The sequence below is a fragment of the Caballeronia sp. NCF2 genome, assembly GCF_023631205.1.
In the GTDB taxonomy this organism is placed as follows: Bacteria; Pseudomonadota; Gammaproteobacteria; order Burkholderiales; family Burkholderiaceae; genus Caballeronia; species Caballeronia zhejiangensis.
On record NZ_JALQDN010000078.1, the window covers coordinates 1 to 57,671 of the forward strand.

Sequence of the window (57,671 nt, forward strand, 5' to 3'; positions counted from 1 at the left end):
ATGCGACCGTAGTCGGGCTGTGCATAGGCCGCGGGTCCGGTGGGCTTGCCAAGAAGCCGTCGCTCGAGCTCGCCTTCGTCCATATCACAGGCGCTGGCCCAATCCAGCCCGGCGGCACCCGCCAGTCCGACGTACTTCGTGACCACGCCCTTGGAAATGCCCAGCGACGCGGCGATTCGATCATGCGAGAAACCGCCGTCGAACTTAAGTCGTAAAACGTCCTTGATCATGCGCATGTTCATCCGGTGCGCGGGCATGCTCTCTCCGGCAAAAGCCGGCGAGCATAGCTCGCGTGGTTGATGTCATGCGCAACGCCAGTCCTGTCCTCCGGTCCGTCCGGTCACGTTCCCGAAACGGCCGGTCACGTTGCCGAAATCGCCGGTCACGATCCCGAAACGGCCGGTCACCTTCGTCCGAAATACGCAGCAGCGCCTGACGCATCTTGGGTATGCTCAGTGAGACGTAATTTTCTTGGCAGCGATCGCCTTCGCCAGATCGTCGGCCAGGGCCGCTTGGACTGGCGCATGCTTTTCTCGCACCGCCTCGGCGTCTTCCGGAAGTTCGGGAACATCTTGGAGCGGAGATGCGATTTCTGCATCCCGTGCGGCGGCTAACTCCGCCAGATTTTCAGGCCGCAATGCGCGTTCGAGGATCCCCGCGTCAATGCGGAAATGCTTGCTGATCACCTCGCACGCATGTACGAGCGCGAGAGACACTTGCTTTTCGTCGCCTAAGCTTTGGCCCAGAACGGCCCGACACTTTCTCCGTCGACGTGCTGCACACCGCCGAACCGTGAGCGATCGGAAGCTGACTGCAAGCGCAAAAAGGGCGCTTGGACATGCTGACCGCACTCTATGAACGCTGCGATGAAGCGATAGGTCTCGCGCTCGTCCAGAAGGACCTTCTTTGAACCCGGTGTGTTCGCTTGCACTTACTGGGCGCGAGGGGTTGCGCTTCGAAGATCGATTGCCTTCGAGGGATCGGAGCTAGCAGCGCTGGCTCACTAGAGCTGATGACGAAATTAATCCGATTTTCGCCGGCAACGGAGAGAAGCGGACGGCGATTCACCAAAGTGCTTTTTATACTCAACCGAGAACCTGCCGAGATGCGCAAAGCCCCACTTGGTGGCGATTTCCGTGACCGACATGCTGCCAGATCCTCCTACGGTCACCAATTCCTGCCGTACACGCTCAAGTCGCAATTGCCGCACGTATCCCATCGGGCTCATCCCATAGTAGTTCTTGAAACCGGAGAATAGCCTGCTGGCGCTCACGCCTGCATGTTCAGCGATGCACTCGATGGTCAGCGGTTCTTGAACGTTGGCGCGGATGAACTCCTCAACACGGCGGACGAAAAGGGGGGCGAGTGTCCCCGCCGGACGGCGTATGCCGTCGCGGGCTGTATTAGATTGCCCGTAAAGGAGTGCGTTAATCAGGGACGATTTAAACTGGTTGAATGCCAGCGGATTCATCAACGGATGGTTGTCGACACTCATCGCGTCCGCCAGCAGAGGCAGCAAATGCGTAAGACAACTGCCTGCCGGAGAATTTAGTGACAGCTCCGGCTCGAACTCCACAGGGCGGCTGAACGACTCCCCCAGGTGCTTCTCGCAGTGTTCCTCAATGGCGCCACGCTCAATCCTAAGGATGACCTGGGGGCAAGCATCACCCCACCGCATCCGTAACGGCAATGAAGGAGAGAGGAGCGAGGCCGCCTGCGGTGTCGAAACGAAACGTCGGTTGCCGCATTCGATTTCCGCGTTGCCGTGAATGGGAATCTGGAGCAAAAAGAAATTCTCTAGGCGCCCCGGGTCAATCACAACCTCGCTGCCGTAGCCGAGCAGATTCAACGACACATCGCCATGTCGTACATGGTGCATGCGTCCCAGAAGATCATGTACGGCCGTCACGACTGAGAGTCCGTGCGGACGGAACACTCTGCCGACAATCGCCCGTACTTCCTCCAGATCGGTCGACTGCATTAAGAGGTTATCGCGATTGAAACAGGGCGCCGTTGCCAGGCTTTGCACGTCGAAGCGGGACTCTGACCGATTTTCCAAGGTTCACCTCCGACCTTACACGCCCGATATCCGGTCTTCGCGTCTCGACCGCAAGAAACGGGCCATCTTCCATCTTAGAAAAGGATGCGCATCGTTCGCATCGGCATATACCCGCAACACCGGCGGACCGCTCCGGTTTCCTCGCGCACAGCGCGAAATTCCAGGAGTTGCTGGACAGTGGTTGAAGTTGCCGGATATCACGATCGTAGTCCGACCTCGATACTGGAATCGAGCGCTCAGCCAAGTTGGGCGCGTGCACAAGGAGGACATGATGGACATCGCCGAAACTTCCCTGCATGGTCAGGTTGGCAAGTGGCTGGTACTGACGCATACGACGTATATGCGTGTGGTTCAGATCAGTCGTCTCGGATCACATCGGCACCGTTTTGTGTGCGTCGAAACTTCAGGTCCAATGGGTACGCTCGCACTTTTCTTTTTCCGGCACGGCGACCGCTCATGGCGAGTCTACCCTCCCGAAACGCAACGCCCTACCATGGCTTTCGCGCGGTAGCGTCGGCGGTAGTTGCCGATTTCCATTTTCTCATGGAGATCGAGCGTCGAAGCTTGAACGAACCCGCGAACATCGTGCTCATCCCAACGCCCGAATTGACGACACACGATATACGCGGGCAGCAGATCTCTTTTCATCATCGCCTCTTTCGCTGGCTGCGAGCGCGGTCCGCCTGTATGGCATAACCCTCGAAGGTGCACACTCTAACCATCGTCAGCATTTTGCTGCGGTAAAGGACATCGCCGCCCCGAGCCTGATCCCGGCGTACAGGGCGGACACCCGATGAACGCCTGCCAGCCGCGTACTCGAGGAATCACTCAGCGCCCGCCTTACGGCGGGCCTCCGTCGAGCATGTCAATGAAAGTGATGCACATAGCGCAGTACAACGCGCGTTCCTTCCGGCCGGTTCCGCGCGCCCGCCTCGAAATAGGCGTTGAACATCAGGTGGTCTTGCTGCGAGAAGCTATACATCGCACCCGGACCAATCGCCCAGACCGCTTCACGTTGCCCGGACACGTTCTCGCCATTCACCTTCACGTCGGTGATCTGGCGCAGCCAGTAGCCGTTGAGGCCGATGCGCAGACCCGGCATGACCTCGTATTCGGTGGCGATGTTGATGTGCAGCGCTTGCCCGGCCTGCGATGAAGCGGCGCCGGCTCCAAGACCCTGATAAGGACGATTGTTCGTGGCGTTCCAAAGGTAGTGCAGTCGCCAGGAAACTGTCCATTTCGGATTGACCCAGAATGTCGCCGCCCAATACGGATCGATCGACCAGAAACCACTGCTGGGGCTGATCGCCTTGCTCGGATTATATGCGCCCGTTGGTGCGATGATCTGAAATTCGAAACGGTGCGCAAAGCGTGGTCCGTCGGGGCCCATCACCGGATCGAACTGGATGAACGGCCCAATCAGGACGTCGCCGAACCCGGTGCGTGCGTTCAGCGCCACGTCGCCCACGCCGTCGTCGGTATGCGCCGACGCCACCCACGGCAGGATGACGTCGATGCCCGGATGGGCGCCCGCGATCTTGAACGGTGACTGATAGACGAGTTGCGTCAGTCCCGCGAAGACATCGACGTTCTGTTTCGGCAAAGCGACCTTGTTGCCGGCATTGTCATTGATACGGTCTGCCGTGTAGTACTCGAGGTACTGCGTTGCATACCAGCCAGAGCCTGCCGGCGGCGCACCATCGAGGAAGCTCGTGAAACCCAGGTTGATATTGGGTAGATCGCTAGCGGTCGCCGATGTCGTGTATATCAAGCCGATCGCAGTGAGGCAGGAAAGCAGCAGGCTGGACGCGCGGTGCTTCATTGAACGACCTCTCATCATGTAAGGCATGCGAAATAATCGGATCAAGAAAAGAAAAGGTTATTGGCGACCGCGCCGTACTGTCCCAAATGGAAGACCAGGGGCGCGTGTCCGTTTGCCTCGAAATGCTCGATATGCCCGATAAAAATCACGTGATCGCCGCCTTCGTGCTGCGCAAGATTGCGGCAAACGAAATGCGCGCTGCATCCATCGAGCACCATCGTGCCGCCCAGGCTTTCACGGCAAGCGACGCCGGCGTACTTGTCCGGCGATGCTTTCGAAAAGCGGCGGGACAGGTCGATCTGGTCCTCGGCCAGCACGTTGATCGCGAAGTGCCCGGCATTCACGAAATCCGCGCAGCTGGGCGACGTCTTGCTGATACTCCACAGCACGAGCGGCGGGTCGAGCGAGAGCGATGCAAACGAGTTCGCGGTCAGGCCGACCTTGCGTCCGTCCTCCGCGGCGGCAGTGATGACGGTGACGCCCGTCGGATACTGCCCGAAGGCGTTGCGAAGTTGCCGCACGAAGTTGACCAGGTCGTGAGGCTTTTCAGCTGCGGGCTCGTAAGTGCTGGACATGACTTATCTCCTTAGGTATTCGATCGATCAGGCGGCGTTCGCGGCGATCGCAGCGTGCTCGCCAATCAGCGCCGCGCAAGCTGCAGGGTCGAACCACCAGGGCGAGAAAGTGCGCGGGTCATCGAAACCATTGGCGATGAGCGAGGCTAGCGAAGGGAACTGACCGGCCGCACCAAGCAGTTCGAGAATGTGCGGCGGCGGCGGCGTGAGCATCGAGTTCGTCCACTTAATGACTGCTTGCGCATACGACCAATAGCGATCGAATGTCTGCTGCATCCAGTCCTCGCTGAAGGCGGCGCCGCCGCGTTCCAGAATTGCATCGAGGTAGACCTTGGTGCACTTAGCGGCATTGTTCGAACCCTGGCCTGTGATCGGATCGTTCACGACTATCGCATCGGCCATGCCGAACACCGTCTTGCCGGAAGGTAGGCGGAAGTATGGGTTGCGCACCGTGGGGGCGAAGCGGCCGGACAGGACGCCATTCGGGTCGGTCAGTTCCACGTTGGCGCACCGCTCGGCTTCCCAGGGCAGATACTTGCGGACGAACGAAAGACTCGTCGCGAGGTGCTGCTCCGGTGTCTTGACCTCGTTCCAGCAATCGAGCGGACCGCCGGGAATGCCTTCAAACACCATAATTTCGCACGGGCCGGTCGTCGTCAGCGCAGGGAATACAAAGTACTCGCCCACACCCGGGATCAGGTTGAAGCGTACGCGCGAGTAAGGGTCAGACGGCGTCATACCCTTCACGTAGGTCAGCGCCAGCGCGCGCTGCGGCTTATCGAACGGACTGCGTTCGGCGTTGCGGCCCAGCAGATTTACGATCTCGCCCTTGCCGGCCGCGAGCAGCACGAGGTCATGGCTTCGCGCCAATTCTTCCATTTCGGGCACGCCCACGTCGCAGATCCGCACGTCGGCGCCGCGGAGTTTGACGGCCTCGAGCCAAGCCGACATCTTGAGGCGCTGGTCCACGGATTGCGCAGGCCGCGTGAGGCGCGCTGACCAGTCAATCAGCTTGCCGCCGGGCACGTCCGGATGCGGCACCGCGAGGCCGATGCCTTCAACGGGTGGGCAAGCGTCTTCCCACCAGTTCAGGCCGAGGTCGCGCTCGATCTGCAGCGACGTGTTGAACATGCACTGGCTCGACATGACCTTGCCGGTGCGAATCTGCTCTGCATCGCGATTGGTCACGAGCGTGACCTCATAGTCACGTGCGAGCAGGGCAAACGCCAGTTGCAGGCCGGACTGGCCGGCACCGATGATGGCAATTTTCTTCATGACGGATATCTCCGAGTTGATAGATAGGCTCAGACTGATTGGATTGCGCGCGCAGTTACTCAGCCAGTTTTGGGATTGCGGGCACGGCCTGTTCAGGGCCCATCGCTGAATAGCCGCCATCGACGGCGTAATCGGCACCCGTCACGAAGCTCGCGGCATCGGTGCACAAGAAAGTAACGACGTGCGCGACTTCTTCGGGATTGCCCACGCGTCCAAGCAGATGAAAGGGCGCAGCCACGCGATCAGTCTTCGCGCGGTCGCCCCGAGAGAGTTCGTCCATCACACGCGACCACGTCCAGCCTGGGGAAACCGAGTTCACACGAATCCTGTCCCGCGCCAGATCGAGCGCCATGTTGCGAGTGAGCGCCTTGAGCGCGGCTTTCGAAGTCGGATAGAGCCAGCGGCCTGTCTGTGCGCATTCGGCTGAGATCGAGCTGAAGTTCACAATCGAGCCGCCGCCGCGCTCGATCATGTACGGACGCACCGCCTTTACCAGCATCACGGCGGAGATCACGTTCACGTTCATTGCGGCAAGCCAGTCGTTGCGGCCTGCCTGGATGCCGTTGTCTAGATAGCTGCAGGCCAGGTTGACGAGGATGTCGATGCCGCCGAACGTCTCGACGGTTGTTGAAACCGCTCGCGTAAGCGCACTGTCGCTCGTAACGTCCGTTTCGATGAAGACGCCGTTGGTGCCGAGCGAGTCGGCCACGCGCCTGCCGTTCTGTACGTCGATATCGAGGAGGGCGACCCGGGCGCCGGCGGCAGCTAGGTCTTTTGCGACGGATGCGCCGATCATTGTGGCGCCGCCCGTCACGATGGCGGTCCTGCCTGCAAGTGAGGTCATGGCTTGCTCGATGGTCGTTGGGTGTGTGTGATGTACCGGGAGATCAGGCGTTGTCGACGGCGCTGCTGCTGTCCCAACGCTTCATCAGCGTGTTCGACGGGATGGTTTCGTCGAGCAGCTTGTGCGCAGTTTCGACACCCGCAGTAGGGAGGCCCGTAGGATCGAGCAAGCCGATCTGCACCAGCACGCTGGCCTGGTCCCAATAAATGTGCTCGTGATAGAGCTTGTTACCTCGGAACTTCACCACGGCAAGCAGCGGTATCTCGACGCGCTTGCCCGTGGGCGCGATGCCGGGCAGCATCCAGTCGATCTCGGTCGTGTGCGTGAAGCAGAACAGCACCTCATCGACGATCTGTGTTGCGCCCACGGTGCGCGAGACCGGCGTGATCTCCGTGTCCGGCGGATTGGCGTGGACGAAGTGATGGCTGTAAAAGCGTTTCAGTTCCTTGTAGCCAACACCGCCCGTGAGGGTCGGGATATGGTTGACGTAGGGCTCGGCCACCATCGTCGCCATCGTGGCGTCCACGTTGCGCGTCGTGAACTCATGCGCGAGATGCTCTTCCCACAGGGCCGACAGATCGTAATGCGGGCCCATCGCCTTGCGGAACGCGGCCACTGCGCGTTCGTGGGCCATCATCGCGGAAGTCTTGTCGAAGTGGTCTCCACCCTTGCGCGCGAACGCGTGGTCGACGCCTGGATAGACATACACCTCGATGTTGTCCTTGCCGGCGAACGCTGCCGTGATCTGTTTCTGTGCTTCGGGCGGACAGAAGCGGTCGAGCGCCGCGATGTTCAGGACGAGGCGACCTTTGATGCTGGCGGCTTCGTCCAGTGCCCGCTCGATGCCCACGCCGTAATAGCTGACTGCGCACGTCACGGGCAGGCGGCAGGCGGCGAGATAGGCAAGCTTGCCGCCCATGCAGAAGCCGAGCACACCTGTTTCGCCTTGACACTCGGGCAGCGTGCGAAGTACGTCGAGCGTCGCGGCGATATCTGCAACGCCCTTGTCTTCGTCGTACCGCCGATAGAGGTCTAACGCGCGCTCAAAACCGGCTTCTGTATAGCCGAGTTCGATACCTGTTTCGACGCGCCAGAACAGATCGGGAACCAGCACTGTGTAGCCTTCCTCGGCGTAGTAGTCGGCCACTTCGCGCATAGTCGCGTTGACGCCGAAGATTTCCTGGCAGAGTACGATTCCAGGTCCCGTGCCGCTTTCAGGGACCGCTAGGTAGGCGCGGAATGCGTCGCCGTGCGGTGCAGGAATGTCTACGTATCGTCCTTTCATTGTGGCCTCTCTGATGGGGTTGCGGCTTGAGAGGCTCCAGTGTTCGGCGACAAAACAAACGGCTCTATCCGTTTTTTTTAGCGGTTATCCGCGGAATGCAAAAACCCTGCAGAACAAGGGAAACTCCTAATAAGGGAGCGAGGTCTTCGCGGAGCCGAAAACCGAGGTCGAAGAGGCGGCCGGCGCAACGTGGTCCGGGGATGAGGAGACGGACCTCCGCCTTGCGGTGAAAAAAATGACCGACCGACTGGTCGCAGTCAGATGCTGAAGCCCATACCGATCAGTGAGCGATAGGCTCGGTACCAGGTGGCCTCAACCGCTGCCAACGATTCACTCATACGGCAAATGTTCGGCCAGTCGACTCCCATTGGCCAACTGCTGCGCTCGCCCCATCACTCGGATTTGGCGCTGCCTTACACGCGAGTCCGTTTGTGAGCGACAGCGCGGTCGTGGCGCAGCGGCACCGTCGCATCGGACAGGCGCCGCTCGCACGGCTGTTTGAGCGCACGGCGCACTGCCAGTGCACGCACGACGCGGTCCGCAACCGGTTCAAGAATTGAGCTTGTGAGGCATGGATGGGACGACACCGCGCATTGCCGTCAGCTCTGCCAACCGCAAACATTTGATGCTCAGTGGCTCTGATCGCCTATAACCTGATCCGTCGCGAGATCGCCGTTGCTGCCCGCGAACCGAGGCCTGCCACACGCGCATCAGCTTTGTGCACGCGGTTCAGACGATCCGGCAGGGGATGATTGCGGCGCTGTCTAACGCCCTTTGCAAGCAAGCCTGGTTGCCTTCAGCGGCTACGCACTCAGCTGAAGGCGTCGCCAAATGAAAAACGACCCGTCGCACGTGCGAGCGAGTCGTCAAACCAGGCCCTGTTCGTTACGCCGTTCGGTATCTCCGGATGGCTGTTGCGCAGGTCCGGTCGGCCGCCACGCGGGGCTGTTACGCCGAGGCAACGCGCAGGCGATGGACGATCTGGTTGTCCTTGCCCTGAACGAGCGGAGTCAGGGTAACGTTGAACTCAATGTCCTTGTAGGTATCGGTTTTTAGGCCCAGTGCGGCGCCGCCCGTCTTTTCGATGACAGGGGGAATCAGTTCCTCGCGGGTGGCGTAGGCAAAGTCGTCCCAGATGAGCGGATCCCCTTCGATGTTAAATTGCGTGGTCAGCTTTCGGTGCTGGTCGCTCGTCACGAAGAAGTGCACGTGCGCCGGACGGTCGCCGTGACGGGCGACCTCGTTCAACAGCTGCTGAGTCGCACCCTGCGGCGGGCACCCGTAGCCCACCGGCATGAGCGTGCGGAATTGGTACTTGCCATCCTCACCTGTCCTGACCGCGCCGCGCAGGTTGAATTCGCCCTGCGTGCCGGTCGGATCAAAATGCGAATAGAAGCCGTTTGAATTGGCATGCCAGCATTCCACTAGGGCGCCTGCAAGCGGCTTTCCGTCCAGGCCTGTGACCGTGCCATGGATGACGAGCGGGCCAGCGCGCGGGTCGGGATTAATGTCGATCTTGGATACGCCATCGCGTATCGGCGCACCGGCAACATATAGCGGACCTTCGATCGAACGCGGCGTGCCGCCGTCGATGCCGATTGCCTTGTCAGCGGCGTCCATGCGAATGTCGAGATACTTCTCCAGACCGAGTCCGGCGGCGAGCAGCGCCGCTTCGCCGTCTTGTCCAAGCTTGTTCAGATAGTTGACACCGGCCCAGACTTCATCGGGCGTGATGTCGAGGTCGTCGATAGCCTTGAACAAATCGCCGAGCAGTCGCTGAAGAACCTGCTTGAAACGGCCGTTGCCGTCCTTGCTGTCGATGTTGACAGCGGCCTTCAGCAGGTCCTGCACTTCTTGCGTATCGAATACTTTGACGCTCATTGTTACTGTCTCCATGTAGTTCTCAGGGAAATTGCGATTCGTGACGCGCTCGCCCTCGAAAGAGCAGTTCTCTCCAGCTTAAACGTCGTCGTCACGAATCGACGACGGATGACGACACAACGGCGTCACCGAAATCTTCATGTATGGGAAGAGCGGCAAACCCGTCAGGATGTCGTGCAGTTCCGCATTGCTTTCAACGTCGAAGATGCTGAAATTGGCATACTCGCCTGCGAGACGCCAGATATGGCGCCACTTCCCGCTGTGCTGCAGCGCCTGTGAATACGCCTTCTCGCGACCCTTGATGTCACTGGCGACTTCCGCCGGCATATCGGCCGGCAGATTCACATCCATTTTTACGTGGAAAAGCATCGTCAATATCCTTTGCTGCGTCGGAATTATCGGGTGATCTTTATGAGCCCATCGCGGGTGAAGCGCTTGACCCTAACTTCGTCCAGTTCAATACCAAGACCCGGGCCATTCGGCACAGTCAGTTCGAAATTGCTGTAGTCCAACGAATCCGACAGGATTTCTTCGACGATCAATAGTGGCCCGAATAATTCCGTACCCCACTGCAGGTTCGCGAAGCTGGCGAACAGATGCGCCGATGCTATAGTGCTGAACGCGCCTTCGAGCATCGTGCCGCCATAGAGTTCGATACCCGCTGCATCGGCAATCGCGGCGACCTGCTGCGCAGCAAACAACCCACCACTTTGTTCGATCTTGACTGCGAACACGTCGGCGCCGTGGTTCTTTGCGATCTCAAACGCACTTTGCGGACCCTGCAGGATTTCGTCGGCCATCAATGCAACCGGGAAGCGGCCCCTCAGGCGCCCCAGCGCCGCTGGTGAAGCCACCGGCTGTTCGACCAGTTCGCAGCCGGCGTCGACCAAAGCGGGAATGGCGCGCGTTGCCTGCATCTCGCTCCAGGCCATGTTGACGTCCACGCGAACGGCCGCGCGGTCTCCGACCGCCCGTTTGATCTCGGCGACATGCCGAACGTCGGCCTCCAGCTCTTTCGCACCGATCTTCAGCTTGAAGACGTTGTGCCGTCGCGCTTCGAGCATCTTCTCAGCCTCGGCGATGTCTTTGGCCGTGTCGCCCGAAGCCAGCGTCCACGCGACGGGCAGACGTTCGCGACGGCGACCGCCAAGCAAGTCGCTCACCGGCACGCCTAGGCGCTTGCCTTGCGCATCTAACAACGCCGTTTCCAGCGCGCTCTTCGCGAAGTGATTGCCTTTGACCAGCCTACCGACGTACGCCATCAGCGCCTGAATGCCGGTGGGGTCCCGCCCGATCATCGCCGCAGCGCAGTAGTTGTCGATGGCGAGCGTTATCGACTCGGGGCTTTCCGGACCGTAGGCCATGCCGGCGATCGTGGCGCCTTCACCGATACCGACAACGCCATCGCTGCAGTACACCTTCACCAGCATCAATGTTTGTCCGTGCATCGTACCCACAGAAAGCTTGTGCGGGCGGATTGTGGGCAGATCGAGTAGGCAGGTTTCGATGCGTTCGATAGTGGTTGAGCTCATGGCAGAAGCTGATGAAATTCGTGGACCCGGCGCCCATCCACCGGTGCTTACCCCATCGGCCTTCGATGCGCAGTCATCGACGGGCGTTCAGTGGCGTCCACAGGATTAAACACTTGCGCCCGCGCGCGCGCTATCCGTCTACTCGTCACCTCCTATCCGTTTTTTTTAGTCTGGCCAGCCGAACGCTCGTGCGCGGTCGGGCTCGGTCGTCGCACCGCCCCGCACCGCCCCGCACGGCGCGTCGACGAAAAAAATGGATAGAAAACAGCGACCAAGTGGATAGCGCAGCCGCTGCATCGGGTATTCAATCCACCTCATCGGAGACTTGGTCGCGAGACCGCTTAATGGCAGGAGGAGAACCCATCGTGAGCGCGGAAAAAACTACGTCGCAGTGGCAGGATTTCGTCGGCGGATGCCTTGACTTCCGTCCAGCTGAGGGCGTCTATCGCATCGCTCGAGAGATGTTCACGGAGCCGCAGCTGTTCGACCTCGAGATGGAGTTCATCTTCGAGAAAAACTGGATCTACGCCTGCCACGAGAGCGAGATTCCCAAGACGAACGACTTCATGACGATGCGTGCAGGCCGGCAGCCCATGATCATTTCGCGCGACGCCAACGGTCAGCTCAATGCAATGATCAACGCGTGCCAGCACCGTGGTGCGACGCTCACGCGAGTGGATAAAGGCAATCAGTCGACTTTCACGTGCCCGTTCCATGCGTGGTGCTACAAGAGCGATGGGCGTCTCGTCAAGGTCAAGGCGCCCGGCGAGTACTGCGAGGACTTCGACAAGTCCACACGAGGCCTTAAAAAAGCTCGCATTGCGAGTTACAAGGGCTTTGTGTTCATTAGCCTCGACGTCGATGCGACCAACACGCTCGAGGACTATCTTGGCGACGCGCGCATTTTCTTCGACATGATGGTGGCGCAATCACCGACGGGCGAGCTCGAAGTGCTGCCGGGCAAGTCCACCTACACCTACGAAGGCAACTGGAAGCTGCAGAACGAAAACGGCCTCGACGGGTATCACGTGAGCACGGTGCACTACAACTACGTCGCCACGGTGAAGCACCGCCAGGAGGCGAATGCGCAGGCCGGCGGGGCGACGAACCGCACGCTCGACTACAGCAAGCTTGGCGCGGGCGACGCCGATACCGACGACGGCTGGTTCGCGTTCAGGAACGGCCACAGCGTCCTATTCAGCGACATGCCGAACCCCAGCGTGCGTCCGGGCTACGCGAGTGTCATGCCGCGCCTTGTCGAAGAGCACGGCCAGCAGAAGGCTGAGTGGATGATGCATCGTCTGCGCAATCTGAACATCTATCCGAGCCTCTTTTTCATGGACCAGATCAGCTCGCAGTTGCGCATCGTGCGTCCGGTAGCCTGGAACAAGACCGAAGTCACCAGCCAATGCATCGGCGTAAAGGGCGAATCGGATCAGGACCGTGAAAGCCGCATCCGGCAGTTCGAGGACTTTTTCAACGTTTCGGGCATGGGCACGCCGGACGACCTGGTGGAGTTCCGCGAGCAGCAGCGCGGCTTCCAGGCGCGTCTCGAGCGCTGGAGCGACATCTCGCGCGGTCATCACAAGTGGTTGTCGGGTGAGACGGCCAACACGCGACTGCTCGGCATCGCGCCCGCGCTGTGCGGTACGGAGTTTACCCACGAGGGTCTTTACGTCAACCAGCACGGCGCGTGGCAGACGTTCCTCAAGAACGGTCTTGCACAACAAATGAACACTAAGAAGGAGGCTTGAACCATGTCAGACACGCATACGCTGCAGCAATCGGTCGAGCAGTTTCTCTATCGCAAGGCCGAGCTTTGCGACGCGCAGAACTGGGACGAGTACCTCGACCTCTTCGATGAAGATAGCGAATTTCACGTGCCTCAATGGGACTCCGAGCACGTATACACGAGTGACCCGAAACGCGGCATGTCACTCATCTACTACGCGAACCGGACGGGTCTCGATGATCGCGTGTTTCGCCTGCGCACGGGCAAGTCGGCGGCATCGACGCCGCTGCCGCGCACGCTTCATCAGATCACCAACGTACGTATCGCGGAGCGCGAACGCGGCGAATTGGAAGTGAAGGCCAACTGGGCCACTTTCTACGCGCGGCGCGGTATTGGCGAACACTTCTTTGGACAAGTCACGTACCAATTGCGCCCCGCTGGCGCCTCCTGGAAGATCGCGCGCAAGCACGTGCTGCTGTTGAACGACACGATCAACGCAGTGCTTGATTTCTACCATCTGTGAGCGGGAGTACCACGACATGAGCCACAAGGTCGCCTTCAGCTTTGCCGACGGCAAGACTGTGTTCTTCGATGTCCGCACGAGCGAGCTTTTGCTCGACGCCGCGCTGCGCAATGGCGTGAACCTCCCACTCGATTGTCGCGAGGGTGTGTGTGGAACCTGCCAGGGTCGCTGTGAATCGGGCAGTTACACGCAGGATTATGTCGACGAGGAAACGCTGTCCGCGGACGATCTCGCCGCACGCAAGATCTTGTCCTGCCAGACGCGCGTGCAATCCGATGCATCGTTTTATTTCGACTTCGATTCCAGCCTGTGCAGCGCGGGTGGCACGACGTCGATCACGGGGCAGGTCACGGCCGTGAAGCAGATTTCCGAAACGACGGCGATCCTGCATCTGGACGCGAGCGCCCATCCGCGAAGGCTTGATTTCTTGCCCGGGCAGTATGCTCGCCTGCACGTGCCTGACGCGGGTGCATGGCGTTCATATTCGTTTGCCAACCGGCCTAATGACAGCAATCAGTTGCAGTTCCTGATCCGTCTTCTGCCGGACGGCGCAATGAGCAAGTATATGCGTGAGCGTTGCCGGCCCGGTCAGACGATCGAGTTTGAGGCGCCGCTCGGCACGTTCTATCTGCGGGAGGTGGAGCGGGCAGTCGTGATGGTCGCGGGCGGCACGGGTTTGTCTGCGTTTTTAGGCATGCTCGATGATCTCGCGCACAACGGCGGCTGTGGCAAGCCAGTGCGTCTGTATTACGGCGTGACGAACGCACGCGACCTTTGCGAACTCGACCGGTTGAAGTCCTACGAGGAGCGCATCGCCGACTTTGCCTGCGAAATTGTTGTGATGAATCCCGCCCAGGAGTGGCAGGGCAAAATAGGACTGATCCCCGAGCATTTCGACCGCGCGTTCCTCGAAGCGAACCCGTTCGATATGTACGTGTGCGGACCGCCTCCTATGGTTGACGTGATCAAGACGTGGCTCGCGAGCGAGCGCGTGCACGACCATCACCGACTCTGCTACGAGAAATTCGCAGACAGCAACAGCACGCAATCGGCGTCGTGAAGTTGCGGCGCAGCGTACGCCTCGGGTGTTTCCGGTATTTTGTCTAGGCAGGGCGTGGTTACGATTGGATTTTCCTCAATTTTTCAGTGCCACGCCATGTCAACATTCGCAGTCACCGATTCGCGTGGCATTGATGCGATGCGTCACGACCTCGAAGGCGCGCGGGACTGGATGGCTTCGATTTGCGGGCCGCACGGGTTGCAGGCGAGCAGCCCGCGGGCGCTTCAGTTCCATCATTCAGGGACGGTGATGCGCTCCATGGCGAGCACGCTAGGGTTCGTCGAATATGGCACCGATGTCACCGTCTCCGTGCGCAACGAGGCGCCACTCAACTGCTATAGCGTGAGCCTGCCGCTGACTGGGCAGCAGGAACTCGCGGCGAGGGGACGACGGTGGCTCTCGGACGAGGACCGGGGTCTCGTTCTGTCGCCGCATGAGACACAGGACCTCGCGATCAACGGCAATTGCCGCAAGATCATTGTTTCCATTCCACGTCCGGCGCTAACCCACGTGCTCGAAGGGCTTCTGCGACAGCCGCTCGACGCCGCGTTGACGTTCGAGCCGGAGATGAATGCCACAGATGGCGATCAGGCAGCCTGGTGGCGGATGGTCAAGTTCCTTCTGGGGGAGATGGGCCGGGCGGGGCCGCTACTCCATCACCAGCATATGACAGGAGACCTCGAGCAGGTGCTGATCAAGGGCCTTTTGCTTTCTCAGCCGAACAACTACTCGCAAACGCTCGCCGAGGCCATGCGGCCTTCGTGCGCGCACTACCTGTTGCGCGCGAAGCAGTTCATCCATGACAATGCGCGCGAAAATGTTGCACTCGAGGACATCGAGCGGGCTGCGGGCGTGTCGCGCTACAAGCTGTTCGACGGCTTCAACCAGCATTTCGGCCATGCGCCTATGGCCTACCTGAGGATGCACCGGCTGGAAGCGGTGCATTGCGATATTCTCGCCGACCGCGCGGAAGGCAATGTCTCTTCCATCGCGATGAACTGGGGCTTTTCACATCTCGGCCGCTTTTCCAACGACTACAAGCAACTCTTCGGCGAAACACCGTCGCAAACACTCAAGCGGGCAACAAGGCGTTAGGGCGTCTCCCCGATTGGACGGTCGGGCACTGAATGACTGGACCGCCGGTAGGTCTGACGCAAGTGAGTTCCAATTTGTTGACTAACGCGGCGCGCCACACAGGCAATGAAGGCAACGTTGGTGTTATCGCGAGCCGGGAAAACGAGGAGCATCCTCGCATCCGCGTTCCCGGCAACGGAGCAGGCATCGCCGAAGAGGTGCTGCCGGTGCCTCGCATTGTCAGTCTACGTAACGGGAGCCCGGGCCGTGAGTGCGCATCCCCTGGCGACGGCAGAATGAGACGTCCCTGCGGCTGGCGCGGCCAGGTTGTTCATATGACCCAAGCGACGCTCACAGGTTCTTTCGGTAAGCACTCGGTGTTACCCCGAACGCTGCGCGAAAGGCGCGACTGAAATGGGCGGAGCTGGTGAATCCCCACGAATAGGCGATTTCGGTGATCGTCAAATGGGCATTGTCGGGCGAACGCAGCGCGTTAACACAGCGGTCAAGACGGGTCCTCCAGATGTAATCGGTCACTGTAATGTCGCTCTGTTCGCCGAAGACGCGGTGAATCTGTCGCGGCGAATAGTCCAGTGCGTGGGCGAGGCTGCGCACGTCGAGTTCTGGATCCGCAAGATGCTCGTTGATGTAGCTGGTAATTAATTCTAGGCGACTCGCGATCCTCTGCTCGCCCGCCGACTCTTCGATTGCGAGCCCAACGAGACGTCCGAGTGAATCAGCCGTCGCAGCCGCGGAGCGGGCACTCAGTTTCTCGCACTCGCGAAACGCGGATACGGCCATCTCGTGGACGAGTCGGGCGACACCCGCCCGCCCATAGCGCCGGGATGCCACCGACGCAGGGAGGACGTCGGCCGGTGCAAGCTGGCGACGCTGCATCAAAACGATGTGCTCGCTTTCCCGCGCTGTCTTCACGCTGAAAGGACGGGCCGTGTCGAACACACACCAGTCGCCGGGACATAGGACAGCGCCCCCGCCGTTCTGCTCGAAAAGACTGCTGCCTCTCGTTTGAATCACGACCATGAGCGGGGCGTCGTCCGGCAACACTGACTGCTTACGCCAGTATTGACTCGCCGACATCGACACACGGCAAACCGGGAGCGAGCCGAGGTCAGCCGCTTCGATGCTGCCTTTGAACTGCGTCGAAGGCTCTGGTATGAAGCAGATGCCGGGTAATTCGACGTCGTCGGGAGCGCGCGCGACGTGCTCACTCAACCAGTATTTCCAATGTACAGCACACATTGGGTCCGCACTGGAATCAGTGGTGACCTTTCTGATTGCAGCCATATCGTGTCCTCCCGAGTTGGGAAAAGAATCGTCGCAGCGATCATGACGAGCGTCCATACGATTTAACCCTTATCAAAATAAGAGAATTTTTGTTCAGTTCTCAAGTGAAATGACGGCGATAATGAGACTTTGGGAGGAGAGCTGCAACGTGTGGAAAGGAACTTGAAAAAGGCAGCAACGATGGCTTCCAATCGCGCCTTAGGCGTATTAAAGCTGTTCACGTTTGAACGACCGACTTGGACGGCGGACGAAATTGGCGCTGCGATGGGTGTGTCGCCCGCCACCGCGTATCGCTTTATCGGGGCACTCGAGAGCGCCGGGCTGATCGCGTCGATGCGCAAGGGCGTCTATGCGCTAGGTCCCGCCATTATTCAACTCGACCGGCAGATTCAGCTTACTGACCCGCTATTGACATCCGCTGCTCCGGTAATGGATGACTTGCGCAGGTACGGGCCGGACGGTTCGGCCGTGCTGTTGTGCCGTTCGTACGAGGACACCGTGTTGTGCATGCGTCAAGTCTTCACGGCCGGTCCTCATCCATTGGTAAGCTATGAGCGCGGACGGCCAATGCCGCTCTTCGCTGGCGCGACATCGAAGGTGATTCTCGCGAATCAGCCGGCGCGATGGCTGGGTGCACTGTACGAAGCGCATGTGTCCGACGCAGCGGCCGCAGCGCTCGGCGCCACGTTCGACGAATTTCGTGCGTCGCTGGCCGCTATTCGCAAGACGGGATACGCGATCACGACGGGCGAGGTGGACGCGGGTTGCATCGGCATCGCGGCGCCCATCCTCGACGAAGATAAACATGCGATCGGCAGCCTGAGCTACGTGGTCAGCGATGACACGGATATGCGCGCCTGTCAGCGTCTCGCCGCCATCGTCAAGAGCGGCGCGCAGGAAATCGAAGCGTCGCTCGGCGCGGACATGTCCGCCACGTCATGAGCGCATACCGCGTAACGCGCGACGCGTGCTACCCGGTATGCCGCCGTCGCCCGCCGCCGACGTGATTCATTTAGCGCCTTTCGCGCTAACGTCTTTTTCAGTCAAGCCACCGCCTCCGCAGACAAGACCCCCGAACGCGCGCGCTCTACTGTCTCTACATGAATGAGCACTCATATCGTGGAGACGAGATGGACGGACATACAATGCGCCTGCTTGACGCGACTCAATGGCAGGGCAAGTTTTTTAACGGCGATTGGATCGACGGCGCATCGTCACAAGACATCGTGGAGCCCGCGACGGGCGAGTCCCTGACGACAGTAGGCTGGGCCAGCCTCGCACAGACCGCCGAGAGCGCACGAAGCGCACACGCCGCGCAGCGCAAGTGGGCGTCCATGCCTTATCTCCAACGCGCGGATGTATTTCGGCGCGCGGCCGCGCTGCTCGAAGCAAATCGTAGAGAAGTGATCGACTGGATAGTGCGCGAAACAGGCGCGATTGCGCCGTTCGCCGAGCCCAGATTAACGGCGCCAACGTCATCTTGCACGAGGCGGCCGCGATGCTCACCCACAGTCACGGCGTAGTGTCGCCGAGCGATGGCGAGCGTCTGAGCTTTGCCCGCCGTCTGCCGCACGGAGTCGTGGGCATCATCTCGCCGTTCAACGTACCCCTTATCCTATCGATTCGGGGTGCCGCACCAGCACTCGCCGCGGGTAACACCGTCTTGATCAAACCCGACCCGCAAACTGCGATCACGGGTGGCTTTCTGATTGCGCGTCTATTCGAACTTGCGGGCTTGCCGCGCGGTTGCTTCCACGTGTTGCCCGGTGGCGCGGACGTTGGCGAAGCGGTCGTTACGGACCGTCATGTATCGATGATTTCGTTTACTGAATCGACAGGTGTGGGCCGCCGCGTCGGAGAACTGGCGAGCCGTCATTTGAAGAAAGTGACGCTCGAACTAGGCGGCAAGAATCGCCTGATAGTCTTGGACGATGCGGACCTCGATCTTGCGGCATCGTGCGCGGCATGGGGCGGATATCTGCATCAGGGGCAAATCTACATGGCAACGGGCATTGTGCTGGTTCATGAGCACTTGGCCGAAGCGTTTACGCAGAAGCTCGTGCAAAAGGCGAAGACACTGCGTGTCGGTAACCCCGCCGAGCGCGACGTTCAACTCGGTCCGATTATCAACGAGCGGCAGCGCGACCGCGTGCATCAGATCGTCGAGTCAAGTCTTGCCCAAGGATGCGAGCTTCTCGCTGGCGGCAGGTTTGAACGGCTGTTCTACGAACCGACCGTGCTAGCCAAGGTGAGGCCGGGTACGTCTGCATTCGATGACGAAATGTTTGGACCCGTGCTGTCCGTGGTCACGTTTCGCGACCACGATGAGGCGGTCGCGCTGGGCAATAACAGCGAATATGGATTGTCGCTCGGCATCGTGAGCCAGTCGGTGATGCGAGCGCTTGCAATCGGCAATCGCATTCCGACGGGGCTGCTGCACATCAATGATCAGACCGTCGGCGACGAAGGCCATATTCCGTTTGGCGGCCGTGGCGCATCGGGCAACGGAGGCCGGCATGGTGGCCATGCGAATTGGGACGAGTTCACACAATGGCAGTGGGTAACTGTCCAGGACGTCCCGCCAAGCTACCCGTTTTGAAGAATGCAGGCCCGCGAAACCTGTGCAGCATGTGTTTAAACCAACGACTTCACCGCAACATCGCAATCCCATGAGCAAACCATCCTTGTTCCCCTCATTGCCGCAATTCACCGGCCAAAACATGCCATCGCGTCTGCAGTGCGATCTAAGCGATCTTGAAGTCGAAGGCAGGTTGCCGCCCGCGCTCGAGGGCACATGGTATCGATGCGGCCCGGACCCACAATATCCGCCGATGTTCGACGACGACCTTTATGTGAACGGCGATGGCATGATGAGTGCGTTCCGGTTTCACCACGGCCGCGTCGACTATCGTTCGCGTTATGTGCAGACGGAGAAGTATCGCGCCGAACGAAAGGTGGGCCGGGCACTGTTTGGTCGCTATCGAAATCCGTTTACGGACGATGCATCCGTACAGGGCCTCGACCGGACAACGGCCAACACGACCGCATTCTGGCACGCAGGCAAGCTGTTCGCATTGAAGGAAGACGGTCTGCCCTACGTGATCGATCCCGATACACTTGCCACGGACAATCGCCATACGTTCGGCGATAAACTGCGAAGTCAAACCGTCACCGCGCATCCGAAGATCGACCCCGTCACGGGCGAATGGATCTTCTTCGGCTATGAAGCGAGCGGACTCGCGTCGCGCGACGTGGCGTTCTGCGTCGCCGATGCCCAAGGCCAATTGATGCGTGAAGACTGGTTCGAGGTGCCGTTCACGAGTTTCCAGCACGATTTCGCTGTGACACGCGACTATGTCGTGTTTCCCGTTTGTCCGACCATTGCGGACCTTGACCGCATGAAAGCCGGCGGCGCCCATTGGGAATGGGACGCGAGCCAGCCCGCGTATGTCGCCATCGTGCCGCGCCGGGGCACTATCGATGCGATGCGCTGGTTTAAAGGTCCCTCGTGCAACGTCTTTCACGTGATCAACGGCTTTAACGATGGCACGACGGTGCATGTAGATCTCTGCGTGTCCAAGCGCAACGCGTTTCCGGGCATCGCCGATGCATCGGGTGCGGCGTTTGCTCCTGAAGAGGGGGCGCCGTTCCTGACGCGCTGGACCTTCGACCTCGCAGCGAACGGCGAAACGTTCAAGTCGCGCGTGCTTAGTCCATTGCCCGGCGAGCTTCCGCGCATCGACGACCGGCGTGCGTTGGAAGCAACGGGTGCCGTGTTTTACGGCGCGCTCGATATCGAGCGTTCGCAGCTGGTTGCAGGTCCGCAGGGGCTGGGCGCAAACACGCTCGCACGCCTTGATGCGCGCACAGGCGCGCTGCAGACCTTATATCTCGACGATCACACTACGTTTCAAGAGCCACAGTTCGTCCCCGCAGGCGGCACGACGGACGACGGGTATCTGCTCGTCGTCGTCGATCACCACGATACCGGCAACGCTGCCGTGCTCGTCCTCGACGCCGCCCAAATCGATGCGCCCCCCGTCGCGCGCATCCGCCTACCGGTGCGTCTGCGCGACGCCTTTCACGGCACATGGGTGCCGCACGCCGCGCGCGACGTACCTGTCGGACTTTTCTGAACAACGCGAAGTGGACCGCTCCGAAAAACTGCCAATGAGGCGCTGCCAATGAGGCGCCCACTGCGCCTGACAGGCCCGGTCGGCACCGCTGATCGATAACACATGCGCGCAGTTCGACTATCGAAGGCCGGCGGTTTATCGAGGGGCGCCGCACGCTTGCGCTTAATAGGTTCTACCAATCATGGATTCGGCCGGTATTTCTCGCAACAGAGACGCGACCGACCGACAGCGGCTAGTGCCGAACCTGGGTCTCAACCCATTCTGCAGAGCCGATCATCGGTCTGGCCATTGAAGGCTTCCACGTAGTTGTTCATTTTAGGACAGGAGGTTATGACGCTTCTTCGTCGGCTGGCCAGGGTAGCTATGAATGAGACAGCGTCTCGGGCCAATCAGCAATTGCGCGCTGCGCTCATCGCCAACATCCTCCTGCGAGCGCGAGGTTTCGACCATCCGACCTTGACGCCACAGAGCCGTGGCTTCGCGACAAGCTCGAGCCCATGATATATCGCCTCTTTTCCGCTGGCCGATGCGAACCATACTGGTCTTGCTGGCATTCGACCTAACCAAACTCGTCTCCGCCTTGGCCGGGCGCACCTGTCATGATGTTGAAGCCATTCTCTAAGACGAACAGCGCTTTGCTACCACCGCCGAGGTCCTCGGTTCCACGCAGACCCCAACGGCTTTCTTGAAGATTTCCACTATTCATCGTATAGAGCTTCTGGCCGCCTCTTGATCAGGAAGTCGACGCGTTGTCGGAGTTCCTTGAACGGCCCCCCCAGTGGATCATCAAGAAGGCGCTGGTCCAGTTTCTTGCGCGTGAGGCAGAGAAGCGGCGCTTGATTCAGGAGGGCCTGGATGATGTCACCGCAGGCCGTCTGCTTTCGATGGAGCAAGCTCGTGCGTGGGCAGATAGCTTGGGCACGGACAACGAGTTGCCGGTCCCGAAGGCGTGAGCGTCAAAGTCCTCCCAACGACCAAAGCGATGTCGGACCTTAGCGTGATCGCGGCGCATTTGAAGAAATATAACGACGCGGCCACCGCGCGCAAGATTGTCAACGCGCTGCTCGACGAGGCAGAGCGCTTGGGTCAGGACTATTTTCATCGTATCAGGGAAGAACTGAATGGGTACCTGCCTACGCGGAAGAACTCACTGCTATCGCAATCCTTCGCGTCTGGGACACTCGACGAGACCGTTGACAGGAGCCGTTGCGCTTACGGCCGGCAGTGCCCGGAACATTCTGCCGTTGGAGCTTCTTTCGGCCTCGGACCGTGTGGCTCCCGGTGATCTGCGCGGCCCCCGTTGCGCGCGCGTCTTAACAACGTTCCTATCGAAGGCGCGAATTTAGGAGAGTTCGCTCGTGGAGGGGCTCGCGCGGAAGTGCGAGGCCGGTCGAGTCGTCGTCGATCGTCGCGAGTCTGTTGAGCAAGTCTGTTACCGCGGAGAACTGGTGATGCATAAGATGACGGCAATGCAAAAGCTGCTCGAGCCGCCTGCGCCAATAAAGAAGCGGGAGCGTCGAATTAGGCTCCTGTAGGACCGCGTCGATGGCGAGCCGTATATGGGAGATGTCGGCGTCGATCATTCGGAGTTGGAAAGCGCCAAGGATGTTGGTATTACTGGTGTCCATGTCTCTATAACGGCAGGCGACTACTATTGCTGAAGCATGCATTTAAGTCGCATCTTCGCCAGCGACGCAGAGTTCGTCGTCAGTCGAATGCGGGAGTTTGGCTGCGCAACAACGTCACGCGGTGGGGCTGCGTGCGACCGAATCCCTAAGCTGAACGCGGGGCAAACAAGAGCGTCGCTCCGCGGTGGTGTAGTCTTGAAAAACCAAAGCGCCGGGAGTTCCCGGCGCTTTGTGGGCTTTCGCCTTTCTAAACTCGCATCCATCCTCGCGCCGTTGGTGCCAGGGATCGATTGCGTCGCACAGCCATCAGGTTCTCTTAGGTCTCGGCGATGTGCGTGTGATCGAGGTAGCGCGGGCCGGAGATCCGGCGCGCGGGGCAACCATAGATGCGCTCGGAACTGCGAGGTGGAACGGCAGCGCAACCGTGTACGATCACCCTCTGCGCGCCGTCGGGCCGGGCGGGTAACTACGAATTAATTCCCGTCTGGTCGTCCAGGGACGCCGAACGGAACTACGCTTGCGCCGCCCGCTCATTGACGCATACGTCACGGGGGCCACCGCCAGCAGCCACAACTGACCCTGTCGTAGAAAAAAACAGGAGCAAGGTTTCACATCGCCGATCGGGGCCCGCTGCCGGAAGCTACATTTGCCGTGGTCAATGACACGAGCTTATGGCTCGTGCATTTTGCGCGCATCGCCGATTATTAGATATAGACACAACAACCGCGGTTTTCTGACAAGTGGTCGTGTCGGCGAGGTACGATGCTCACGATTCTTCCGCAACCTCGTCAATTTCAGAAAATGCGGCCTTGGCGATGCGGAAGCTGTCGATCGCTGCGGGGACGCCAGCATAGATCGCGGCCTGAAGAAACACCTCACAGATCTCCTCGCGCGTCACGCCGTTGGTCAGAGCGCCTTTAACATGCAGCTTGAGTTCATGAGGGCGATTCAGCGTAGTGAGCATGCCCAGGTTCAACAAACTGCGCGTGCGTCGATCGAGCCCGGCGCGGTTCCATATCTCGCCCCAGCAGTACTGTGTCACCAGTTCCTGCATGGGCAGATTAAACGGATCGGCATTGGCGATGGCGGCGTCGACATAGCTGGCTCCTAGCACCTCGCGGCGAGTGGCCAGTCCCTTTTCAAAAAGCGCCTTGTTCATGGTGTACTCCGTCAGTGAGCTTTTTTCGCGCTGGCCACCCATTGGTCCAGTTCGGCCTTGTTCGCCGCGATCCACTCGTCCGAGAGTTTCGAGACCAGCGCCGGGGAGCCGCCTTCCTTGCTGATAACGGCTTCCCAGCGCGACCAGGTCGTGCCAGGGAAGCGGACCTGTTCGATAAGCGCCCTGGCGGCAGGATTGGCGGCGATGAATTCCTTGTTGGCGACGGAACCCCAGTTCCACGACGCCATCGCCATGCGACATGGGTTGGCGCCGCCCGCGCATCCCTCGACGTTCCTGACGAGCGCCGATCCCTTGTTGGGAACGTTCGGCGGCAAGGCGTCGGCTGGCGTCGGCAGCCAGACAACGTCGACACCCGGGACCAGGGCATTGGTCACCCACGACGGACTCCACGCGTAAAAGAACGCAGGCTTGCCGCTCTTCACTTTCGTCACGGCTTCGACCATCAGCGCTTCATATTTGCCGCGCACGGACTTGACGGTCTGCTTCAAGCCGAACTTGTCCAGTTGATAATCCACAACGTCGCCGCAACTCCAACCCGGATCGCAACTGATCAGCTCCGCCTTGCCGTCCTTGCCGAAGAGCGCGGCAATCTTCGGATCCTTCAGTTGCTCGAGGCTGGTAATGTTGTAGGCCAGCGCGGTTTTTTTGTCGATGAGATAGCCGTTAATGCCGTCTCCGGCGATCAGGCCCGAGCCCACGACCATCGCCTGATCCGCGACGGCACGGAACCCCGGTTCGCGTTGCGGGAAGTTCACGTCCGTCGCCAGGTCGACGTCGCCCTGGGCGACCGCCTGAAAGAACAGGGTCGTATTCATCGTGCTGAGCTTGACGTCGTAGCCGAGCATCTTGAACGCCTTGCTGACAATCTGCGCGACGACATAGTTGCCGCCGAAGCTATCGCTCTGTGCGTAGCGGATCGTTTTTCCGCTGCCCGGCAACGTCTGCGCGTTCACGGTCATGGCCATCGTCATCGATACGGTCAGCATCGCAACAGACTTCACAAGTGCTTTCATTTCGTCCCTTCAGAGTATTCACGGCCGTGGACCGTCGGTTGGACGCGGCGGCGCCATGGGCGCCGTCGGCAAACATCATCGATAAGGGCTGGACGCGCGCGTCGGCGTAAGGTCCGGCGTATCACAGAAGCGGACGGGCCGCAACGTCATAGCGCGCGTTCCGGGTCCCCACTCGCTTGCGGCGCGTCACGCCCCCCGCGAAAAAAGCGGGAAATCACAGCACGGAACGTCTGCTGATTGCGCGGCCGAGTGCGAGCGAGTTTCTGCGTGACGCGATCGAGCATCATCGCCAGCAGGACGATGGCGATCCCGCCCACTGCCGCCCGACCGACGTCGAGCCGCCCCAGCCCTTGGAGCACAACAAGCCCAAGGCCTTCGGCGCCGATCATGGCCACGACCACGGACATGACCATCGCCGTAAGGACGGTCTGGTTCAGCCCACCCAGGATGGTCGGGATTGCCAGCGGCAGTTGCACCTCCCACAGCAGTTGCCGTTTGTCGGCGCCGAACGCGAGCCCGGCCTCGACGATTTCGTGCTCCACCATGCGAATGCCCAGATGCGTAAAGCGGATCAGGGGCGGCATAGCGGCCGTGACAACAGCGACTTCACCTGGCACATTACCTACACCGAAAAGCATCACGACGGGCACGAGGTATACGAACGTCGGCGTCGTTTGCATGATGTCCAGAAGCGGACGCACGATCATCCAGACTCGCTCGCTACGCGCGCTCCATACGCCGATCGGAATGCCGATGAGAGCGCAGAATAGGATCGCGGTCATAATCAGCGACAGCGTCGTCATGGCTTCGCTCCATACCCCGAGCATAGCGATTACGATGAACACGACCGCACTGAACGCCGCAACGCCCACGCCGGCCAGCCGCCAGAAAATTAGGAACGCGACGAGCACTATGACGGGGAAGGGCACGGCATGGAAGATGCCATCGTTGAACGTGAGCAGTCGCTCGACGGGCCATTTGATCAACAGGAAGAACGGCCGCATGTGCATCGCCATCCATCGCACGCCCTCCTGAATCCATTGATCGAAGGGGAAGATCGCAAGTTGGTCGGCATTAAACATGTTGAACTCCCGCGCCGACGCCGGCGCCAATTTGAGCGAGCACCTGCTTCGCATCCAGTACGCCGATCAGCTTGCCGTCATCGTCGGTGACGCCGATCGGATGTTCGCCGCCGCACCTGCCCGCGACGTCGATGAGCCGCATGTTCGCGCTGACGCTTGTGAACTGTCCGTTCGCTTGCGGTACGGCTTCGCCGCGGCACGCGCTGGCGACCTGGGCACCGTCCAGCGTGCCGAGTACACGGGCCTGCGCATCCAGTAGAAATCCGGCCGCGCCCGCATTCGACGCCATGACCACCTTTCCCTGACCCTGCCACAGGGGCGAGAGCGCTGTCATGACCGAGCGCGCGTCGAACAGGCGCGCGCGATCGACGTCTCGCGTGAAGGCGGCCACATAGTCGCTACCGGGCTCCATTACGATGTTCTGCGGCGTGCCTTCGCGAACGAGGCGCCCGTCGGCCATGATCGCGATGCGCGTACCGAGCCGCAGCGCTTCCTGGAAATCGTGGGTGATGAAGAGGATGGTCTTGTTGAGGGTCTTTTGCAGCCGCAGCAGCTCGTCCTGCATTTCGGTGCGAATCAGCGGGTCGAGCGCGCTGAACGCCTCGTCCATGATCAGCACGTCGGCCTCGGTTGCCAGCGCTCGTGCAAGACCGACGCGTTGACGCATGCCGCCGCTCAATTCCTGGGGCATGTGATAAGCCCAACGCGCAAGGCCGACGATGGACAGCACTTCTTCGGCGCGACGGCGTCGCTCGGCGGCCGGCACGCCGCGCAGTTTCAGGCCAAACTCGACGTTCTCGATGACGCGCCGATTCGGCAACAAGGCGAAGTGCTGAAAGACCATCGAGATGCGATTGCGCCGCACTTCGCGGAGTCCCGGCTCGTCGAGCGCACAGATATCATCACCGTCGAGCAGGATGCGCCCGGCGCTGGGTTCGTTCAATCGATTGATGCAACGTGCGAGCGTCGATTTTCCCGAGCCTGATAATCCCATGATCATGTAGATTGCCCCCGACGGTACGCCGAGCGAGACATCGTCGAGCCCTACGACCTGGCCGAGTGCTTCGAGCACGTCCGCCTTGCGCCGGCCGGACTTGAGCATGGCCAACGCCGGCGCCGGCTTGTCTGAGAAAACCTTGTACAAATTTTCAATGCGGAGACGTTCAGTCACGGCGAATCTCCTCATGCGCGCTGGACGGCGGCGCAAACGCGGTCATTGGGGAAAAATCGGTCGGCACGAGGATGCGGTTCTCCGCGTGCTCGATCAGTTCTGACAGCTGCGGTATGAACGCCTGCCAACGGGAGTCCTGTGCCAGGCACTGCCGACGACGAGCGCGCTCGTCGAGGCTCGAGTATGCCCAGAGGTGCGTCACCTGACTCAGCACGCCGATCTCGGTGGTGAAGTAGCCGATCAGGTGGCCGAGAATGGGCTGCTGGATTTGCAGGCCCTCGTCGCGGACGAGTTTCAAGTACCGCGCCATGCAGCCGTTTCGAATGCGATAGATGCGCTCCTCGACAATCATGCGCTCGCCTCCGGCACGTCGTTGGCGAGAAATGCCTGCAGCAGGGATGCAACGCGCTCCGGCGCCTCTGTGAGGATCGAGTGACGCATGCCCGGTAGAATCTCGAGCTGCGATCCAGTGATGCATTCGTGCATGAACTGCGCCATGCGCGGATTGGATCCTTGATCGTCTTCTCCTGTGACGATCAGCGTCGGCATCCGGATCTGATCGATGAATCCGCCAAAGTCCGTTTCGGCGAGCACGCGATACGCGGAGGCGTAGCATTCGGGATCGTTCTGCGCGTTGCGTTGACGCAAATACGCGATCCGCTCCGGGTTGCGTGCTTGGAAGTCCTCCGTGAGCCAGCGCGACAACGATGCGTCGTAGTGGGACCCACGCTCGCCGTTTCTCAACGCAGCGAGCCGAGCGAGCACCCGTTCACGTTCCTCCGTGGTGCGCCCGGATACCGTGGCGAGCAGCGCAAGCCGCCGCAGACGCGCGGGGCGGGAGAGGGCCATGCGCTGTGCGATAAGTCCGCCCAGAGAGAAACCGGCCAGGTTGAATCGATCGAAGCCGACATGGTCGGCGAGCGCGAGAGCGTCGCCGACGAAATCGTCGATTTCGTAGCGACCCCGCACGCGAGACGATGTCCCATGTCCACGCAGGTCGAACGTCAGCACGCGAAAGTCGCCGGCGAGTCGGGTGACGACATCGTCCCAGGCCTCGAGGTACGAACCGACGCCGTGAATACAGACGAGCTGTCGCGGTCCGCGGCCCTGCAGGCGGTAATGCAGCGAGACATCGCCGACTTGAAGCGTATCGTCGAGGAAATCCTTCATATCGGGCGCCTCTGCGCTTAGCGACCTGCGACGGCGAGCGCCGCGTGGCGTTTCGCGCGTTCGTGGCCGGCAAAGTGCGGCATGATTTCGTCGATGAACAGCCGAAGCGTCTTTGCCTGCAGTTCGAACGGCAGGTTGAACGACAGCCCCAGGCAGAATTGATCGACACCCTGCGATTCGTAGCCTTCCAGCTTGCGAACGATCTCATCCGGGGTGCCGAACATAAGGTTCTCTCTGATGGCTGCGGGATCGTAATTGCCGCGATTGACGACTGCCTCATACGGAACGGCTTCCGGAAAGCCGTTGTGCACGGTGCCGATGTTCTGCATCAGGTTTTCGAAGTAGCGGCCATAGTCGACGCTGTGCCGAACGGCCGTTTCCCAGTCCTGCGGGCGGTCGTACGCACATGTGCGCCGTTGCATCATGAAGCGCGGACGCGGGCGTTCGGGATGGTCGGCGACCGCTTTCCGGAACTTCTCCCCAAGTACGGCAATTTCCGACGCTGGAGCCGATAACGGTGTCGACAAGATATTTGCGCCAATACCCACCGCCCAGTCAAAACTCGCCGGATCACGCGTGGCGATCCAGATCGGAGGATGCGGTTGCTGCAACGGCTTCGGCACGGACGTGGCTAAGGGGAACTTCCAGTAATGGCCGTCGTGCTCATATTCGCCTTCCCAGAGCTTCTTGACTGCCGGTACCAGCTCCTTCATATAGGCCACGCCCTCCTGTTGGGGCATGCCGCCAGCCATGCGATCGAATTCGTATTGGTACGCGCCCCGGGCGATGCCAAGTTCGAGTCGGCCGCCGGTCAGGTGATCGCACATGGCGGCTTCTCCCGCGAGCCGAATCGGCGACCAATAAGGGGCGACCAGCGTGGCGGTGCCAAGGCGGATTTGCTCAGTGTGCTGGGCCAACCACGTGAGCGTCATGAACGGATTCGGCGATATCGTGCACTCGATCGTGTGGTGCTCCGCGGTATATAGCGTCTCGAATCCGCCTTGGTCGGCGACGCGCGCCAGGTGAAGCAGATTTTGCTTCACCTCGGTCATCGAGTCGTCGGGCGAAAAGCGCTCCATGCTTAGCGAAACTGCGAACTTCATCATCAATCTCCGGAATTTAGTGGGCGATGTTCAACGCAGGCGAATCACGAACGGATCTTGCATCGCGCCCGAGTAATCGATTACGACGTTCTTGACGCGGGAGAACTCGCGCATGACTTCGAATCCGCCGCGACGTCCATAGCCGCTGTGTTTCATGCCGCCGTTGGCCGACATATAGGCAGCCGAGCGATAGGTATTGATCCAGACGGTGCCCGCCTCGACGTCCCGAGCGAAGCGCATCGCGCGATCGATGTCCCGCGTCCAGATTCCGGCTGCCAAGCCGTAGTGGGTGGCGTTGGCCAGCTCGATGAGTTCTTTTTCGTCGCTGAACGGCATCACGCCGACCACCGGACCGAAAATCTCCTCCTGCATGAAGCGCATGTCGTTGCGAGCGTTCGACAGGACGGTAGGTTCGTAGTACCAGCCGCCGGCTAGATCGCCGCGCGCGGGCCGTTGGCCTCCTGCGGCGACCTTCGCGCCTTCCCGGATGCCGGAGGCAACATAGGTTTCCACCTTGTCGAGCTGGGCCGCAAGCGCGAGCGGTCCGATGTCGGTGTCCTCGTGCGTGGGATGGCCGACGCGCACGCGGTTTGTGCGCTCGACGAGCGCCTCGACGAAGCGGTCGTGGACCGAGGCTTCGACAAAGCAGCGCGAGCCGGCTACGCAGGTTTGTCCCGCAGCTGCGAACACGCCCGAAACCACACCGTTGACCGCGCGCTCGATGTCGACGTCGCCGAAGACGACGTGCGGCGACTTGCCGCCGAGCTCCATCTGGCAAGGCACCAAATTTTGGGCGGCGTTGCCCGCGATGCGGCGGCCGGTGATGGTGCTGCCAGTGAAGACGAACTTGGCGATGCCCGGGTGCTGGGTCAGCGTGTCGCCTGTTTCCTTGCCGTCACCGGTCACGACGTTGACGACCCCAGGCGGGATGCCTGCCTGGATGACCAGTTCGGCGAGCGCTAGCGTCGACGCCGTGGCGTGTTCGGACGGCTTAACCACGATGGTGTTGCCGATCGCGAGGCACGGTGCAAGCGTGCCGGTCAGCATCATGAGTGGGGAATTCCACGGGATGATCATCCCGACGACGCCGAGCGGCTCACGCGTATTGAAGTTCAGGGTGTCGAGCTTGTTCACCGGAATCGTGTCGCCTTGCAGCTTGTCGGCCATGCCGGCGAAGTAGAAGTACGAATCCGGGATAGCGCGCATCTGGGCGCGCATTTCCTTGAGTAGCTTGCCGTTGTCGCGACATTCGATGGCGGCGAGCGCATCGGCGTTTTCAAGCACTAGTTCGCCTAGGCGGCGCACCAGTTTGCCGCGCTCGGTCTGCGTCATGCGGCGCCAAGCCGGATTCGCGAAGGCTGCCTGTGCCGAGCGCACCGCATTGTCCACATCGACTACATCGCCCAGCGCGAATTCGTACCAAGGCTTGCCTGTGGTTGGATCGAAGCTTTGCAGATACTCACCGCTATGCGGCTCGGTGAACTTGCCGTCGATAAAGAGTTGCTGGCGTGAACCTTCAAGTGACTGCAGCGTTGTGCGCATTGAATTGCTCCCGGTCAAACGTGAATGGGTTGATCCCACGGTTGTGCGTCGCCGACCGTCGCGATGCGACCACCGTCGTGCGAATCCATGTAGATCGTGAAATTTCCGCCGCTCGTCTCGCGCACGTAGCGGCGCAGCATCGACCGGATTTCCCGCGACGAGATGTCGTCGAAGGGCAGTTGATCGAACGGGAAGAAGCGGAACTGGGGCGGCAGCGTGGCCAGGGTCGCCGGCTCGGCCAGCCGGGCCCGGTACACCAGATAGCCCGGATCGTTCTCGGCCGTATCAAATACGGAATACAGGAACGTATCGTCTGGCAGCAGCGCAAGTTCGCCGCCGCCCGGCAACCGCAAGCGCCCCTGCGTGACGCGGCGCGGGGCTGTAGGCAATACCCAGCCGCCTCTGCCGTCCTGCGCGAGGAGCAGGCTGCCGTCTGCATCGATGAGATAGCCGACGATCATGTCGTGCGAGGACAGCCAGCCCGGCGGCAGTGGATCCTTGACGTGTGCATATCGTCCGCGGCAAAAGCCCAGCGGTGCGGCAGGGCTTGTGCCGAACGCATGGATGCGGCCGATGAGGATGGTGTGATCGCCGGCATCGACCCGGTCGTGAACCGAGCAGTCGAACCACGTCAGGCAATCGGTAAGCACCGGGGCGCCGGTGTGAACTGCGTCGTGACCGACGAAGGAAAACTTGTCCATGGACTTGGACGCAAAAAGATTCGACACGTCCGTCTGCCCCTCATGCAGCAGATTGACGGCGAAGTGCGCGGATTCCTGGAAGGTTGGGTAACTTGCGGCGCCTTTGCCGATGCAAACAAGCAGCAGCGGCGGGTCGAGAGACACCGACGTAAAGGAGTTCGCGGTCATCCCGCGGGGACGCCCGTCTGCGTCGGATGTCGTCACCACCGTCACGCCGGTCACAAATGTGCCGAGCGCGCGGCGAAGTGCGACCGGGTCGATGGCGGTGAGTTCGCCTCGGGCCGAAGCTTGCATATCGTTCACCTCGAAACGTCGTTACATTGAGGTCAACGATATGCCTCCGGTTTTTTGTCCGCTTCCTTGGATCCGTAGGAGGGGGATGGCTAATTAATCTCGGATTCGAGGCAGGGTTTTCTTGGATGCGGCTGGGCTCGCGGCAGCATTGGTGAGGGTGTGAAGCTGGATCGCGAGTTCGACCGCAAAGCGCCGTTCGGGCGAATCGACGTCGATGCCGAACAGCTCCTGAATGCGTGTCAGGCGATAGCGCAGGGTGGTGACGTGCAGGCCCATTGCGTCCGCGCAGGGCTGGCTGCGGCAGCCAGAGCGCAGATAGGCGGCAAGTGTGTCGAGATACGGCGTTCCCGACGAACGGTCATGGTCGACGAGACCGCCAATTGTGCCGTCCACAAAACCGTGTACGTCCGCCGAGTCGGCCGCCCCCATTAACATGGGCAACGGGCCGAGCCCTTGGATATCCAGCGGGCCGCTTCGCCCGAACTTGCGTGCCACGCGGATCATGCGCCAGCAGCGTTCCCACTCGCTGGCTAATGGCTCGATGCCGTCGAACACCTCGCCAATCGCCACGATCGGTTCACGGCCGATTGAGCGGGCAAGCGTCTCGGAGATGCGCTTTGCAAGCCGCGGCAAGGCCGAGGTGTCGCGCAGTCCGTCTTGCGGGATCAGACAAACGAGTCCGCTCCCCACTGTGACGATATGGATCGGGACATGCAATTGGTGCGCCAGCAACTCGACCGTGCCGTGGCTTTCCACGGATAGACTGCTAGCTGGGCGCGCGGGGTCTGCAGGAACGCGTTGATCCGGGAAGTCGACCACCAGCATCCGCAAGGGCGAGGTCAACGACAGGCCGAGGCGGCGTGCGCGATGCAGAATGTCTTCCTCGTCGCGCCAGCGGCGCTCGACAATCTCGAAGAAGAGTTCGGTGAGCGTTCTCGTCTCGAAGCGGAACCGGACCACGCTGCGCATCATTTGTACGCTCAATGCAAAACGAGCGCTTTCGAGCATCAGTTGGTGGAGGTCTCCAGGCCCTGCAACATCGAAGGTCAATAGGGCGCCGACGAGCTCGTCGTCCACCTTGAGAGGTGCGATAGTCGCTTTCACATTGAGTCCGTGACGCAGCGGAATGTTGACGGACGTCTGCTGGAAGCGCTGGATGCTTTCACGCACCAATGTGACCGTCTCCCGCCCGGAGGCGCCGGCGAGCCAGCGTCGCCATTCGACGTCCGTCATGCTGACCGGGTCTGGCGACGCGGTACCCACGAGGTGATTGGCAAAGAAATCGATGACGAGAACGGGGCCGCCGAGCAAATCGGCCAAGGTCGATGTGAGCTGCTCGACTGACCCACCGGCGAGAACATCCCGCAAGAGACGTCGTTGGGCTTCGAGCGCGTTTTGCAGGCGCAGATGGGATTCCTGCTGGGCGCGTTGCCGATGCGCACGCTCGATGGCGATTGAGCCGAGGTGCACGACGGTGGCCATGAACGTCAGATCTTCTTCGCTCACGTCACGCACCGATCTCGACGCCACCGTGAGTACCATGGGCCGGCCTTCCGAGTCTTTCGATGACATCGGCAGGACCAGCACGGTGCGGTAGCCGCGTTCCTTCGCTTCGCGCCGATAGCCGGGAAACTGTGTCGATTCGAGTGCGTCTCGGATATAGACGGGCTCGTTTTTTTGCAACGCGATTAACGACGGGCTGGTCGCCAGTTCCCAGCGGTCCTCGGCGTGATGGGGCAGGATGCTTGTCTCGAACCGCGTCATCACGAGACCGTATCCGTGCGCCAGATCGATGGTCATCACCGATCCTAGATCCCAGCCATCCTGCTGCACCGCGGAACGCACGAGCTCACGTAACAAGCCGTCGAGATCTTCGTCTGAGCTGATCTGGCTGGCAACATGGCGTAGAGCCATCAGCCGTTGCGGGTGTTCAAGCATTCCGTGTCTCCTGACTGCGCGTCAATCTACACCAATGCAACGGAAGAAAAAAAACATCTTCCGCCGAACCGGAGGAAGACGCATCGGTGAACCGTCCTTAGCATGAATATCTACGGGAATGGACGAAAGACTTCTTTGACGTCGCATTGCCTTGTCATTTCCCAATCAGGGCTTCTTCGAAGAGACGTGCTCCGCACGCCACGACCGGCCCGACACCGGAGACTCAAATGCTTAAGGAAGTACGCAAAATCGCCACTTTCGTCGAGACGACTTATTGCGAAGGTGGCAAGAGCGCCGACACGCCCGTCACGACCGTCATCGTCGCCGCTGTCATTCGCAACCCGTGGGCAGGGCAGGGCTTCGTCGAAAATCTGCGTCCCGAAATTCTGCGCGTGGCGCCCGAGTTGGGCGAAAACATGACCCGGCGTCTGGTCGAGGTCATGCCGGGTGAGCAGGTGCAGGCCTACGGCAAGGCTGCGGTTGTCGGCGTCAATGGCGAGATCGAGCATGCATCGGCGATCATCCACACCCTGCGGTTCGGGAATCTGTTTCGCAATGCCGTGAGCGGTACTGCGTTCCTCAGTTTCACGAACACGCGCGTCGGTCCCGGCGCGCTGGTGTCGGTGCCGATGATTCACAAGTCGGAGACGGGCAAGCGTTCTCACTTCATCACGGGCACATTCCAAATGGCCGACGCGCCGGCGGCAGACGAGATCCTGCTTGCAATCGGCGCCGCCGACGGCGGTCGGGTGCATCCGCGTATTGCTGATCGCTTTCAGGACATGCAGGAAATGGGCCTTGACCAGGCATCCGCCTGACGAGCCATTCCTGCACCGCTACCCACGATTGAAACCATCATGCCCGCGACCATCGCCTTCTTGAGCCGCATGTCCGCCGAATACCAGGCGCCGTATCTCGCGGCGCTACAGTCGGCGTTGCCGGAGGAGACGATCCAGCCACTTCAAGCGCTCACGCCCGCGCAGCGCGCGGTGACGACGATTGCGATCGTTGCCAATCCGGCGCCCGAAGACGTCGCGGCACTGCCGAAACTGCTGTGGATACAGAGCCTTTGGGCCGGTGTGGAGCAACTGGTGGCCGGCCTGCCGGCCGGTAGCCCGCCCGTCGTTCGCCTCGTCGACCCGGAGATGTCGCGGACGATGGCGGAGGCCGTGCTCGCCTGGACGTATTATCTGCATCGCGATATGCCCCGGTACTCGCGACAGCAGTCGATGCGTCTCTGGCAGCAGCACACTTACCGAAGGCCCTCGCAATTCGCTGTAGGCCTGCTGGGGCTCGGCGCGCTCGGAATGGAGGCGGCCCGGATGCTCGTCAACGCGGGGTACGTGGTCAGAGGCTGGAGTCGCTCGGCGAAGACGGTGCCCGGTGTCGAAACGTTCGGGGGCGAGGCGGGGCTCGATGCCGTACTCGCCAGCAGCGACGTCGTCGTTAGCCTAATGCCGTTGACGGAACAGACGGCCGGTATCCTCGACGCACGGCGATTGCACATGATGAAGCCGGGCGCGGGGCTCATCAATTTCTCGCGAGGTCCGATCGTCGTGACGCAGGATCTTGTTGCGGCGCTTGATCGACGGCACCTGTCGCACGCGGTGCTCGACGTCTTCGATGTCGAACCGCTGCCGGACACCTCCGGCCTGTGGGCACACCCGGCCGTGACGGTATTGCCGCACATCTCCGCACCCACGGATCAGCAGACCGCAGCGCGGGTCATTGCCACTAATATCCGGGAATTCCGATCTTCGGGACGCATTCCGGGCCACGTGGATATGGCGCGAGGCTATTGAACGTGCAGACGAACAACCCAGCACTGCCCTCATTCGTGTCGCCGCGCATGCATCGCACGGTCGCATTCCATGGGGACGGCGCGCATCTGCGCTTCCTGCGCACGGGCGAGGGGCTGGCATGCGTACATGAGGTAACCGGTACTGAGCCGCGTCCTGCCGTCTTCTTTCGCGCACAGCACGATGCGCTACTCGTGGCGCGTCACTTTCCCGGCTCGAAAGCGATGGGCGACAACCTCGCAGTCAAGGATGCACGCCGCGGCGATTCGCATGCAGGCCGGCCATGCTAAAACTGGACCGATTCGACATTGCGATCCTGAAAGCGTTGGTCCGGGACGGTCGAATGACGAAATCCCGGCTTGCAGCGGAGATCAATCTCTCAATATCACCTGCATGGGAGCGTGTCAGGCGCCTCGAGGCGGCTGGCGTCATTCGCGGCTACAACGCGTCTGTGAACTGGAGCCGCGTTGTTCAGGCGGCCCGGATCATCGTCGAGATTACCCTTTCGCGCCATACCGCGGCCGACATGCAGCGATTCGAAGATCGCGTACGGCGTTCGCCGGAGGTCACGCAATGCGATGCTACAGGCGGGGGACTGGACTACGTCATGCACGTCGTGTGCCGCGACATTGATCATTACCAGCGCTTCATGGATTGCCTGCTCACCGAAGGTCTTGGGATCGAACGCTACTTTACTTATGTCGTGACGAAGGTCGTGAAGGAGGGTGTTGACGTCGTGCCCGCCTGGGTCGATCTCGCCTGATGTCTACAGAGCGTCGATTGCGATTTTCTGCATACCCCAGCGGCGACCATTGTGTCTGAAGATGTCACTCACCAGGGTGCCGTTCGAGTCGCTTGGCCATATCGGCGGACCTTGGACGAATAGCAACGGCGTCCATTCAGTAGCGCTCATCGGTCGGCAATCGTAGGTGAGCGGTCATGTATTGCGCGGCACAGACAAGCTGGGCGCGATGGGTCGGGTCCGCAATCGGGGGCGATGCCTTGTCGAACTGACATCGCCTGTGATTCATACTCAGTCGAGCCCGCCCTGGCACAGGTATTTTACTGTTAGATAGTCGTCTAGCCCGTACTTCGAACCTTCACGCCCGTAGCCCGACTCCTTAATTCCGCCGAACGGCGCGGCTTCGCTCGCCACGGCGCCTTCATTGATGCCGATCACGCCTGCTTCCAGTTCACGCGACACGCGCTCGATCCGGCGCAGGTTGCTCGTATAGAAGTAGGCGGCGAGGCCGAAGGGCGTGTCGTTCGCGAGCCGGATCGCTTCGTCTTCGGTTTCGAATCTGAACAGGGGCGCGACGGGCCCGAAGGTTTCCTCGCCGCAGACGAGCATGCGCTCATTGGCGTTCGTCAGGACCGTCGGCGCGTAGTAGTTCGGCCCCAGATCCGTGAGACGCTTGCCGCCAGTGAGAACGCTCGCGCCGTGGGCGACGGCGTCATCGACATGACGTGCGATCTTGTCGATGGCGCGCCGGTTAATCATCGGGCCGATTTGCGAATCCGGGTTGCTCGCAGGGCCGACACGCAGCGCGGCCACGCGCTGGCCCAACAGACCAGCGAATCGCTCGTAGATATCAGACTGGACGTAGATGCGATTTGGGCACACACAGGTTTGGCCGCCATTGCGGAATTTTGCGGCCATTACGCCTGTTGCGGCCGCGTCGAGGTCCGCGTCATCGAAGACGATGAACGGCGCATTTCCGCCCAGTTCCAGCGACAGCTTCTTGAGCGTGCCCGCAGACTCGCGAGCCAGGTGTTTTCCAACAGGGGTCGATCCCGTGAAGGTGATCTTGCGCACTCGGTCGTCGGCAAGCCAGTCCGCCACAGCGCCGATGCCCTCGTCGCGCGCGGCGCTGATCATGTTCAGCACGCCCTCGGGAACGCCTGCTTCCTGAGCGAGCGCGGCCAATGCCAGCGCGGTCAGAGGGGTGTCTTCCGCCGGCTTGGCGACCACGGTGCAGCCCGCCGCAAGCGCCGGCGCGATCTTGCGCGCGATCATGGCGAGCGGGAAATTCCACGGCGTGATGGCGGCGACGACGCCAATCGGCTCCTTGATCGCACTCATGCGCTTGCCTGGCTGCTGCTGGGGAATGATGTCGCCATAGATGCGTGTCGCTTCGTCGGCGAACCAGTTCACGTAGGACGCGCCGTAGGCGACTTCGCCACGGCTTTCGTTCATCGGCTTGCCTTGTTCCATCGACATCAGGCTCGCCAGATCCTCAGTGTTCTGCACGATCAGCGCATGCCAGCGGCGCAGCACCTCGGCGCGTTCACGGGGCAGGCGCGCGCGCCATGCGGGAAGCGCTGCCGCTGCCGCATCGGTGGCGGAGCGGGCATCCGCCGCGCCGCTGTTGGCGACTTCAGCGATCGTCTCCCCGGTGGCGGGGTCGGTCACGGGATAGCGTGTTGCGCGCGCTGCATCCACCCATTTGCCGCCGATCAGATTTTGTTTGCGAAGCAGTTCGCCTCGCGTGAGTTTCAATGCCACGGTGTTCTCCTTCCCCAAAGATGAGCACGATCGCGTCTGGATGCGAGATCGCGTTGCCTTTCAGTCGCCAATGGTTCAGGCCGCCGTTTTTTCCGCGCTGCGCACGGCCGCGCGGACGTCCTCGTTGGCCAGCACGTCATCAAGCGTCTTGCGCACTCGCTTGATCATTTGTTGCATTTCGCTTTCGGTGATGCACAGGGCGGGCGCGAAGCCAAGGATGTTGTCGCCGAAAGCCCGGAAGATGATCTTGTTGCGATAGGCCGCCGCGAAGATCCGGTTTGAAAGATCGAGCGAAGGATCAAAGCGCGTGCGCTTTTGCTTATCCGCGACGAGTTCCACCGCGCCGAGCAGACCACGATGGCGCGAGTCGCCGACCAGCGGATGATCGAGCAGGCTGTCGAGCCCGGCCGCAAAATGCCGACCTTGAACGACGCCGTTGTCGATTAGTCCGCCTTCGCGATAAAGCCGCAATACTTCGAGTGCGATGGCGGCGCTCACCGGATGAGCAGAATACGTCTGCCCATGTCCGATTGGGTCGGAGCGATTGCCGCTGTCCGCGAGCGCCTGATAGATTCGGTCCGACATCAGCACGGCGCCCATCGGCGCGTAGCCTGCGGTGAGTCCCTTGGCCACCGTCATTAGGTCCGGTTCGACGCGCTCGGCCTCGCACGCGAACATCGGGCCGGTGCGGCCGAATCCCGTAATGACCTCATCGGCGACGAACAGAATGTCGAGTCGATGGCAGGCATCGCGCATTGCCTTGAGCCATCCTTGCGGCGGCACGATGACGCCGCCCGATCCCTGTATGGGCTCGCAGAAGAATGCGGCGACGTTCTCGGCTCCGAGCGCGGTAACTTTCTCTTCTAGCGCGGCGATGGACCGACCGATGATCGCTTGCGCGTCGTCGGGCGTCTCGCTGCGATACGGATACGGCGACGCAATGTGATGTTGTGTTGCGAGCGGCACATCGAAGTTGCGGTGGAACGAGGCGAGCGCTGTCAGTCCCGATCCGGACGATGACGAGCCGTGATAGCCACGCTCCAGCGCAATGATGTGTTTCTTCGACGCGCGGCCTGTCGCGTTGTAGTAGTGCGTGATGAAGCGCACGGCGGAATCGATGGCGTCCGAGCCGCCCAGCGAGAAATAGACGCGCTGCAGCGAAGCGGGCGACAGCGCGACCAGTTGCTCGGCGAGTTCGATCGCGGGCGCCGAGGAAAAATGGAAATAGCCGGTGGCGTAGGGCAGGCGAGCCATTTGTTCGGCGGCGACACGCACGATGCTTTCCTGTCCATAGCCCGTGTTGACGCACCACAGGCCAGCGAACGCGTCGAGGAGTTCGTTGCCACTCGCGTCGCGCAGCCACACGCCATGTCCCGATTCGAGAATGGTCGCTCCGCGCGCTTCATGGGCGCGGTAATTGACGACCGGATGAATAAGATGCTTGCGATCGGATTCGATGAGTGAGGCAATAGTCATTACCGCTCCTTTTCAAAAGTTTGTCGCGAGAGACACTGTTCACTCGCGCGAATGCGCTAGATGTTTTCTTCTTCAGCTTCGATCCGTTCTTCGTGCCGATGTTGAGCGGCGGCGCCGCGACGATCCAGCCACTGAGCAAGATGGACCGCCGTTTTGCCTGTGGTGTTGCGAATCTGCGAGCGGCAACTGAAGCCGTCGCTCACGATGACCGTGTCATCGTTTAGTGCGGAGATCGCGGGCACGAGTTCGGACGCCGCCACCGCTCTCGCGAGGCTCGCCGTCTTTGTGTGGTACCCGTATGCGCCGGCCATCCCGCAACATCCCGTGTTCAGCAGCGCGCCTGAACTCGCCGCCGCATTGATCAGTTGCGACTCCGCTTTCATGCCGCCGCACGCGTTTTGATGGCAATGCCCATGCACGCGAACGTCCTCCTCTAACCGCGGCACGGGCACATCGCTATCCCGCAGCAGCTCCGCGAGCGTCCTCACGCTGTCCGCCAGTGCCCTCGCGCGGCGATCGGCGGGAAAGAGCGCGCGCAACTCGTCACGGAACACCGACAGGCAACTCGGTTCGAGCACGACGACCGGGATTTTCGATTCGATGACATCGCTCAGCGCCGCCATGATGTCTTCGAGATTGCGGCGCGCCTCGTCGAGCAGGCCGGCGTCATACATCGGACGTCCGCAGCAGATGTGCTTGCGCATAAGCTGGACGCCAAAACCGTTCGACTCGAGCACGCGCACCGCCGCTTCCATGACCTCGGGCGAGAAGCCGTTGTTGAAGGTATCGGTCCAGAGCAAGACCTGGCCGCGCGGCGCGGTCGCTTCGGCCGCAATTGACGCGAGCAGTCGCCTGGCGCTCGATCCGCCGCGAAAGCTCCGCGCGGCGATCTTTGGAAACGGGACATCAGGCGCGAGGTCGAAGCGGGCGCCGACTCTCCTGAACGACCGATTGCTCATCACCGCGTTGGCTACCGTGCTCACCCGCGTTGCGAGCGGAAGCCATGCGCCGATTCTGCCGATCATCGAATCCATGACAGGGCGGCGTTTTTGTTTGAAGTATTCGTACAGAAAGTGACTCTTGTATTTGGCGATGTCTACGTGCGTGGGGCAGTCGCTTCGACATCCCTTGCAGGCCAGGCAATGATCGAGCGAGTCCTTGACCGCTTCGCTTCGCCAGCCGTCTTCGATCACCTCGCCTTTGAGCAGTTCGAACAGCAGGCGGGCCCGTCCGCGTGTGGAGTACTTTTCTTCTCGTGACGCACGATAACTCGGGCACATGGTGCCACCGCTCAGCGAGCGGCATTTACCCATGCCGATGCAGCGTTCGGTCGCGCGCGCGAAGGTGTCGGGCTTCACCGCGTTGCCGAACACAAAGGGACTCGACACGTCCACGCGCCGATAACCGGGCCCAAGACGCAGATTCTCGTCGAGCGGCATCGCGTCGATTAGCTTCCCGGGATTCATGCGGTCGCGCGGGTCCCAGATTGCCTTGAATTTGCGGAACGCTTCCATCAACTCGGGTGAGTACATCATCGAGAGCAGTTCTCCCTTGGCCTGGCCGTCGCCATGCTCGCCGGACAACGATCCTTCGTATTTGATGACGAGCCGCGCTGCGTCGACCAGAAAGTCGCGCCGCGTATGCACGCCCTGCGCGTGGCGCAAGTCGAAGGTGATGCGCGAATGAATGCATCCGTCGCCGAAGTGACCATACATGTTGGTCTTGTAGCCATAGGCCTCGACGAGCGCCGAAAACTCTCTCAGGTAGGCGCCAAGATGACGGGGTTCGACGGCGGCATCTTCCCAGCCGACGACCGGATCGGGTTTCGACGGATCGTCGCCAATCGACGTGGCCGAAGCGCCGGTTTCGCGCACCGACCAGAGACGCTTCATGAGGCCCGCGTCTGTCACGGTTCGCAAAGACGGCATTCCAGGCAGCGATGACGCAAGGGCAGCGGCCTTTTGCGCGAGCGATATCGCCGTCGGCCTGTCGGTGGAACCGAATTCGACCATCAGCCACGCATTGCCTTCGGGCAGTTCGGCAATGTCCGCGAGCGCTAGGCCGCGTTCCCTGAGCCCTCCAACGATGCCGGTGTCCAGTCCTTCCATGGCAATCGGACCCAGCGGCAGCAACACGGGTACGCAGTCGGCGGCATCGAAGATCGTCGGAAAGCCGAATACGACGAGCGCACGATGAGCGGGATTGGTCACCAGCGATGTCCTGGCCCGCAGCACCGAAACACACGTGCCTTCGGAACCGACGAGCGCGCGAGCAATATTGAAGCCGTTCTCCGGCAGCAACTGGTCGAGGCTGTAGCCGGAGACGCGGCGCTTGAGCTTGGGAAAGCCGGCGCGAATGACCTCGCCATATTCGTCGACGAGATCGAGCAGCGCCGCGACGATCTCCGCGCGCCGGCCGCCGGCGTTCAGATGCTGCTGGATCGCCTCCTCGTTCGTCGGCCCGACCCAGAAGCGCGCACCGTCGTAGGTGAGAACTTCCATGGCCTCGATGTTCTCGGCCGTCTTGCCAGCCATCACCGAGTGCGCGCCACAGGCGTTGTTGCCCACCATGCCGCCGATCGTGCAGCGGCTATGCGTGGCAGGGTCCGGTCCAAAGGTTAGCCCCTCGAGCGCGGCAGCATCTTTCAATTGGTCGCAGATTACGCCCGGCTGCACGGTCGCTACCTGATTGGACACATCTAGTACCTCGATCGCCGTGAGGTTCTTCGATGTGTCGATCAGAACAGCGGCATTGACCGACTGGCCGCACATCGAGGTGCCCGCGCCGCGCGTCAGAACCGGTACGTCCCATTCATGGCACACCCGCATGATTTCGACGACATCATCCACACTGCGCGGCACCACCACGCCGATTGGTACCTGCCGGTAATTGGACGCTTCGGACGCGTAGGCCGCACGCGTGCCGGCATCGAAACGGATCTCCGCGTGCGTGCTTGCGGCGAGACGTCGCTGCAGTGCCATCAAGGCATTGATGTCGGGGCGCGACGGACGTTTTGCAGAATTCATATCACGATAGCGCGGAGCTCGTTAAGGAAGCAGGTCGCCCGGTGTGCACACGGACCTTCCTATTGAACCGTTTGGCTATCGTCCTGTCTTCCTACTTAGAATAGGAGAAACAGCTCCATTCGTTCATCGCGATAATTCCGACGGCCATTCGAACGTCGGCTACGATCCCCATAGGTCCGGCTATTGGTCGCGCGACCGGGCGGGGGGCAATTCGTAGGTCCGCGCATTGTCCGTCGATGAGCGACTTAAATGACACTTTTCGCAATGACTGGAAACCTTCTGAACGACCGCAATTCTCTGGAAACGGCCGCGGTTGCCGCTTTCTGCCGAGCGGTGCCTATTGGTCAGCCGACGACATCTGTACCGCGGACGCAGCGCATCGCACATCGCGGGGCACCCTGAGGCCTGATGGCCGCAGCCAGCTTGCTCGGACAATGCACTGGCGTACCGGTTTAACAGCGATGCGGACGAATCGAGTGCGACATGTGTAGAAGGAACAAGCAACGCGCCATAGCGCGGTGTACTATAAGTGACCTAAAGAAACCCAATGTCGAGCACTGTTAGCATGCCGCAAACATCGAGTAAGTCGACTCAAAGTAACGGGTCGGTCCTTATTAATTCATTCCACCAAAAAATCTAATGCGTGCTGCAAGAGCCGCAAGCGGCATACTGATATCGGGCCTTTCTTGTTCGGCGGCACTGGCCCAATCCGTTGTGCCACCTGATGGAAGCGTGAGCTTCAGCGCGAGAGCATCTGGCGTGCAGATCTACACCTGCCAGTACGACAACCGACACGTACTCGGCTGGGTGTTGATGCAACCGCGAGCGACGCTTTTCGACGAGCACGGCGCGGCGATCATTGAACACTTCGCTGGCCCGTCATGGGAGGCGCCCGATGCTAGCCGTATCGAAGGACATGTGATCGCACAGACTCCGAGGGAGACGAACCACAGCGTGCCCCAACTGCTTCTGCAGGCGCGCTCCACGGCCGGTCCAGGGCTGCTCTCTCCGATACGATACGTCCAGCGCGTCAAGACGGTTGGCGGCCTGAAACCGGCCGCGCGGTGCACGGCCGAGCATCAGATGGGGAGTTCACCGTATCTCGCGACTTACGTTTTCTATCGGTGATGCTCGCGGGCGTCGTTCATCGCTCACGGGTACCTCAGACATCAATTCAGGGACGAACTAGCCGCGCGGGAAAGCACCGTGAGCATTGGAGTAGCGGCTCGCTCGTGAAGGAATCACCGGCAAGGTCGTACCCGGTCACTTCGATGCCTTCAGCGAAGCCGGGGTTAGCGACGATGCGTTACAAACACGTCCTTTTGAACTGAAGCGTGCACGCCAGTCGTAGGGTTGAATCCGCCAGCTAAAGCAGCCGTTCTACGGTTCGATCCTCAGATTGCCCTAATCATGTCGTCGATGATGTCGCTCTCAATCTCACCCGTTGCAATATCCCAATGAGCGAGTATTCCGTATACGAAACGGCCGACATACTTGACCGGATCGTATGAATAGACAGACTCGTTCTTCAAGCGATATAGGTGTTCGTTCAAACGCCGGAAGAAGCGATGCACACCTTCGTCGCTGACGTCGACCCTCGAAAAGACATACGCGACTTCATCTGACAGCATCTTCATCTCCATCACGATATCGCCTAGCAGCTCCGGACGGCTCTGCATCTCGTTGAGTGCGGCGTACCACTTCGCAAACTTGTCTGAGCCGAAATACTCTCTGAATTTTTGATGGTCACATAGCTCCTCACGTAGTCGCGGGTCGTAAGATCCGTCTGACGCTCCAAGTAGCGTCCCAATCACCCCTTCTCTGAACTCACGATAACGGCGCCTCAGATTGCTTCGCAGGATTTCCCTCAGTCGACGCTCCGGCAGATACACCACAAGCAACCAGAAGAAGGCGCTCGTAAGAAAGCCGATTGCCAAGTTGAACAAGATGGAATTGCCGTTGTGCAATTGCAGCAAGACCGGCTCGATTGCGGTGCCACGGAGCATGCCGACGACAGGCTCAGTGCTACCCGCAAAAACCTCGAAGATCGAGGCGACCGTCAAGCCAGTCAGTGCGCCAGTTGTCAACAGGCGTTTCAAGGTATCCGACGTCATCGTTAGGTTAGATAGCTGATAGCAGAACGGTCTATCGTCGCCACGGCGACCCGCTACTATAGGCGGAATCGCGCAACCACTGATACCCGCATTGGCCGACATGACAGCCGATACGTTACCGGTGTCCATCTGTCACTTTCGCTGGTTTCAGCCTCCCTGTCGTGCAATCACTGCGCGAACAGCCGCTCGCGCAATTCTTCGCACGCTCCATCGAGGCCCGGAAACAACGAGCCTGCTGTAATGCCCATCAAGGCAAGCTCTTTCATCACTGTTTCCCGCTCCTTTACCGGGATGTCGATCGCATAGACATATTGGTGCTGTCGCGTGTGCTCAACAGCCTTTATGTATGACTCGACGTCGTCGACGTTCGTCAGCGCTGAGAGCGCCTGCTGAGGAATAAGGCGTTCATTCTCGATCGCCAAAAATTCCATCAGCGAGAAGTGAGGACGGACAGGTGCTGTGATCGGTATTTGGGGAGTGTCCTCTCGCCATTTCGCCTGACCGAACTGGAAGATGCGGATGTAACCCGCATTTCGCTTCCTCGATGCAGCGATCGTTATGTGTCTGAAGGCGAAGAACGCAGCAACGTACGGCGAGTACGTCCAATCGATCAGAGGCGTCGGGAACCCGTGGTGTTGCGCAAGGTGGAGAAGAGCGCCGAACTGGTCGCTGTCGGCCCGATTGAAAATATGCTTTGTACGCGCACTTAGATGTCGATCGAGCGTGGCGAGATCGTCAAACGTGTATCTGAACAGATCGGAGCGGTTCGTGCGATGGAAATGCGATCGAAGCCGCCACGACTTTTGCTGTCCCCTGAGAATAAACATGCGTGTTTCTAGGCGCGACACATGACGCTTAAATGCATCCCAATTCATTCGCTTCGACGGGATATCGGACGGGCGGTTCCGATCGTTGCGTGTTAGCCGCGCTGAACCCTCCATACCTATATCAGAGTTCCACTCGACCTCCATATTCGTACCGTCCCACCTTATCCGAGCCTGAGCCTTCGTCGCGATTCGGATTTCCGGTGGGAATACCTCCTGAACCTGATGCGGTGGTACGAGAAGCGTTGGGTTCTTCGGATGCGTCGGTTGGAGCAGAATGGTTGTGAATGCGCCATCGGCCCCGAGATAGATTTCGTCGATGCGCCCGACGACCACCGGTCCATTCGATTTTTCTCCAGGAAATAACATTGCACTGCCCACCATGTGGTCGGAACGTATCTCAAGGTCGATGACTATATCTCCAGCCCACTGAGTCGCACGAAAATTGCCAATCCACTGGCCGATCAGCGGCGCTGGTAGTGTTGGTCTTTTTGCTTTTGTCATGTCGTGCGAGTCTATGTCGCTTGGGAGAAGATTCGGCAATGCATTTGCAGGGCCGGAAAGGAATCGTATCACTACGGCGTGTGACACCACCGCGACTAGCCATATCCATTACTATCACACTACACCACAGGTAGATCGGGTAAGCTGTCTCGAATTAGAGTAGTAGGGCACGCGGAGCGTGGCCACGCTGTCAACATGGGCTACCACTAGAACGGAAAATGGCGCATCTACAAATAGGCAAGAGCTTGGCCGAGACAGATGTCTTGTGGCGATACCTTACGCTGGATAAGTTCATCAATCTCATCGAATCGAGCACTCTCTTCTTTACCCCTTTGGCGTGGTACAAAGAGACGGATCCGTTTGAGGGATACCTGCCGAAAGTCGCGATTGATGCGATCGCCGCTATCCCTGCGAAATACGCACAGCGTCACGAAGAGCGTATCACGGCAATCGAGAAGCTACCTCAAAGTAGCAACATGCTGGGGAACTGGCGTATCTGCGACAAGAAGTGGCCCGCGTTCACACGCAAACAATGAAGGCGCTGCATAAGAACATTGTCAACTGCCTGACTGTGAATTGTTGGTACAGAAGTCAGCACGAGTCGGAGGAAATGTGGGGGTTGTACTCTAAGGGCGGCGTGGCCATAAAGACTAGTGCATTGCATCATTGAATTGGCACCCCAAGTGTGTTCAGATGCAGGTCATGGGCAAAATGAATCTGACCGATACCGAGCGCCACGCCATACCAGCGAACAGTTTGTGGCCTTCCTGACCGACGTCGTGGCCAGCCAGCCCAAGCGCAGAGAAATCCATGTCATCTGTGACAACGTGAGTAGCCATAAGACGGAGCGGGTGGCCACCTTCCTCAACGCGCATCGCAACGTACGTCTGCACTTCACGCCGACCTATTCGTCGTGGCTTAACCAAGTGGAAAACTGGTTCTCGCGCATCCAGCGTGATGTGATCGCCCGTGGCATCTTCGTTTCAGTAAAAGATCTGGATCGCAAACTCATGCATTACATCCGCGAGCACAATAAACATCCAAAGCCGATCAAGTGGAAGTATGACGATCCTTCACGTCGAATCCGCCAGGTGCCAAATCAGTGACGCAGTCGACTAGTGTTGGCGCCATCAAAGCCGCACTGGCCGAGAACCAGCAAGATCACCACATCTTCATGGGGGCGGTGAAGTACCTCGACTTTTCATCTAAGGACCTTACTCCACCAGACTGTGTTTCTGAGGATGGGCACTTGATGGGAATGTTAAAACGTATCGCGTATGCACATGAAAATGAAGTCCGCATGTACATAACCGGAAAGCGTGCGCCTCGGGACTTGTCTATTCACGACCCAGCGCCCGCAATAGTCTCTCTGGACGTACACAAACTTATCGAGGGTATTGTTATCTCTCCCGTTGCGAGCCGATCTATCGAGCAAAGCATACGGGCGGTGTGCAAGTGGGGTAACGTTGATCCAAGCAAAGTGTGCAAGTCACCACTCTTGGAAAATTGTGAGTATTTGTTGGGTGGGTATGATTGAAGACAATGGTCGCAATCTCGTCATGCTTTCGTTCAATCGGCCGCAAATGTCCAAGGGCTGATAGGGCGACCTGCATCCCCTCGTTTCAAATGGCCGCTTCCAGCGGCACAGCAGTCACCCGAGTGACCAAACTTCGTTGCCTCCAAAGGTCGCTTGTTGGCCGCGAGCCGCCCGACCGCGGTCTGCGGCGGCATGCGTAGCGGAGCGAGAGTCCAGTCGCCTAGCCAGTGACACTTTTATTTTGCGTCGTCGAAACCTTGCCCAACAAGGTTCTATAAACCTCGGAGCATCGCGTAGTCCCCAAGTGACACATTTACTGTCGCAACGGTGAGAGATTTAATACAGTCTACGACGGCATCGACGAGAAACTTCAACGAACGAGTTTTAATGATGGACGCTTGGGCGGGTGCGCTATCACTCGCTTTGAAGGGCGGTTGGACCCGTCCAGGGCGACTAGAGCTAGCCGGATGTTGAGGTTGGCGCCGATTGTTGGACTTGCCTCGATATCCCGCATTTGGACCGCGGGGTTGACTCATGGTGGAACTCCGATGCGATGCGTGAGTTTCAACGCTAAGGTTATATCAGCGATCGTTGTTACCGAACGGTTGTCGCTGAAAGCGTCGGTCGCTGCTTCAAATCAATTGCTTAGATCGAGCCGTCAGTCAGCGTTCCGCAAGCGGCTGTGACTTGTGCGGCCTACCGGCGCAATCGCCGCTGGTCGATTATATTCACTTCAATGACCACGGGCGGCGGACATCAACGGCGAGCCGCGCCCGCTCGCGGCAAAGCGCTTGAGCTTCTCCCGCGCTTCATAATGAACGTACCGAGGCGCAACGGCTAGTTGACGATCGGCCTCTTGCAAGACCGCCTGGAACAAGGGCAGCTCGGCCGCATCGACTCTCCATATTCTCTCCGTTTCCGCCCGCTGCAGGCAGCGCTCCAGAGCCGCTTCAGCGCGCCCATAGATGATGACGTCCGTCTACCCATAGCCCGCATCTTGCACGAAATAGGTGACGTAGACCAATTCGATCAACCCGTTGACCAGATACGCAGATCCAGCGCCAGCGCGACAGGCAGCGAAAGTCAAATGGTTGGACAACGCAACGGTGCGCGCCGCGGATAACGGCAGAGGCAGCAACATCTCTTTACTGAGGGGTTTGCGGGACGGCGAACGAGAAACTCGCGGGCGAGGGTTGCGATAAGACATGCTGCAATAAAGAGAACGAAAGGAGTCCGCGTTCAATGGGCACCCCGGAATGATAGCAGGCCGCAGGAGCCGACACTGTGGCGCGCGCCTCGCTGCACGCGCATCAGTCGGCCACTCCTTCGGCGAGGTTGAGCGGCGGCGAGCGATGTGGCCGCACGGCGGTCGCGAAAACGGTCAGAACGGCCAGTAAGGCGTTCAAAGAAGCGATCGACGGCGCGTGAACGCGCTAGCGAGCACGGATGGGCGAAGACTCGCCCGCGACTTAAAAGAGCTGGTTGTCCAACGGTAGCAGATTGACCAGTTTCACCGCAGTGCGGCGCTCGGCTCCATCCGCATGGACGGACCGGATCATGACGCGCTGGCCGCGGGCCTCGCCCAGCACCTCGACAATTCGTTCTCGGTAACGAGCCAGCGTGCCGCGAGGCGGTTTGCGCGTAGGTCGAGCGAGACATAGGCATATCGCAGCAGAGGCGTTGTCGCATTATGCAACGTCGCGGGCCTCACCGCGACGCATTTTGTCCACTTCCACATGCGAGATGCGTACTGCTGAGCGTGTCGCCGGGACCATGACCGGGGCCCTTCTCACGTTTACCGCTAGGTCAAATCTATTCGACTTCGTCAGATCCGCTAGATGCAACGACTTCCTGCTACTTGCTATCACTCAGCGTCCTCATACGTTCCCGCCGTCTGCACGCTTAGCGTCTGCTATGAGTTCCTTGAGTGCTTCAATGCCAGCGTCAGTGAAGGCGGTGATCGAGATGACCTCGTCGGGCGGCACGTCAAGGTCATTTATGACGCCCAAGCAGCCGTCCTCCGGTTCGAGGTTCATATTGGCCAGTTCTTCAAGCCATTCCTCTGGTTCATTAAGCATCTTGGCTACGCACGAGATGGTGTAGACGTGAGATGGGGCTGCCATTGCATGCTCCAGATTTTGTGAGAGCCGAGATTCAGGCGGAGATGGCGACTGTAATCAACGTGCGCATCGCTCTCGGATGCGACGCCATCCGTTGCGAGCGTCGATTGCATCTGCAAGGATGGCCATATATTCGTCATGGTCGACGCGCTCATCCGGAGGCAACCCGTATTCTTGGTGGCGGCTCAGGGCCGCTTGCCGTGCGGCTTTTCCGAGAGCTGACACGAATATCCGGCTGTATGCTTCACAAGCATAGGCGAACGTCTCCCGCTTACTAAAGGCGATGTCGAGCGGATTTGGACAGTTCCGGCGTTCTGCCAGCCCTATCGCTGCGCGGCGGCAGTTGTGCAGCACATGGGCGGCTTCATGCACGACGTAGTCAGCGAAGGGATCGGTATCGCGAAAGTAGGTCAGGGAGACATAGCAAGTAGTGTCCTGGCTCATGCCGACGACGCGAGCGGACTCCTCTCGAAGCGGAGTAGCACCCAGACTGTCCAAATAGATGTTCGCCAGTTTCCATGCGGTAGATAGCCACGTCTCCTTGGTCAGTATCTGCACGATGTTGCTCGGCGTGAGAAAGACGATACCGCCTACGAGGGTGCGGAGAACGACCTCCCGTTCGAAGGCGGAAAAAAGGCCATACACCATGGGCTTGAGCTTGTCGCGAAGCCACGGCTCTATCGGCTCTGGCATCGAGCTCGGATGGTCGAAATCCCTCGCGCGGAGCAGCGTGTCAGCGATGAGCGCAGCGCGCAACTGTTGTGTGGCGCGTGCAGCAGTGATATTCAAAGCCTCCCCTGGCCAGCCGACGAAGAAGCCGTCATAGTCTCCGGTCGTGAGGTAGTGCCGAATCTGGGTCTCAACCCATTCTGCGGAGCCGATCTTCGGAATGGCCATGGAAGGTTCTCAGGAATCCGGTCGAAGCGGGACCGCAGGCGCTCAGAGCCCCAATCCCAATTGCCGGATGAGCAAAAACCAGGGACGCTCGCGTTCAAGACCGATCGTGCCAGCGTCGTGGCGGACCGATTTTCGGTCGCTAACATGATATGCGCAGTTGGTGATCCGGTACTCAGCAAGAAGGTATCAGAACCCGATCGGCGCGTCAGCCGCGATGTTGATGCAGGTCGCTTGTCGGCCTTTGCGGTCGTTCGCCAAAGTTCGAAGCGGCGTCAGCGGTATGTTGGGTTGCGGACGTTGACGTCACCGAATTTCGCGACGTCAAAACTTCAGCCTTATACATTCGACACACCCTGAGCGGCCCTTCATATTCCGGGCGAACATTCAGGTGCGGGCTGCGTTCTGCGCTGCATCGTTTCTCAGCTATACAGAAATAAGAACCTTAAAGCTAAGGCAGGCACCGTGCTTTACCAAGCACTCGATGCCCTAGATGCACCCGCTTAGCATTCTTAGGCTCCGACATGAAACCAACACTTTTCTGCTCGTGCATGCCCTGAGCTATGGTTCAATCGTGTTCTGTCCAGGCGGAGGCCTGCCAACACGCACTAACGCGAAAGACGACCTGTGGGCACTACGCAGTAGGGCGCGCAAATGGCACGGCAGGCGACGTGCGCCTGCTTACCTGCAATACTACCGTCGCAAGGTCGACGGTCGATCGGTACTTCATGAGCTGGCCCCGGGAAGAGACATTCGAGTCGTATTTCAGCTTGTCGCTGATCGCGTTCGCCACGATGCCGGACGCGGTTCGACGACGGACGACAGAGAAAACGACACGCACACACGCCTTGTTTACAAATTGAAGAAGCTGACTAATGAAGCATACCTGAACAGGGTCAGCGCGACGGCTTATGCTGTAGCAGCGCCCCGACATCTCTCTTCGTAAAGTGCAAATGCAATTCGTTGATGCCGTTCTTCGTGGACTCAGCTTTGCCTTCGCTTCGGATATAGACGGCACCGATTGCGGCAATGACTATAAGGAGGAATTTCGTCCAGACGAGGCGCGTGACGTGAACATCCGCAGGATTCGGCATCGGCACGCAAAATATTGCACCGAGCGCGAACGCGCCTAAAACGCAACGCGAAATGGAGAGATTGAGCTTTGAAACCGAATATAGCCGGAAATCTGCCGGCGACTCTTTGGAAAACACCGTCTTATAGAGAGGCCCGACCACGGCATCCTCGAGTATGCCCACTTGATACTCCCAGTTCCGCTGCCAAAATTTGCCAGCATCATTCACTAGCGACCATGCATAAGCAACGACTGACGCGAAAGCGCAGATTCCAACAATAGCCGCGGACCTTACATTCTCGTCGAGATCTCTCGCCGAGACGGCTCCCAAGAGAATCGCGCCAAGCGCAGCGATTACCAACCAGAAACTGTTCGACCGTTTCCGAACTTGCGGATATCTAACGCAACTTCATACGCCTTAGCGAGAGTAGTGTCTCTGGGATAGTAATGCGCAAGCATCTGCGACGCGCTACTTACCTGCGGAGAACTCGTGACGTTCGGGCGATGGCCAACGCCCTGGAGCAGGAGAAGTCCACCGGCAAGCAAGGCCAGATTGCCCACAAGCTGATGTACGTCGATCTGGTGATCCTCGATGAGCTGGGATATCTACCGTTCAGCCAGACCGGCGGAGCATTGCTGTTCCACCTGCTCTCGAAGCTGTACGAGCACACGAGCGTCGCGATCACGACCAACCTCAGCTTCGGCGAGTGGGCGAGCGTGTTCGGGGATGCAAAGATGACGACAGCGCTGCTGGACCGCGTTACCCATCACTGCCACATCGTCGAAACGGGCAATGAATCGTGGCGCTTCAGGACCAGCTCTGCCAAGGGAAAGGCAACGAGAAAGAAAGCAGCAAAACCAGCGGGCAACGAAGAGTTATCCACACCGAAATAGATGTACTAGGCTGTCTCGGGGTGGGTCAGATTTAGGTGAAAACGGTGGGTTAAGACTGCGTGAAAATCAACACGGCGGCGTTCCACAGTGACGGGCACCGTGTGGTCAGACAGTTTTTTCAGATGGCGGAATCGCGCGGCGGCGCATCTTTCAGCCAATCCAGAACTGACGGGCGGAAAGTAAAGACTGGAGACTTCAGCCAGTCGTCGACCGCGTCCGCGATCTCGGGAAGCACCCCATCCAGGTCGAACGGTTCGTCCACGGTCGCGGGCTGGTCGGCGGAAAGGTGGGCGCCGGCAAGCTCGTCGCCATCCCAGTACAGCACGCAGTACTCGGCAATGTCCGCCGTGGTTCCAGGCGAGCATGCCGACGTTCGCCCGCGCGTTTGCCAGCTCGTCATCGATTGGCGCCCATCTATACCCGCGATGTCCCAAGCTTGCCGTCACATATGCAAGCCTGACGAATGCGAATGCCCGTTGACCCAAGTCACCTTCATTGCAGCCGCTATACGCACAGAAGTGTTCGAATTCGTCGAGCGGCGTATGCCCCAGATCGTTCTTCGGCAGCGCACCATCAACGATGAACAGCTGCAGCAGCTCATTGGGAACCATGTGTGCGGCATCTGGCGGCGGCCGATCATTTCATTCAACGGCGCGTTGGAAGCTGGCGCGGTCCAGATCCCCAAATGGAAGCATCTTGACTCTCATTCGAGAAAGTACTAATGTGGGAGGTACGATATTCTCATTTGGGAGATTCGCATCATGGCACTGCATCAACCCGCCGGCCGCGAGCCGGCCGCCGCTAAACGGGCGAAGGCGTTCGCTGGCTCGAACGGCCTCGGCGCACAGCCACACGACTTCGAAACATTCCGGAAGATGGACCCGCTCGAGCAGCGCCGCCAGATACGTGAAGGGATGGAGGCGGTCATTATCGATCGGGTCGCGAAGGAGTTGTTGCATATTCCCGTACAAACCCTGTTGAGCGGTCTTGGACTGCCGAGTTCGACGATCCTGCGCAAAATCTCGAAGGAAGAACGCCTGTCTGGACCTGAATCGGATCGCGTTGCGCGAGTGCTCTATGTATTCGAGCAGGCAGCCGAAGTGTTCGAAGACGAAGCACTGGCGGCAGAATGGATGCAACGGCCGCATATGGAATTGGGCGGCCTGAGGCCGCTGGAGGTACTGGATTCGCAGCCGGGCTACGACCGCGTGCGCGACTTGTTGCTGCGCGTTATCCACGGCGTGTCTGCATGAGGCTGTATCGACTCGCGAAGGAACGGCGCGGCCACTATCGGGCCGATGATCTGAGCGGTAACGGCGCGGCGTTGGCCGGCGGCCGCTGGAACCCGCGAGGCATGCCGGTGCTGTACACGTGTTGCCACGCGTCGACCGCGCTGCTTGAGGCGCTGGTACACATGTCGGGGCTGCTGCCTGCCGGCGGCTACTTTCTGGTGACGCTCGACGTGGCGGACGCGGTCTACGATGCGGCGTTCGTGCCTGCGTTGCCGGCCGGATGGGCGGACCTGACGCGCGATCCCGAAGCGACGCGCGCGCTCGGCCGCCAGTGGATCGAGACCGGCGAACGGCTGGCAATGCGGGTGCCGTCGGTCGTCTGTCCAACCGACTTCAACCTGCTATTCAACCCGATGCATCCCGACATGGCGAGCGTCAAGGTCATCAGCACCGAACCCTTTACCCTCGACCCGCGGTTGTTCGGCCCAGCAACGAGGTGAGCACTATGCGCAAGGAATACGACCTGCAGACTGCCGGGCTGGCGACGATCGTCGCCGCAACGTCAGTCACAAAGAAACACTCCGACTTGCCGACGCCTTTTGCCACGCGCACGGACTACCGCAGTGCGCGCTACGTCATAGCCCGCGACGTACACAGCGAACGCCCGGCGCGCATCCTCGACACGGACGACCGCGAGATTGCGGCCGACTATCACACGCGTGGATTGATGCGCAGCTCGAAGCGCATGGCGGTTCGATGCGCGCGGGGGGAAATTACGGTCGGCATTGACAGTCACCGTTAGTCATGCGATCCAGACCGGAGTAGCGGACGCACCGATCATCGGATGCACTCGTCAATTCAAAACTGGTCCAGCTAACGACTGCGATCGCCGACGGGCGAGTGCGCCCAACCGTCAGAGAAATCCGAAGATTGATGCAATGCTCCCGGGCGAAGGCCATGTAGTTTAGACACCAATTTCTGGAGATCGCCGGTGAGCCTCAGGGCGGCCTGCGGCTGGCCGCTTCGGGAGCCGGTGTGGGTCGGGTAAAACCGCGACTTGTGCATTCCTTTGCGGCGATCGCAGGCTGCATGAGCGGACGGCGCTGCGTTGCGTCAGCCTGTCCTTGTCTTACGCTGATGGACAAACTACTACCGGGAAGAGGATGAATACAGTATCCCTCGACGCGATCGGGGCAGGCCTACCGCTTGCCGCCGCCGTCGCATACCTTCCGCGCACGCTGGATGTAACGACAAAATTCACTTGCGCGATGTTCGTACTATCGGTGGTAATCTCATCGGCGTTTTCGTACTGCGATGCGCACGCCGTCCACGTCGTGCCGGGTGCGATCCTCCTGTGTGTGAGCATCTGGCTTCCGCGCGCGCGAGGTCATGATCGCGAGATTTCCGGCTGCGACGATCTTCGCGTTGACGTTCATATCGATTTTCCCGGTAGACATCTACGGCGCCTACACCTGCCATGCTTCGAGTGGGATCGCCGGAGAGCGGCCGGTGGACTTTGGCTTCGCCGAAACGGGACGGCCCTCAGCGCACGCCTTCGACCCCGAAGCACCCCCTCTAGCCGGCGACGGACATGTTCCGCTTCCGTATGACATGCAGTCGTTCTTCAGCAACGTTTGGATGAGCCGTCGCCTGACGCATAGTACAGGCGACGATGGAAAGCTTCTTCAAGAACCTTAAGGTCCACAGGATTTACCAGCTTCACGACGAGACGCGCGCTCGGGCCAGTCTTGATATCGTCGACTGGATCGAAGGCTACTACAAGGGCCTGCCTGCGCAGCTATATCGACTTCTGCGTCCTAGTCGACAACGAGGCGAGGTTGATCGCTCCATGATTGGTGTTACGTGAAACAAGGAAGGCGCGTTAGGCACCCTGGCGAGGACCAGAGCGCGGTCAACAAGTTATACGGCTGACAACTTGACGACGGTCCGGAGTAAAACGTCCACTCCTGCAAAAGCCTGTTCCGGCGTGATAGATTCAGCGGGGTTGTGGCTGACCCCGTTCTTGCACGGAACAAAAATCATCCCTGTCGGGCATACTGCGTTCAAATAGATTGCGTCGTGACCAGCACCGCTGATGATGTCAGTGTGACTATATCCCCCTTCAATTGCAGATTCTCGGATCGCGGCCACGCAGTCGTCGGCGAATCGCTGTTCGGCAGCGACGCCAAATTCACTCCGAGTGATCTTGAAACCTTTGTCGCGCTCCTCTCCCGCCCATTGTTCGAACGCGGCAACGATCTCTTTGAGCCTTTCCTCAGAGGGGTGACGAAGATCAAGAAGAAACTTCACAACCTTGGGGATCGTGCTATGCGACGCCGGTGTGGTGGTGATTGATCCAATGGTCGCACAGGCAGCCTGGATGGAGTTGGCCGTGTCGTAAAGCCGGTTGAGCAACCGCACGGTTGCACCCATCGGATCAAGCCGGTTGGGCATCGGCGTTGTCCCCGCGTGCGCAGGTCGGCCAACGATAGTGACTTCGCTCCAGTTCATTGCTTGCGAGCCGGTGACAACGCCGATCTCCACCTGCTTTTGCTCGAGTACAGGTCCCTGTTCGATATGCAACTCGAGAAATTTGTGAAAGCGGCGCGCGCCGACTTCTTCCGGACCCGCATAGCCGATCGCCTGCAACGCCTCATCGACCGAAACGCCTTGATCGTCCCGCTGATTAAGCATGGCCTCTTGGGTGAACACCCCGCTATACACGCCACTGCCGAGCATGGAAGGCACGAACCGACTGCCTTCTTCGTTGGTCCAGTTGACAAGCATGATTGGCCGATGAGTCGTAATTTGCGCGTCGTTCAATGCGCGAACAACCTCCAGGCCGCCGAGTACTCCCAATATGCCATCATATTTCCCGCCAGTCGGCTGCGTATCAAGATGGCTGCCGATTGCGACGGGGTCGAGCGAATCGTCTATTCCCGCGCGCCTTGCATAGATGTTTCCTAGTCTATCGATCGCGACCGCCAGCCCAGCATCTTCACACCAACGGATGAAGACGTCGCGACCTTCTTTGTCCTTCTCAGTGAGCGTCTCGCGACAAACGCCACCTGCCGCTGTACCGCCAATCTGGCCGTGAGTTTCAAGCGTCTCCCATAGACGATGGAAATTTACCTTTGGGTTCATGTTTGGTTACTCGCCTTAGTATCAATGCGACGGCGATATCAGCTTCCCGATTTCGCGTATTCTTGGTCAGCCACTTCTAGTGCGTGATCGAGGGCGCTGAAGATGGAGTCAAGCTGTTGCTCATCGATAATGAGCGGAGGCGCGAGGAAAAGCGATGTCTGCTCTCCGCTCGTCCCAATCATCACACCTGCTTCCAATGCACGCGCTGCAACCCGAGAGGCGAGGGGGCTTGAGGTGGAATTTGCTTCCCAAGTGCGCCAGTCTGGGCCGTGGAGTTCAACGGTCCAGTGCAGTCCTCGCCCGTCCACACGTGACACCGATGGATGACGCTCGGCGATTTCGACCAGACGTCGCTTCGCCAACTTCTCGAGGTTTTGCACGCGTTCAAGAAGCTTTTCTTCCTGCATGATCGTGATATACGCGCGAATCGCAGCGACCGTGAGCGGGTGGCCGCGGAAGGTGCTGTACGTCTGCCAGCTTTTATCTTTCAGCGAGTCGACGATATCTTTTGACATCACGACAGCGCCAGCAGGGGCAGCACCGCCGCCGAGCGGCTTGCCGAGCGTCACGATGTCTGGTCGGGATTCCGCACCCTGGAAAGCAA

At 59.9% G+C, this 57,671-nt stretch carries 49 protein-coding genes and 7 pseudogenes (1 of these 56 running past the window's edge); 21 read left to right on the top strand and 35 right to left on the bottom strand.

Annotated elements, in window-relative coordinates:
* From NCS02_RS30225 to NCS02_RS30280, 11 genes and pseudogenes are all read right to left on the bottom strand, one after another.
* Positions 1-236: pseudogene (locus tag NCS02_RS30225) on the bottom strand (IS21 family transposase); the annotation flags it as partial.
* 216 nt (positions 237-452) lie between these two features.
* Positions 453-716 carry a hypothetical protein gene (locus tag NCS02_RS30230; protein WP_250520680.1) on the bottom strand — a complete coding sequence of 88 codons (264 nt, stop codon included), beginning with the start codon at positions 714-716 and terminating at the stop codon, positions 453-455.
* A gap of 305 nt (positions 717-1,021) precedes the next feature.
* A complete protein-coding gene (locus NCS02_RS30235) occupies positions 1,022-2,059 on the bottom strand; it encodes an AraC family transcriptional regulator (protein ID WP_250520679.1) in 1,038 nt (345 codons plus the stop codon).
* Positions 2,060-2,924: 865 nt separating this feature from the next.
* Positions 2,925-3,881, bottom strand: coding sequence for a SphA family protein (locus NCS02_RS30245; RefSeq protein WP_250523468.1), 957 nt, complete (start codon positions 3,879-3,881; stop codon positions 2,925-2,927).
* Between the two features lie 41 nt (positions 3,882-3,922).
* Positions 3,923-4,456: a flavin reductase family protein gene (locus NCS02_RS30250; RefSeq protein WP_250520677.1), complete on the bottom strand. Its 534-nt coding sequence runs from the start codon at positions 4,454-4,456 to the stop codon at positions 3,923-3,925.
* Positions 4,457-4,483: 27 nt separating this feature from the next.
* Positions 4,484-5,731, bottom strand: a complete 1,248-nt coding sequence (locus NCS02_RS30255; RefSeq protein ID WP_250520676.1) for a styrene monooxygenase/indole monooxygenase family protein — start codon at positions 5,729-5,731, stop codon at positions 4,484-4,486.
* A gap of 55 nt (positions 5,732-5,786) precedes the next feature.
* On the bottom strand, positions 5,787-6,575 hold the full coding sequence (locus tag NCS02_RS30260) for an SDR family oxidoreductase (RefSeq protein ID WP_250520675.1): 789 nt from the start codon (positions 6,573-6,575) through the stop codon (positions 5,787-5,789).
* Positions 6,576-6,618: 43 nt separating this feature from the next.
* Positions 6,619-7,860: a dienelactone hydrolase family protein gene (locus NCS02_RS30265; protein WP_250520674.1), complete on the bottom strand. Its 1,242-nt coding sequence runs from the start codon at positions 7,858-7,860 to the stop codon at positions 6,619-6,621.
* A gap of 948 nt (positions 7,861-8,808) precedes the next feature.
* Positions 8,809-9,741 (bottom strand): catechol 1,2-dioxygenase, encoded by a 933-nt coding sequence (gene catA / locus NCS02_RS30270; protein ID WP_250520673.1) that lies wholly within the window; start codon positions 9,739-9,741, stop codon positions 8,809-8,811.
* 78 nt (positions 9,742-9,819) lie between these two features.
* Complete coding sequence (catC, locus tag NCS02_RS30275; protein ID WP_250520672.1) at positions 9,820-10,110, bottom strand: muconolactone Delta-isomerase; 291 nt, start codon at positions 10,108-10,110, stop codon at positions 9,820-9,822.
* Between the two features lie 26 nt (positions 10,111-10,136).
* Positions 10,137-11,273, bottom strand: a complete 1,137-nt coding sequence (locus NCS02_RS30280; RefSeq protein WP_250523469.1) for a muconate/chloromuconate family cycloisomerase — start codon at positions 11,271-11,273, stop codon at positions 10,137-10,139.
* A 344-nt stretch (positions 11,274-11,617) separates the two neighbouring features.
* Here NCS02_RS30280 and antA point away from each other — a divergent pair, with 344 nt between their 5' ends.
* From antA to NCS02_RS36500, 5 genes are all read left to right on the top strand, one after another.
* A complete protein-coding gene (antA, locus tag NCS02_RS30285) occupies positions 11,618-13,027 on the top strand; it encodes an anthranilate 1,2-dioxygenase large subunit (protein WP_284504470.1) in 1,410 nt (469 codons plus the stop codon).
* A gap of 3 nt (positions 13,028-13,030) precedes the next feature.
* Complete coding sequence (gene antB / locus NCS02_RS30290) at positions 13,031-13,528, top strand: anthranilate 1,2-dioxygenase small subunit (protein WP_250520669.1); 498 nt, start codon at positions 13,031-13,033, stop codon at positions 13,526-13,528.
* 16 nt (positions 13,529-13,544) lie between these two features.
* On the top strand, positions 13,545-14,588 hold the full coding sequence (antC, locus tag NCS02_RS30295) for an anthranilate 1,2-dioxygenase electron transfer component AntC (RefSeq protein WP_250520668.1): 1,044 nt from the start codon (positions 13,545-13,547) through the stop codon (positions 14,586-14,588).
* A gap of 96 nt (positions 14,589-14,684) precedes the next feature.
* Entirely contained in the window at positions 14,685-15,683 is a 999-nt protein-coding gene (locus tag NCS02_RS30300; RefSeq protein WP_250520667.1) for an AraC family transcriptional regulator, read from the top strand.
* Positions 15,684-15,715: 32 nt separating this feature from the next.
* Complete coding sequence (locus tag NCS02_RS36500; protein ID WP_350029916.1) at positions 15,716-16,075, top strand: ATP-binding protein; 360 nt, start codon at positions 15,716-15,718, stop codon at positions 16,073-16,075.
* Here NCS02_RS36500 and NCS02_RS30305 read toward each other — a convergent pair.
* Positions 16,014-16,967, bottom strand: coding sequence for a helix-turn-helix domain-containing protein (locus NCS02_RS30305; RefSeq protein ID WP_250520666.1), 954 nt, complete (start codon positions 16,965-16,967; stop codon positions 16,014-16,016). The two genes, NCS02_RS36500 and NCS02_RS30305, sit on opposite strands and share 62 nt — an antisense overlap.
* Before the next feature lie 129 nt (positions 16,968-17,096).
* Here NCS02_RS30305 and NCS02_RS30310 point away from each other — a divergent pair, with 129 nt between their 5' ends.
* From NCS02_RS30310 to NCS02_RS30320, 3 genes and pseudogenes are all read left to right on the top strand, one after another.
* On the top strand, positions 17,097-17,909 hold the full coding sequence (locus NCS02_RS30310) for an IclR family transcriptional regulator (protein ID WP_250520665.1): 813 nt from the start codon (positions 17,097-17,099) through the stop codon (positions 17,907-17,909).
* Positions 17,910-18,112: 203 nt separating this feature from the next.
* Positions 18,113-19,566 (top strand): annotated as a pseudogene (locus NCS02_RS30315) (benzaldehyde dehydrogenase).
* A 70-nt stretch (positions 19,567-19,636) separates the two neighbouring features.
* Complete coding sequence (locus NCS02_RS30320) at positions 19,637-21,103, top strand: carotenoid oxygenase family protein (protein ID WP_250520662.1); 1,467 nt, start codon at positions 19,637-19,639, stop codon at positions 21,101-21,103.
* 562 nt (positions 21,104-21,665) lie between these two features.
* On the opposite strand, the pseudogene NCS02_RS30325 reads toward NCS02_RS30320, so the two are convergent.
* Positions 21,666-21,830: pseudogene (locus tag NCS02_RS30325) on the bottom strand (porin); the annotation flags it as partial.
* A gap of 22 nt (positions 21,831-21,852) precedes the next feature.
* Between NCS02_RS30325 and NCS02_RS30330 the strand changes: the two are divergent.
* Complete coding sequence (locus NCS02_RS30330) at positions 21,853-22,056, top strand: CopG family ribbon-helix-helix protein (RefSeq protein WP_250520661.1); 204 nt, start codon at positions 21,853-21,855, stop codon at positions 22,054-22,056.
* A 1,441-nt stretch (positions 22,057-23,497) separates the two neighbouring features.
* Here the strand turns inward: NCS02_RS30330 and NCS02_RS30335 are convergent.
* The 10 genes from NCS02_RS30335 to NCS02_RS30380 form a co-directional block, all read right to left on the bottom strand.
* Positions 23,498-23,890, bottom strand: coding sequence for a carboxymuconolactone decarboxylase family protein (locus NCS02_RS30335; protein WP_250520660.1), 393 nt, complete (start codon positions 23,888-23,890; stop codon positions 23,498-23,500).
* Positions 23,891-23,901: 11 nt separating this feature from the next.
* On the bottom strand, positions 23,902-24,924 hold the full coding sequence (gene proX / locus NCS02_RS30340) for a glycine betaine/L-proline ABC transporter substrate-binding protein ProX (RefSeq protein WP_250520659.1): 1,023 nt from the start codon (positions 24,922-24,924) through the stop codon (positions 23,902-23,904).
* A 146-nt stretch (positions 24,925-25,070) separates the two neighbouring features.
* Entirely contained in the window at positions 25,071-26,006 is a 936-nt protein-coding gene (locus NCS02_RS30345; protein ID WP_250520658.1) for an ABC transporter permease, read from the bottom strand.
* Positions 25,999-27,177, bottom strand: a complete 1,179-nt coding sequence (locus NCS02_RS30350; protein ID WP_250520657.1) for a quaternary amine ABC transporter ATP-binding protein — start codon at positions 27,175-27,177, stop codon at positions 25,999-26,001. The genes NCS02_RS30345 and NCS02_RS30350 overlap by 8 nt, the downstream gene beginning before the upstream one ends.
* Positions 27,170-27,529, bottom strand: coding sequence for an NIPSNAP family protein (locus NCS02_RS30355; protein ID WP_250520656.1), 360 nt, complete (start codon positions 27,527-27,529; stop codon positions 27,170-27,172). The genes NCS02_RS30350 and NCS02_RS30355 overlap by 8 nt, the downstream gene beginning before the upstream one ends.
* Positions 27,526-28,347, bottom strand: coding sequence for an alpha/beta fold hydrolase (locus tag NCS02_RS30360; protein ID WP_250520655.1), 822 nt, complete (start codon positions 28,345-28,347; stop codon positions 27,526-27,528). Before NCS02_RS30360 ends, NCS02_RS30355 begins: the two co-directional genes overlap by 4 nt.
* Positions 28,348-28,364: 17 nt before the next feature.
* Positions 28,365-29,450: an LLM class flavin-dependent oxidoreductase gene (locus NCS02_RS30365; RefSeq protein WP_250520683.1), complete on the bottom strand. Its 1,086-nt coding sequence runs from the start codon at positions 29,448-29,450 to the stop codon at positions 28,365-28,367.
* 30 nt (positions 29,451-29,480) lie between these two features.
* On the bottom strand, positions 29,481-30,992 hold the full coding sequence (locus NCS02_RS30370) for an aldehyde dehydrogenase (RefSeq protein ID WP_250520654.1): 1,512 nt from the start codon (positions 30,990-30,992) through the stop codon (positions 29,481-29,483).
* 14 nt (positions 30,993-31,006) lie between these two features.
* Positions 31,007-31,987 carry a flavin reductase gene (locus NCS02_RS30375; RefSeq protein WP_250520653.1) on the bottom strand — a complete coding sequence of 327 codons (981 nt, stop codon included), beginning with the start codon at positions 31,985-31,987 and terminating at the stop codon, positions 31,007-31,009.
* A gap of 93 nt (positions 31,988-32,080) precedes the next feature.
* Complete coding sequence (locus NCS02_RS30380; RefSeq protein WP_250520652.1) at positions 32,081-33,925, bottom strand: helix-turn-helix domain-containing protein; 1,845 nt, start codon at positions 33,923-33,925, stop codon at positions 32,081-32,083.
* A 227-nt stretch (positions 33,926-34,152) separates the two neighbouring features.
* On the opposite strand from NCS02_RS30380, the gene NCS02_RS30385 reads away from it, so the two are divergent.
* The 3 genes from NCS02_RS30385 to NCS02_RS30395 all read left to right on the top strand — a co-directional run bounded on the left by NCS02_RS30385 (position 34,153) and on the right by NCS02_RS30395 (position 36,487).
* Positions 34,153-34,743: an amino acid synthesis family protein gene (locus NCS02_RS30385; RefSeq protein WP_250520651.1), complete on the top strand. Its 591-nt coding sequence runs from the start codon at positions 34,153-34,155 to the stop codon at positions 34,741-34,743.
* A 39-nt stretch (positions 34,744-34,782) separates the two neighbouring features.
* Positions 34,783-35,727: a 2-hydroxyacid dehydrogenase gene (locus NCS02_RS30390; protein ID WP_250520650.1), complete on the top strand. Its 945-nt coding sequence runs from the start codon at positions 34,783-34,785 to the stop codon at positions 35,725-35,727.
* Between the two features lie 280 nt (positions 35,728-36,007).
* Entirely contained in the window at positions 36,008-36,487 is a 480-nt protein-coding gene (locus NCS02_RS30395; RefSeq protein ID WP_250520649.1) for an Lrp/AsnC family transcriptional regulator, read from the top strand.
* Positions 36,488-36,757: 270 nt separating this feature from the next.
* On the opposite strand, the gene NCS02_RS30400 is transcribed toward NCS02_RS30395, so the two are convergent.
* From NCS02_RS30400 to NCS02_RS30410, 3 genes are all read right to left on the bottom strand, one after another.
* Positions 36,758-38,230, bottom strand: a complete 1,473-nt coding sequence (locus NCS02_RS30400) for an NAD-dependent succinate-semialdehyde dehydrogenase (RefSeq protein WP_250520648.1) — start codon at positions 38,228-38,230, stop codon at positions 36,758-36,760.
* A 75-nt stretch (positions 38,231-38,305) separates the two neighbouring features.
* The gene (locus NCS02_RS30405; protein WP_250523471.1) at positions 38,306-39,706 is read right to left on the bottom strand and encodes an aspartate aminotransferase family protein; all 1,401 of its coding nucleotides are present in this window, start codon (positions 39,704-39,706) and stop codon (positions 38,306-38,308) included.
* A gap of 56 nt (positions 39,707-39,762) precedes the next feature.
* On the bottom strand, positions 39,763-42,732 hold the full coding sequence (locus NCS02_RS30410) for an FAD-binding and (Fe-S)-binding domain-containing protein (RefSeq protein ID WP_502800913.1): 2,970 nt from the start codon (positions 42,730-42,732) through the stop codon (positions 39,763-39,765).
* Positions 42,733-43,371: 639 nt separating this feature from the next.
* Here NCS02_RS30410 and NCS02_RS30415 point away from each other — a divergent pair.
* Positions 43,372-43,860, top strand: a complete 489-nt coding sequence (locus NCS02_RS30415; protein WP_502800914.1) for a DUF3455 domain-containing protein — start codon at positions 43,372-43,374, stop codon at positions 43,858-43,860.
* 266 nt (positions 43,861-44,126) lie between these two features.
* Here NCS02_RS30415 and NCS02_RS30420 read toward each other — a convergent pair whose 3' ends face one another.
* Both NCS02_RS30420 and NCS02_RS30425 read right to left on the bottom strand, forming a co-directional pair.
* Complete coding sequence (locus NCS02_RS30420) at positions 44,127-44,975, bottom strand: hypothetical protein (protein WP_250523474.1); 849 nt, start codon at positions 44,973-44,975, stop codon at positions 44,127-44,129.
* 38 nt (positions 44,976-45,013) lie between these two features.
* The gene (locus tag NCS02_RS30425) at positions 45,014-46,174 is read right to left on the bottom strand and encodes an FRG domain-containing protein (protein WP_250523475.1); all 1,161 of its coding nucleotides are present in this window, start codon (positions 46,172-46,174) and stop codon (positions 45,014-45,016) included.
* A 218-nt stretch (positions 46,175-46,392) separates the two neighbouring features.
* Here NCS02_RS30425 and NCS02_RS30430 point away from each other — a divergent pair, with 218 nt between their 5' ends.
* Positions 46,393-46,710 (top strand): hypothetical protein, encoded by a 318-nt coding sequence (locus NCS02_RS30430; protein WP_250523476.1) that lies wholly within the window; start codon positions 46,393-46,395, stop codon positions 46,708-46,710.
* Between the two features lie 195 nt (positions 46,711-46,905).
* Positions 46,906-47,280: pseudogene (locus NCS02_RS30435) on the top strand (transposase); the annotation flags it as partial.
* A 2,308-nt stretch (positions 47,281-49,588) separates the two neighbouring features.
* Here NCS02_RS30435 and NCS02_RS30445 read toward each other — a convergent pair.
* The 3 genes and pseudogenes from NCS02_RS30445 to NCS02_RS30455 form a co-directional block, all read right to left on the bottom strand.
* Positions 49,589-49,834, bottom strand: a complete 246-nt coding sequence (locus NCS02_RS30445; RefSeq protein ID WP_250523477.1) for a hypothetical protein — start codon at positions 49,832-49,834, stop codon at positions 49,589-49,591.
* Between the two features lie 54 nt (positions 49,835-49,888).
* Entirely contained in the window at positions 49,889-50,728 is an 840-nt protein-coding gene (locus tag NCS02_RS30450) for a hypothetical protein (protein WP_250523478.1), read from the bottom strand.
* An 893-nt stretch (positions 50,729-51,621) separates the two neighbouring features.
* Positions 51,622-52,170: pseudogene (locus NCS02_RS30455) on the bottom strand (RipA family octameric membrane protein); the annotation flags it as partial.
* Between the two features lie 131 nt (positions 52,171-52,301).
* On the opposite strand from NCS02_RS30455, the pseudogene NCS02_RS30460 reads away from it, so the two are divergent.
* Positions 52,302-52,691: pseudogene (locus tag NCS02_RS30460) on the top strand (ATP-binding protein); the annotation flags it as partial.
* A 118-nt stretch (positions 52,692-52,809) separates the two neighbouring features.
* Here the strand turns inward: NCS02_RS30460 and NCS02_RS30465 are convergent.
* Positions 52,810-53,091 (bottom strand): hypothetical protein, encoded by a 282-nt coding sequence (locus NCS02_RS30465; protein WP_250523480.1) that lies wholly within the window; start codon positions 53,089-53,091, stop codon positions 52,810-52,812.
* Between the two features lie 76 nt (positions 53,092-53,167).
* Here NCS02_RS30465 and NCS02_RS30470 point away from each other — a divergent pair, with 76 nt between their 5' ends.
* Genes NCS02_RS30470 through NCS02_RS30485 form a run of 4 tightly spaced genes read left to right on the top strand, consistent with a single transcriptional unit; the run spans position 53,168 to position 54,725 of the window.
* Complete coding sequence (locus NCS02_RS30470; RefSeq protein WP_250523481.1) at positions 53,168-53,413, top strand: hypothetical protein; 246 nt, start codon at positions 53,168-53,170, stop codon at positions 53,411-53,413.
* A gap of 39 nt (positions 53,414-53,452) precedes the next feature.
* Entirely contained in the window at positions 53,453-53,944 is a 492-nt protein-coding gene (locus tag NCS02_RS30475; RefSeq protein WP_250523482.1) for an Xre family toxin-antitoxin system antitoxin, read from the top strand.
* Positions 53,941-54,423: an RES family NAD+ phosphorylase gene (locus NCS02_RS30480; RefSeq protein ID WP_250523483.1), complete on the top strand. Its 483-nt coding sequence runs from the start codon at positions 53,941-53,943 to the stop codon at positions 54,421-54,423. The genes NCS02_RS30475 and NCS02_RS30480 overlap by 4 nt, the downstream gene beginning before the upstream one ends.
* A 5-nt stretch (positions 54,424-54,428) precedes the next feature.
* Complete coding sequence (locus NCS02_RS30485) at positions 54,429-54,725, top strand: hypothetical protein (protein WP_350029936.1); 297 nt, start codon at positions 54,429-54,431, stop codon at positions 54,723-54,725.
* A 490-nt stretch (positions 54,726-55,215) separates the two neighbouring features.
* On the opposite strand, the gene NCS02_RS30490 is transcribed toward NCS02_RS30485, so the two are convergent.
* Positions 55,216-55,359, bottom strand: a complete 144-nt coding sequence (locus NCS02_RS30490; protein WP_250523484.1) for a hypothetical protein — start codon at positions 55,357-55,359, stop codon at positions 55,216-55,218.
* 230 nt (positions 55,360-55,589) lie between these two features.
* On the opposite strand from NCS02_RS30490, the pseudogene NCS02_RS30495 reads away from it, so the two are divergent.
* Positions 55,590-55,776 (top strand): annotated as a pseudogene (locus NCS02_RS30495) (IS3-like element ISBvi3 family transposase); the annotation flags it as partial.
* Between the two features lie 67 nt (positions 55,777-55,843).
* Here NCS02_RS30495 and NCS02_RS30500 read toward each other — a convergent pair.
* Both NCS02_RS30500 and NCS02_RS30505 read right to left on the bottom strand, forming a co-directional pair.
* Positions 55,844-57,067, bottom strand: coding sequence for a Zn-dependent hydrolase (locus NCS02_RS30500; protein ID WP_250523485.1), 1,224 nt, complete (start codon positions 57,065-57,067; stop codon positions 55,844-55,846).
* Positions 57,068-57,105: 38 nt separating this feature from the next.
* Positions 57,106-57,671, bottom strand: the 3' end of a protein-coding gene (locus NCS02_RS30505) for a class-III pyridoxal-phosphate-dependent aminotransferase (RefSeq protein ID WP_250523486.1). Its footprint extends 748 nt past the window's final position; 566 of the gene's 1,314 nt are visible here — the last part of the coding sequence; the start codon falls outside the window, past its right edge — the gene reads right to left on this strand; it ends in the stop codon at positions 57,106-57,108.

Bases quoted from the DNA above. Each gene is read 5' to 3' on its own strand.
- NCS02_RS30245 (WP_250523468.1), bottom strand. From the start codon at position 3,881: ATGAAGCACCGCGCGTCCAGCCTGCTGCTTTCCTGCCTCACTGCGATC.
- NCS02_RS30250 (WP_250520677.1), bottom strand. From the start codon at position 4,456: ATGTCCAGCACTTACGAGCCCGCAGCTGAAAAGCCTCACGACCTGGTC.
- NCS02_RS30255 (WP_250520676.1), bottom strand. From the start codon at position 5,731: ATGAAGAAAATTGCCATCATCGGTGCCGGCCAGTCCGGCCTGCAACTG.
- NCS02_RS30260 (WP_250520675.1), bottom strand. From the start codon at position 6,575: ATGACCTCACTTGCAGGCAGGACCGCCATCGTGACGGGCGGCGCCACA.
- NCS02_RS30265 (WP_250520674.1), bottom strand. From the start codon at position 7,860: ATGAAAGGACGATACGTAGACATTCCTGCACCGCACGGCGACGCATTC.
- catA (WP_250520673.1), bottom strand. From the start codon at position 9,741: ATGAGCGTCAAAGTATTCGATACGCAAGAAGTGCAGGACCTGCTGAAG.
- catC (WP_250520672.1), bottom strand. From the start codon at position 10,110: ATGCTTTTCCACGTAAAAATGGATGTGAATCTGCCGGCCGATATGCCG.
- NCS02_RS30280 (WP_250523469.1), bottom strand. From the start codon at position 11,273: ATGAGCTCAACCACTATCGAACGCATCGAAACCTGCCTACTCGATCTG.
- antA (WP_284504470.1), top strand. From the start codon at position 11,618: ATGGCAGGAGGAGAACCCATCGTGAGCGCGGAAAAAACTACGTCGCAG.
- antB (WP_250520669.1), top strand. From the start codon at position 13,031: ATGTCAGACACGCATACGCTGCAGCAATCGGTCGAGCAGTTTCTCTAT.
- antC (WP_250520668.1), top strand. From the start codon at position 13,545: ATGAGCCACAAGGTCGCCTTCAGCTTTGCCGACGGCAAGACTGTGTTC.
- NCS02_RS30300 (WP_250520667.1), top strand. From the start codon at position 14,685: ATGTCAACATTCGCAGTCACCGATTCGCGTGGCATTGATGCGATGCGT.
- NCS02_RS36500 (WP_350029916.1), top strand. From the start codon at position 15,716: ATGACTGGACCGCCGGTAGGTCTGACGCAAGTGAGTTCCAATTTGTTG.
- NCS02_RS30305 (WP_250520666.1), bottom strand. From the start codon at position 16,967: ATGGCTGCAATCAGAAAGGTCACCACTGATTCCAGTGCGGACCCAATG.
- NCS02_RS30320 (WP_250520662.1), top strand. From the start codon at position 19,637: ATGAGCAAACCATCCTTGTTCCCCTCATTGCCGCAATTCACCGGCCAA.
- NCS02_RS30335 (WP_250520660.1), bottom strand. From the start codon at position 23,890: ATGAACAAGGCGCTTTTTGAAAAGGGACTGGCCACTCGCCGCGAGGTG.
- proX (WP_250520659.1), bottom strand. From the start codon at position 24,924: ATGAAAGCACTTGTGAAGTCTGTTGCGATGCTGACCGTATCGATGACG.
- NCS02_RS30345 (WP_250520658.1), bottom strand. From the start codon at position 26,006: ATGTTTAATGCCGACCAACTTGCGATCTTCCCCTTCGATCAATGGATT.
- NCS02_RS30355 (WP_250520656.1), bottom strand. From the start codon at position 27,529: ATGATTGTCGAGGAGCGCATCTATCGCATTCGAAACGGCTGCATGGCG.
- NCS02_RS30360 (WP_250520655.1), bottom strand. From the start codon at position 28,347: ATGAAGGATTTCCTCGACGATACGCTTCAAGTCGGCGATGTCTCGCTG.
- NCS02_RS30365 (WP_250520683.1), bottom strand. From the start codon at position 29,450: ATGAAGTTCGCAGTTTCGCTAAGCATGGAGCGCTTTTCGCCCGACGAC.
- NCS02_RS30370 (WP_250520654.1), bottom strand. From the start codon at position 30,992: ATGCGCACAACGCTGCAGTCACTTGAAGGTTCACGCCAGCAACTCTTT.
- NCS02_RS30375 (WP_250520653.1), bottom strand. From the start codon at position 31,987: ATGCAAGCTTCGGCCCGAGGCGAACTCACCGCCATCGACCCGGTCGCA.
- NCS02_RS30380 (WP_250520652.1), bottom strand. From the start codon at position 33,925: ATGCTTGAACACCCGCAACGGCTGATGGCTCTACGCCATGTTGCCAGC.
- NCS02_RS30385 (WP_250520651.1), top strand. From the start codon at position 34,153: ATGCTTAAGGAAGTACGCAAAATCGCCACTTTCGTCGAGACGACTTAT.
- NCS02_RS30390 (WP_250520650.1), top strand. From the start codon at position 34,783: ATGCCCGCGACCATCGCCTTCTTGAGCCGCATGTCCGCCGAATACCAG.
- NCS02_RS30395 (WP_250520649.1), top strand. From the start codon at position 36,008: ATGCTAAAACTGGACCGATTCGACATTGCGATCCTGAAAGCGTTGGTC.
- NCS02_RS30405 (WP_250523471.1), bottom strand. From the start codon at position 39,706: ATGACTATTGCCTCACTCATCGAATCCGATCGCAAGCATCTTATTCAT.
- NCS02_RS30410 (WP_502800913.1), bottom strand. From the start codon at position 42,732: ATGAATTCTGCAAAACGTCCGTCGCGCCCCGACATCAATGCCTTGATG.
- NCS02_RS30415 (WP_502800914.1), top strand. From the start codon at position 43,372: ATGCGTGCTGCAAGAGCCGCAAGCGGCATACTGATATCGGGCCTTTCT.
- NCS02_RS30420 (WP_250523474.1), bottom strand. From the start codon at position 44,975: ATGGACACCGGTAACGTATCGGCTGTCATGTCGGCCAATGCGGGTATC.
- NCS02_RS30425 (WP_250523475.1), bottom strand. From the start codon at position 46,174: ATGACAAAAGCAAAAAGACCAACACTACCAGCGCCGCTGATCGGCCAG.
- NCS02_RS30430 (WP_250523476.1), top strand. From the start codon at position 46,393: ATGGCGCATCTACAAATAGGCAAGAGCTTGGCCGAGACAGATGTCTTG.
- NCS02_RS30445 (WP_250523477.1), bottom strand. From the start codon at position 49,834: ATGGCAGCCCCATCTCACGTCTACACCATCTCGTGCGTAGCCAAGATG.
- NCS02_RS30450 (WP_250523478.1), bottom strand. From the start codon at position 50,728: ATGGCCATTCCGAAGATCGGCTCCGCAGAATGGGTTGAGACCCAGATT.
- NCS02_RS30465 (WP_250523480.1), bottom strand. From the start codon at position 53,091: ATGACGAGCTGGCAAACGCGCGGGCGAACGTCGGCATGCTCGCCTGGA.
- NCS02_RS30475 (WP_250523482.1), top strand. From the start codon at position 53,453: ATGGCACTGCATCAACCCGCCGGCCGCGAGCCGGCCGCCGCTAAACGG.
- NCS02_RS30480 (WP_250523483.1), top strand. From the start codon at position 53,941: ATGAGGCTGTATCGACTCGCGAAGGAACGGCGCGGCCACTATCGGGCC.
- NCS02_RS30485 (WP_350029936.1), top strand. From the start codon at position 54,429: ATGCGCAAGGAATACGACCTGCAGACTGCCGGGCTGGCGACGATCGTC.
- NCS02_RS30490 (WP_250523484.1), bottom strand. From the start codon at position 55,359: ATGAACGTCAACGCGAAGATCGTCGCAGCCGGAAATCTCGCGATCATG.
- NCS02_RS30500 (WP_250523485.1), bottom strand. From the start codon at position 57,067: ATGAACCCAAAGGTAAATTTCCATCGTCTATGGGAGACGCTTGAAACT.